This window comes from Streptomyces sp. NBC_00016, from assembly GCF_045040885.1.
In the GTDB taxonomy this organism is placed as follows: domain Bacteria; phylum Actinomycetota; class Actinomycetes; order Streptomycetales; family Streptomycetaceae; genus Streptomyces; species Streptomyces coriariae.
In genome coordinates, this window is the sequence record NZ_CP108304.1 from 740907 (window position 1) to 796752 (window position 55846).

The following is a 55846-nucleotide window of genomic DNA, read 5'->3' on the forward strand; positions in this document are numbered from 1 at the left end:
GCCACTCGCAGCTGACCTCGTAGCCGCCCCGGGCACGGAGCCCGGTGAAGGATCCCTCAGCCTTCCAGCCGTCCGGCAGCGCGGGCAGCAGGTCGATCACTCCGTCGTGGCTCTGCAGGAGCATCTCCGCCACGGCGCCCGAGATGCCGAAGTTGCCGTCCATCTGGAAGGGCGGGTGGTTGCAGAACAGGTTGGGCAGCGTGTTGTAGGTCAGCAGTCCGCGCAGCATGACCTGGGCGCGCCGACCGTCGCGGAGGCGGGCGAAGAGGGCCGCCCGCCAGGGCCAGGTCCATGAGCGGCGGCTGTCGCCCGAAACCGTCGCGGCCGTGAACGGGACGCCTTCCTTCTCGCCGCACCGCGCCTTGAGGGAGACGAGGGCCGCGGCGGCGAGGTCGGGCGTCCGCGGGGTGATCTGGCGGCCCGGGTAGACCGCGAAGAGGTGCGAGGTGTGGCGGTGGATGTCGTCGGGGCTGTCGATGTCCTCCTGCCACTCCTGGAGCTGGCCCCACCGGCCGATCCTGTTCGGCGCGAGGCGCGCCTGCATGTCCGCGACCTTGGCCCGGAACGCGGGATCCGCCTTGAGCGCCGCCTCGCAGTCGAGGTAGTTCTGGAACAGGTCCCAGATGATCTGCTGGTCGTACATGACGCCGTCCTCGCGCGGCCCGTGCTCCGGGGACCAGCCGTTGGGTGCGACGAGGAGTCCGTCCTCGCGCTCCTTGAGATGGTCCTCCCAGAACTCGCAGATCTCCTTGATCATCGGGTAGGCGACGGTACGGAGATAGGTCGGGTCCTGGGTGAACGCCCAGTGCTCGTAGAGGTGCTGGGCGTACCAGGCGCTCGCGACGGTGTTCCACTCCCACGAGTTGCCGCCGAAGATGCTCTGGCTGGTGCGGGCGGTCCAGCCGCGGGTGTCCTGGCCGAAGGCGTTGCGGGTCGCCACCCGGCTCGGCACCGCCACCTGCTCGATGAACCCGACGAGCGCCTCGTGACACTCCGGCAGGTTCGTCGTCTCGGCTCCCCAGTAGTTCATCTGGACATTGATGTTGGTGTGGTAGTCGGAGGCCCAGGCCGGCTGGTTCTGGTCGTTCCACAGGCCCTGGAGGTTGGCGGGCAGGCCGTTCGGCCGGGAGGAGCTGATCAGCAGGTACCGGCCGTAGTCGAACATGGTCTGTTCGAGTGTCGGGTCCTCCCCGCCCGCCGCGTAACGCGCCAGCCGGGCGTCGGTGGGGAGCGCGACGACGGCGGCCGGGGAGGTGCCCCAGGCGACCGAGACACGGTTCATGAGGGCACGCGTCTCGGCGATGTGCCGGGCGCGCAGCTTGTCGTAGGGCCGGGCGGCCGCCTGGTCGAGCGCCCTGGCGATGATCGGTTCCGGAGCGGCTCCGCGCCATCCGGCGGCGGCGTCGAGCCGGTAGTCGGTGCGGGCGTCGAGGAACAGGGTCAGGCTCGTGCAGCCGCTGAACCTCAGCACCGCTCCGTCGGCGCTGAGGTCGCCGTCGGTGTGTACCGCCTGGACGGTGCAGGCGTGCTTGAGTCCGTTGCCCATGACACCGCTGAAGGCGATCCGCCCGGCGTCGGCGTCGACGGTCGTCGGGGCCTGGTCCTGCGCGGACGTCAGCGAGATCGCGCCGGAGAGTCCGTCGGCGCTGTCCGACGTGTACCGGAAGACCATGACGTCCGCGGACCGGCCGGCGAAGGCCTCCCGCAGGACGCGCTGTCCCGGCGCGCCGAAGCGGGTGACATGGAGGCCTTCGACGAAGTCGAGCGTGCGCCGGTAGTCGACGACGGTGCGCTGGGCGCGGGTGTCGAAGCCCTTGCCCGCCAGCGCGATCTCCGCGATCTGGCAGCCGGTGGAGGACGCGCCGGGGGTCAGGGTGAGCCGGTAGACGCGGTAGGCCGTGCCGTTGGTGAAGGAGAAGGTCCGGCTCTCGCCGCGGCCGGCGAAGGGAGCCCCCGGGTTCCGCGTGTCGAGGGTCGTCCAGGTGGTCCCGTCCTGCGACGCCTCGAGCGTCCACTGCCGGGGGTCGTCGCGCGGGCGGTCGGGGGCCGCCGTCAGCGTGTACGAGGTGACGACGGCCGGGCGGGGCAGGTCGGCCTGCCAGCTGACGGCGGGTGCGGCGCCGTCGACCCGCCAGACGGTGGCGGGATCGCGGTCCACCGAACGCGAGATGTCCGTGCCCCGGGCCCCGAGCCGGGCGGATCCTTGCGCGTGCCCGCTCGGCGACGACAGGTAGAGCGAGGTGTCCCCGCCGAGGTCCACGCCGTCCAGGCCGATCTCGCTCACCTGGAAGTGGCTGACGCCCGCCTTGGGGACGAAGTCGAACCGGTAGAAGCGGTAGGCCGCGCTGTGGGCACCGGTGAATTCCTTGGTCTGGAAGCGGCTCTCGAAGGGCGCGTCCAGGGTGCGGCTGTCCAGCGTGGTCCAGGTGGCGCCGTCGGCGGAACCGGAGAACGTCCACTCCTGCGGGTCGCGCTGCGGCACGTCGTTGGCGCTCGTCAGCCGGTAGGAGGCGACCACGACGGGTTCGGGGAGTTCGACCTGCCACCGCACCTCCGCACCGGGGCCCTCGATGCACCACTTGGTGCTCGATTCGCCGTCGTACGTCTTGTCGACGCCCTCCGAGGGGGAGGAACTGTACGGTCCTCCCGGTGCCGTGACCGTGGGCTTCGGACGGGAGGCGAAGGTGACGACGAGGTCGCCGAAGTCGCGGTAGGAGCCGAAGCCGGTCATGCCGGTGTCGAAATCGCTGTCCGGCTTGCCGGCGAGCGCGTTGTCGTAGTTGTTGACTCCGCCCCACAGACTCTGCTCGTTGAACTGGATGCGCTCCTCGTGGGGATCGGCGAAGAGCATGGCGCCGAGCCGGCCGTTGCCGATCGGCAGGGCCTGCGACTGCCAGTCCGCGGCGGGGACGGAGTACGTCAGCGCCTTGCGCGACAGGGCCGGCCACTGGATGCCCGCCGACGCGTGGGCCCCGGCGGCGACGGCCTGTCCGGCAGGCGTGGCGCCCGTCAGCTGAGTGGCCAGTGGCGCGACGGCGAGAGCACCGCCGAACTTGAGGATGCTTCGTCTCAGCGGTTGGGATTCATTGATCACAGCAAGATCTCCCGGCCCATTCATCGGCTCTTTCACGGAGGGAGGAGCAGCCACTTCGACATCCGCCGAGGGCTTTGTCGTCGTAAGCCATCTTCACGGGAAGATAGATCGGATGTCTAGAGGTGTGACTAGCCGTCGACTGACGGCCCGTCCGCGTCGACCCAGCTCGCCGCGAGCCAGTGCTCGACGGCGGCCACATGGACCGTCGCGGCGGAGACGGCCAACAGTGCGTCACGTGCCCTCAGCGCGCGGAGGATCTCCTCGTGTTCCGCGTGCGCGCGCTCCACGGCGCGCTGTGTCCGGCTGCCCCGCACGATGCGGACCCGCTGGGTACGGGTGGACAGGACGCGCAACAGCATGGACAGCACGGGGTTGCCGACGGCTTCGACGATGCGCAGGTGGAACGCGATGTCGTGGGCGACGAACTCGTCCACCGTGGCGGCCGCCCGGGACCGTTCGAGGATGACGCCGAGTTCTTCGAGGTCCTCGGAGGTCAGCAGGGTGGCGGCCAGCCCGGTCGCCGGCGGTTCCAGCAGTCTGCGCACCTGGAGCAGTTGAAGGGCGGTCCGCCCGTGGGAGACGTCGGCGGCGAAGGACATCGTCTCGAGCAGAAGGTGCGGCTCCAGGCTGGAGACATAGGTGCCGTCGCCCTGCCGGGTGACCAGGATGCGCATGGCGGTCAGCGCACGGACCGCCTCACGCAGCGAGCTTCGGGACAGACCGAGCTGACCGGCGAGGGCATCCTCCTTGGGCAGTCGGGAGCCGGGGGCGAGTTCGCCCGCGACGATCATCGCCTTGATCTTCTCCATCGCCTCGTCCGTCAGTGCCACGAGGGGTGCCTCTCTGTCCCGAAGGAACACGGCGGGGCTCCACGCGGCCCCGGAACGAGCCCGCGTGATGCCCCGGATACCGCGTCTACTCCTGCTTCTCGCCGGAGGCGAAGCGGGAGATGATCAGCGCGACGATGATGATCGCGCCGTTGAGGAACTGGTTCCACAGCGGCGGTACGCCCGCCAGCGTCATCACGTTGACGACCAGCTGGAGGGTCAGCACGCCGGTGAGCGCGCCGAACACCGAGCCCTTGCCGCCGTTGAGGCTGACGCCGCCGATGACGGTCGCGGCGAAGACCTGGAAGATCCAGCCGCTGCCCTGGGTGGCGGAGATGGAACCGTAGTGACCGCTGTAGAGGATGCCGGCGAACGCGGCCAGCAGGCTGCCGATGATCAGGACGACCCACACGATCCGGTCGACCCGGATACCGGCGGTCCGGGCGGCCTCCGCGTTGCCGCCGATCGCGTAGAGCGCCCGCCCGTGCCGCAGCCAGGCCAGCGCGCAGCCGCCGGCGGCGAACAGCACCGCGCAGATCCAGATGGCGGCCGGGACACCCAGCCAGGAAGCCTTGCCCAGGTAGGTGAAGGAGGGCGGCAGATCCACGATGGACTGGCCTTCGGACAGGGCCACTTGGAGTCCGCGCAGCATGGTCAGCCCGCCGAGCGTGACGATGAACCCGTTGAGGCGCAGCTTGAGGATGAGGAAGCCGTTGAGGGCGCCGATCGCCACGCCCACCAGGAGACAGAGCGGGATCGCCGTCCACTGCGGAAGGAGCCCCAGGCCGTTGAACCGGCCGCCACTGGTGGGCAGGACCAGCCAGACGGCGATGACGGGCGCCACCCCGATCGTGGACTCCAGGGACAGGTCCATCCGGCCGACGATCAGGATCAGCGCCGTGGCGAGGACCAGCAGGCTCAGCTCGGTGGACTGCTGGGCCACGCCGATGAGGTTGTCGGAGGTGAGGAAGGCCGGGGAGACGATGAACCCGATCAGGCCGAGGACCAGGATGGCCGGGACCAGGGACAGTTCACGGAAGCGGCCGAGATCGAGTCCGCGCCGGGTGCCCTTGGCGGTCGTCTGCCCCACGCTCGCTGCGGGGTCGGTGACATCGGTGGTGGCGGACATGACTACCTTCCGTGCTCTTCGGTCTCGGCTGCTGCGGGGGTACCGGCGACGCCCTCCATGGCGGCGACCATCTGTTCGTCCTTCCAGCCGCGGTCGAACTCCGCGACCACGCGTCCGTGGAACATGACCAAGACCCGGTCGCACGCCCTGAGGTCGTCCAGTTCGTCGGAGACGATCAGCGCGGCCTTCCCGGTGTCGGCGACCCCACGGATCCTGGCGAGCAGGAACTCCTTGGACTTGACGTCCACTCCGTTGGTGGGCCGGATGGCGACCAGGACATGGGGGTCGGTGGCCAGGGCCCGGGCCACGACGACCTTCTGCTGGTTGCCGCCGGAGAGCGCGGAGACCGCGGTGCCCGCACCCGGCGTCTTGATGTCGAGATCGCGGATCATGCGCTGGGCGAAGGTCCTGGTGCGGGCCGGCAGGACGGTACCGAACGGGCCGAGCTGGTCGGTGACGGTGAGGGTCGCGTTCTCCGCGACGCTGCGGTCGTGCACGAGACCCTGGACGTGCCGGTCCTCCGGCACCAGGCCGACGCCCGCGGTGAGGGACGCCGGGACACTGCCGGTACGGATGGTCCGGCCGTCGACCGAGATGCTGCCTCCCTCGGCGCGGTGCAGTCCGGCGACGGCCTCCCCCACCTGGACGTTGCCGCTGGCCGTCGCGCCCGCGAGGCCGACGACCTCACCGGTGCGGACGGAGAGCGACAGGTCTCGGCAGGTGCCGGTCAGGGTCAGCCGGTCGACGGCCAGGAGCACCTTGGCGCCGGCCGGGGAGGCCGTCCTCGCCTCGTCGGCACCCGTCGTCGGGGCGGACTCACCGGTCATGGCCTCGACCAGCTCGTGCTTGCCGAGTCCGGCCACCGCCGCGGTGCGGATGTGGGCCGCGTCGCGGTAGACGGTGACCGTGGTGCACAGGTCGTAGACCTCTTGCAGGTGGTGGGAGATGAAGAGGAAGGCGACACCCTGCCGTTGGAGGTCACGGAGCTTGTCGAAGAGCCGGTCGATTCCGCGGGCGTCCAGCTTGGCGGTCGGCTCGTCCAGGATGATGAACCGGGCGCCGAAGGACAGGGCCCGGGCGATCTCGACGAACTGCCGCTGCTCCACCGTGAGATGGCGGGCCCGGACCGTGGGGTCGACGTCCACTCCGTACTCGCCGAGCAGCTGCTCGGCGCGCCCGCGCAGGTCCTTCCAGCGGATGGGGCGCAACGCCGCGTCGCTCTGCCGGTTGAGGAAGAGGTTCTCGGCGACGGTCAGGTCCCCGATGATCGTGGACCGCTGGTAGACGCAGGCCACCCGGGACCGCCAGGCGTCGATGTCGCCGAAGGCGGGCGCCGGTTCGCCGGAGAAGCGCAGGGTGCCGGTGTCGGGCTGCTGAAGTCCGGTGAGGATGGACACGAGCGTCGACTTGCCCGCGCCGTTGCGTCCGACCAGGGCGTGCGACTCGCCCTCGGCGATGCTGATGCGGGCGTCGCGCAGCGCGACGGTGGCGCCGTACCGTTTGCTGATTCCGGTCGCCTCGGCCACCGGGGCGCGGCTCACGGTGCCGGTCGCCGGGGCGGTCGCGGAGTCCGCCATGGTGAATACCGTCCTTCCGGTCCGGATGCGGGGGTACGGGCAGGGGGCGGAGGGACGGGGTGCGCCGGCCCCTCCGCGTGCCTGCCGTCGGGGCCGGGCCGGTCGCTAGCCGACGTTGTTGCCCCACAGCGTCTTGTCCTCGACGTTGTCCTTGGTCACCAGCGGCGCGGGCAGCTGGTCCTCGAGACCGTTCGGGATCTCGATGATCGTGGAGTCGTGGTCGGTCTTCCCCGCCTTGAAGGTCTTGCCGTCGGCCGCCGCCTGGGCGTAGTACAGCGCGTACTTGGCGTAGAGGTCGGCGGGCTGGGAGACGGTCGCGTCGATCTGGCCCTTGCGGATCGCGTCGAACTCCTGCGGGATGCCGTCGTTGGAGATGATCGAGATGTGCCCCTTCTGGCCGGCCGGCTTGAGCAGGCCCTTCTGCTCCAGCAGGGCCAGGGTCGGCTGCAGGAACACACCGCCCGCCTGCATGTAGATGCCGTTCAGGTCGGGGTGCTGGGCGAGCAGGCTCTGGAGCTTGGCGGAGGCCACGTCGCCCTTCCAGTCGGTGGGCAGCTCGAACACCTTGATCTTCGGGAACTTCTCCTTCATGCAGGCGGCGAAGGCCTCGGAGCGGTCGCGCCCGTTGATGGAGTCGAGGGCGCCCTGGAGTTCGGCGACCTTGCCCGTGCCGCCGAGCTGCTTGCCGAGGAACTCGCAGGCCTTGGTGCCGTACGCCTTGTTGTCGGCGCGTACGACCATGTAGACGTCACCCTTGTCGGGGCGGGTGTCGACACTGACCACGGGGATCTTCTTCGAGGCGAGCGTGTCGAGCGTGGAGGCGATGGCACCGGTGTCCTGGGGCGCCATGACGATCGCCTTGGCGCCCGTGTTCTGGAACACCTGCACATTGGCGACCAGCTTGGTGACGTCGTTCTGCGAGTTGCTCAGCGGCAGCGCGTTGACGCCGTCGGCCTTGACGTCCTTCTTCACGTAGTCGGCGTAGGAGTTCCAGAAGTCCGAGTCGGAGCGCGGCAGGTCGACGCCGACGGCGGGCTTGTCCGCGCCGCCCGCCGCACCCGAGCTGGTGCTCTCGCGGTTGCATGCGGTGACGAGGGCGAGCGTCACGAGGACGGTGCCGGCGGCTGCGGCGGCGGAACGGGTGCGAGCGAGCTTCATGGCCGTGTGTTTCTCCTTAGCCAGGGCAGGGCGGTGCGCGGCGGCGGCAGAGGCGTCCCGCCCAGTGGGCGGGACGGGAACTCGAACCGTGAAGGTGGCCGCCGCCGAAGGCATGCGCGGACCGTGCCGGCGGGATGGGATGAGGGTGAAGAGGAGGGCCGAGAAAGCGGTACTGAACAGCCGAGAGAGCCAGCGAAGCTGATTCCTCCGATGTATCCGGGACGACGTGGACGTTACGACGGCGTTGCCGACGTTGACAAGAGTCCGTCCCCCAACGATTTCCACGGCAGCGCCCCACATACGGCCACCAGTCCGACCGGCAACCTTGATCGCACCTGTTCGATCGGGTCTGAGCTGGGCTTGTCCTCCGGCGTCCGCTCGGGACGCGACAGGCTCCGGAGTTCACGATTCGGCATGGTCCCGCTCTCGGAGACGATGCCCGGGGGTGACCTGGGGCCGCCGGCGCCACCGCGACGGGTGCATGAAGCGCCTCGGCGGTGGCCGGCCGTCGCCGCCGAACGGAAGAGGCCGTCGATCCGTCGCGCGACGCACTCGGCGGCAATTCGTCCGATGGGACACGCAGGGGTCGCGAGGCTTCCCCGACGAATGCGGACAAGTTCCTGTGCGCTTCGGTGAGAACGACCGGATCACGACGGATACATCCGAGGACTGCATTGCCCAGACGCTGATGAGCCTTTACAGTCACGGAGTCGTCATTCCTCCGATGAATGCTGGTCGAGTCCAGACCGTGCGCGTGATCCGGCCGGTGACCTGCGCGAAGAGGCCTGCCCTGCTCGCCCGGCGGCTCTTCACGGCACGGGAGCGCACTCGCGGACGAAGCACCCATGACAAGGGAGTTGCTCAGTGAAACTGCTACGCGTCGGCCCCCCGGGAGAGGAGCGACCCGCGGTCCGCGTCGACGACGACCGGTTGCTGGACCTGAGCCCGGTGACCCCCGAGATCGACGGCGCCTTCCTCTCCTGTGGCGGTGTCGACCGGGCGCGCGCGGCCATCGAGGCCGGCGCTCTGCCGGAGCTCGACGCCGAAGGCCTGCGGGTCGGCGCGCCCGTCGCCCGGCCGGGAAAGATCGTCTGCGTCGGTCTGAACTACCGCGACCACGCCGCCGAGACCGGGGCCGCGATCCCGGCTCGTCCGGTGGTCTTCATGAAGGACCCGGGCACCGTCGTCGGCCCCTGTGACGAGGTGCTGGTCCCGCGCGGCTCCCGGAAGACCGACTGGGAGGTCGAACTCGCGGTCGTCATCGGACGGCGTGCCCGCTATCTGTCGGGCCCCGAGGAGGCGCCGGGGGTGATCGCGGGATACGCGGTCAGCCACGACGTCTCCGAGCGGGAGTTCCAGCTCGAGTACTCGCCGCAATGGGACCTCGGCAAGTCCTGCGAAACGTTCAACCCGCTGGGCCCGTGGCTCGTCACCGCCGACGAGGTCACCGACCCGCAGGACCTGGGACTCCGGCTGACCGTCAACGGCGTCAAGCGCCAGCACGGCCACACCCGCGACATGATCTTCCCGGTCCACCACCTCGTGTCGTACCTGAGCCAGTACATGGTTCTGGAGCCGGGTGACGTGATCAACACGGGTACGCCCGCGGGTGTGGCCCTCGGCCTGCCCGGCACTCCCTACCTCCGTCCCGGCGACACCGTCGAGCTCGAGATCGACGGGCTCGGCGGCCAGCGGCAGACCTTCGGCCAAGCGTGAAAGGCACCCCCTTGTCTGCAACTCCCGCCCGGATCATCTCGGTCGACACGCACGACATCCGCTTCCCCACCTCCCGGAACCTGGACGGCTCCGACGCGATGAACCCGGACCCCGACTACTCCGCCGCCTATGTGGTGCTGCGCACCGACGCCGGCGACGGGCTCGAAGGGCACGGCTTCACGTTCACGATCGGGCGCGGCAACGACGTCCAGGTCGCGGCGATCGGCGCCCTGCGCCCACATCTCCTGGGCCGTTCCGTCGAGGAACTGTGCGCCGATCCGGGATCGCTCAACCGTGACCTGATCGGCGACAGCCAGCTGCGCTGGCTCGGCCCCGAGAAGGGCGTCATGCATATGGCGATCGGGGCGGTGGTGAACGCGGTGTGGGACCTCACCGCCAAGCGGGCCGGGCAGCCGCTGTGGCGTCTGCTCGCCCACGCCGACCCCGAATGGCTGGTCTCCCAGGTCGACTTCCGCTACATCGCCGACGCCCTCACCCCCGAGGACGCCCTGACCCTGCTGCGGGACGGACGGGCCGGGCTCGCCGAGCGCGAGGCGGCCCTGCTGGAACGCGGCTATCCCGGGTACACCACCTCGCCGGGCTGGCTCGGCTACTCCGACGAGAAGCTCACCCGACTCGCCAAGGAAGCGGTCGCCGACGGCTTCACCCAGATCAAGCTCAAGGTCGGCGCCGACCTGGCGGACGACATCCGGCGGCTGCGCACCGCCCGCGCCGCCGTCGGTGACGGCATCCGTATCGCCATCGACGCCAACCAGCGCTGGAACGTCGGCGAGGGGATCGAGTGGGTCCGGGCCCTAGGGGAGTTCGACCCGTACTGGATCGAGGAACCCACCAGTCCGGACGACATCCTCGGCCACGCGGCCGTGCGTGCGGGCGTCGCGCCCGTGAAGGTCGCCACCGGTGAGCACGTCCAGAACCGCATCGTCTTCAAGCAACTGCTCCAGGCCGGCGCCCTCGACGTCCTCCAGATCGACGCCGCTCGCGTCGGCGGCGTCAACGAGAACCTGGCGATCCTGCTGCTGGCCGCGAAGTTCGGGGTGCCGGTGTGCCCGCACGCCGGCGGTGTGGGGCTGTGCGAGCTGGTGCAGCACCTGTCGATGTTCGACTACCTGGCCCTGTCCGGCACCACCGAGAACCGGGTCATCGAGTACGTCGACCACCTCCACGAACACTTCGTCACACCGGTGGTGATCCGCGACGGCCACTACACCGCGCCGCTGTCCCCCGGCTTCTCCGCCGCGATGCATCCCGGGTCCCTCGCCGAGTACCGCTACCCCGACGGCACCTTCTGGGCCGCCGACCTCGCCGAAGGGGACGCGACCTCATGACCGGGCTCTCGGGTCTCAGGGCTCTCGTGACCGGTGGCGCGTCCGGCATCGGACTGGCCACGGCAGGACTGCTGGCCGAGCGGGGCGCCCGCGTCGCCGTACTCGACCGGGAACCCGCCGGGGTGCCACGGCCGTTGCTCGCGCTCAAGGCCGACGTCACGGACGACGCCTCGGTACGGGCCGCGGTGGAGGAAGCGGCCGGGCGGTTCGGCGGCCTGGACATCCTCGTCAACAACGCGGGCATCGGTGCCGCCGGAACCGTCGAGGACAACCCCGACGAGCAGTGGCACCACGTCCTGGACGTCAATGTGATCGGCATGGTGCGCACGACCCGTGCGGCCCTGCCGTATCTGCGGCACTCGTCCCGTGCCGCCGTGGTCAACACCTGCTCCATCGCCGCCACGGCGGGCCTGCCGCAACGCGCCCTGTACTCCGCCGGCAAGGGCGCCGTGCTGTCGCTGACCCTGGCGATGGCCGCCGACCACGTCCGCGAGGGCATCCGCGTCAACTGTGTCAACCCCGGCACCGCCGACACCCCCTGGGTGGCCCGGCTGCTGGACGCCGCCGACGATCCCGAGGCCGAACGCGCCGCGCTGCACGCCAGGCAGCCGACGGGCCGGCTGGTCACCGCGGACGAGGTCGCCGCCGCCATCGTCTATCTCGCGAGTCCGGCCGCCGCCGGTGTGACCGGCACGGCGCTGGCCGTCGACGGCGGTATGCAGGGGCTCCGGCTCCGCCCGGCCGCCGGGTCATGAGAGGTCGTTCGGCGCCGACGCCGGCGCCGGCGGCATCGGCGACGAAGCGGCCCGAGTCGGGGACGCGCTGGCGGTCGGTGGAGCGGCACCGGTCGGTGGAGCGGCACGCGTCGGTGGAGCGGCACGCGTCGGTGGAGCGGCACGCGTCGGTGGAGCGGCACGCGTCGGCGCGGTGAGTACGGCGAGGCAGCCGACGACCAGGGCGATGCCGGTCCAGCCGAGCGGGGGCAGGCGTTCACCGACGACCAGGACGGCGAGCACGGCTGCGACGGCGGGTTCCAGCAGCGAGAGCGTGGTCGCGGTGCTCGCCGGGACGTGTGCCAGACCCCAACCGAACAGGACGTAGCCGGTGAACATCGGAACCAGGGCCATATAGGTGCCGACGGCCGCGTTGGACCAGGAGTCGAGCAGCGGGGCGCCGGTGGCCGTCAGCACGGGCAGAAGCAGCAGGCCGCCCAGCCCGAAGACGGCACCCATGGCCGCGCCGGAGGTGACCCCGCGGCTGATCAGGCGATGGGCCGCCCAGGAGTACAGGGCGTAGGTGAAACCGGCCACCAGGCCCAGCCCCACGCCGAGCACGGTCGCCCGCACCGAACGGGCGCCGGGTCCGGAGTGCGCCTGGGCCGCTTCGGCCATGCACAGCAGAACGGTTCCCGACAGGCCCAGAGCGGCGCCGGTCATCCAACGGCGTGTCAGGCGGCGTTTGTCCACGGCGCGTTCGATGAGGGCCGACGCGAGAGGGGCCGAGCCGATCGACACCACGGTGCCGACGGCGACCCCGGCCAGGTGCATGGAGGTGTAGAACGCCGGCGGATAGACGCCCACCGCCAGCGCGCCGAGCACGACCACTCCGCGCCGCGCGCGCAGCGCGGACATCTCCCGTGCGATACGAGGGGCGGCGACGAGGGCCTGGAGGAGTCCGCCCAGGCCCATGGCCACGGCCCCGATCGCGAGGGGTCCCACGGCGGGTGCGAAGGTCGCGGCGGTACCCGTGGTGCCCCACAGCACCGACGCCACGAGCACGCACAGCGAGCCCGCGCCCACCGAGCCGACCGCGGGTCCGGTGGACCGCGTCACAGCCGGTCCAGCAGGTTCGCCGCCATGGTCCGCGCATGCTGCAGCCGCGTGCCCGCGCCCTCCAGGCCGGCCCGTGCCGTCGCGCCCTCCAGCAGGAACGACAGATGCTCCGCCCACGCAGCGGCCTCCTCGGGCCGGTCGGGCAGGAGTTCCCCGAGATGCCCGCAGAGCAGGGACTCGACCTCCTCCTTGTGCCGGCGCACCACGTCCCGTCCCTCGTGCCCGGCGGGCAGTTCGGCAGCCGCGTTCAGCAGCCCGCACCCCCGAAAGCCGTGCTCGTAGGCGAAGGCGGCGTGATCGGCGTAGGCGTCGAAGACGGCCAGTACGCCACCGCGAGCGTCCCCGACCCCTTCGAGCCGCCGCCGGTACAGGCCCAGCCACTCCTCGTGCCGCGCATCGAGGTAGGCCATCACCAGGTCGGCCTTCGAGGAGAAGTTGTTGTACAGACTCATCTTCGCCACACCCGCCTCGGCGGTGATCGTGTCGATCCCCGTCGCCGACACGCCGTCCGCGTAGAAGCGGCGCGCGGCGGCGGCGAGCAACCGTGCGCGCGCCTTGCCGGGCACCTTGCCTGGCGCCTTTTCGGGCCCCTTGCCGGGTCGCGACGCGGCGGTGGGGGTGTCACTCATTCCGTTCCCTCCCAGATTCTAGGTAGGTCAGTCTACCTAGAACTGCCCGCACGACGCGCCGCGATTCTTGCCGAACCGATCCCGGCGGCGTGCGTGATCGAGGTTCACGGGGCAATCGGACAGGGAGCGATCGCGCGAGAAGGGAGCGTCAACGTCATGGGAACCACCGTCCGCGTCCCCCAGACCCGGGACATGATCGGGGAGGAACTCTCCGGAGACGAGGCGTTCACCGCGCTGCGCCACTACGGAGGGCTGCGGCTGCTGACCGACTCCTTCGCCCGGTTCCGTTACGCGGACGGCTTCACCAACGCGCGGGCGCTCGCCTTCCAGGTGGTGCTGGGCCTGGTGCCGTGCACCGTGGCGCTCGTGGGGCTGGCCACCTCGGTGCACACGGAGGGCGTGGGCCGGATCATCGAACTCACCCTCGGCCGGATCGTGCCGGGAGCCAGCGCCGGCATCGTCGAGGACGCCTTCGACGGGACGCGGCGCAGCGCCCACGGCGACATGTGGAGCACGCTCGCCCTCTGGCTCGGGCTGGCGTTCGCCCTACTGAACCTCGCCTCGGCCATGGGACAGATCGAGCGGGGCGCCAACCGGATCTACGGCATCGAGCGCGACCGCTCCTTCCCGCGCAAGTACGGCCGGGCGCTGATCCTGGCGCTGTCGGCCGGTCTGCCCCTGGGGCTGGGGTTCGTCGTACTCGTGGCCGGCGAGGCCGTCGGCGACGCGATCGCGGACACCGCGGGGTGGGAGGGCGGTGGGCCGCACTGGTGGGGCGTGCTCGACATCCCCGTGGGACTCGCGCTGGCCTGGGTGGCCTCCGCCGTGATCTTCCGGTGGTCGCCCCGTCGGATGCAGCCGGGCTACACCTGGCTGGCCTTCGGCTCCGCCGTCCATCTCCTGCTGTGGATCGCGGCCACGTGGCTGCTCGCCCTGTACGTCGAGAAGAGCGGTGCCTTCGGTGCCCTGTACGGGCCGCTCACCGCGTTCATCGCCCTGCTGCTCTGGGCCAACCTCACGGCCGTCGCGCTCTTCCTCGGTATCGCGTTCGCCGCGCAGCTCGAAGCGGCCCGGGCCGGCGTCGAATCGGCCGTGCGGCCGGACCCCGGCCCGGGGGCGTGACGCGCCGCTTCACGCCCTCCGCCCAGGTCGGCCGCCCGTCGCCCGACCGCCGTCGCCCACGACGTGCGTACGGCCGGCGTGTCACCGACCGCCGGCCGCCGCGGTCACCGTCGCGGGATCCACACCGGTCAGTTCCACGACGCGGTGCGGCGGCACGCCGGCGGCCAGTGCCCGTCCGATCAGCTCGTCCCTGCCGTCGGCACAGTCGCGATAGGCGAGCAGCTCCTCCTCGACCCGGGTGTGCGCCGCCGACGCCATCCGATGCCGCACCCGGCTCAGTTCCTCCTCGCTCAGCGGGACCGGCAGCCGTTCCGCTCCCTCGGGAACGGCCGTCCTCTCCTCCGGCGGCACGAGTCGCAGACGGGGGGACGTCGCCGTGCTTCCCTGCGCGTTCAGCCACGCGCGTACCGCCGTGGTGCCCATGCAGGCGAGGTCACCGACGGCGGCCGGAGCCACCCCGAGCGGCACGTCGGCGTCGTCCAGCAGAAACAGGTAGGCCTCGTCGGTCATGCTCGGCTCCTTCTCGACGGGAGACATCCGGCCACCACGGTGAGGGGCCGATCGACGTCCCTCTACCCCACCGCACCCGGATTACCGCCGGCGCTCTCGTCGACGCCACCGTCCCGTCGCCCCCCACCTGTCAGGGGCCGGAGCCCCGGTCCACGGCACGGCGCACCACCAGGCTCTCCACCCCGTACGACAACTCGGTGGCGGCGTCGTCCGGAGGCGGGTGGTAACGGCCCGCGCACACCGAGAGGTTGACGATGAGGTAGGCGTGCCAGGAGGACCCGACACCCCGTCCGTCGGCGAAGATCCGCTCGCCGTTCAGCGACCAGACCACGCTGCGCCTGCCGAAGGTCACGCTCAGATCGATGACACCACCGGGGCTGACGGCTTCGTCGCGCACATAACTGTGGCCCTCGCGTACGTGGTTGCTCAACTCCAGAAGGTCGGGGTTGTCCGGGTGGTACTCGAACACGTCCACCTCGTTGCCTCCGTCCCGCCAGGTCCAGATCGCCGGCCAGGAACCCTGCCCGGTGGGCAGGCGCACCCTGGTGTCGAGGCGGTCTCCGGTGCGGACCATGAAGCCCTCCGCACTCTCCTCGGTGGTCAACAGGCCCGCGTCCCACAGGCCGTCGGCTCTGCGCGTGGCGCGGAACGTGCCGGTGCGGGAGTACGAGGGGTCGGCCGTGAGGTGGTCCAGTTTGTTGTCGCCGGGATTGGTGGGACCGCCGTCGGGATAGGCCCAGGAACGGCCCGCCACCCACTGACGGTCGGAGGAGAAATCAGCGGTGAAGACGACTGCGCTCACCCGAGGCCTCCCTCTGTCGCCGGATACGGCATCACATGCCGGATTTCTCCCCAGCGCAGCCTCGGCCATGCGATGCCCGAATTCGCCCGACCCGCGATTCACCCGTTCGGCGTAGAGCACGCGCGGGGCGTGGACCGGGCGGCGTGCGTACCGGGCGCGCGCCCACTCCACCGTTGCCCCGCATGCGCTTGCTCGGCGAGGGGCGCACGCTGTTGCCATGGGCCTAGCGCACCCCGTCGTGATCTACCCACCCGCCGCGGACGGCGGGCGACGGGTGCGCGCCGGTGACCACTTCCTGGGGATGGCGTACGGCCTGCTGGACGTCGCAGAGTTCCTGCGCGAGACCGGGTTGAACGATGCCGACGAGGCCTACGTCGAGTCGTCCCCACTGATCGAGTGGCGAGGCGGCGGCCCAAAAACCTGGGAGCACGGCCCGGACCGCCGATAAGCCCGTCGCCGGGAACGGCTCGGGCTGCCGGGCGGCGATGTCAAGTCGGTGACCCTGGAGACCGCGTTGCAGGCGTTCGTGTCGTGTTGTCGCGGGTCAATTCTTGGGATCGTGGCCCCAGTTTGATGGCGGGGAAGCAGCAGGCCGCCGCCCGTGACGAGACCGTCGACACATTCCACGAGGTGGTCAGGACCGGCCGCCCTTCTTGCGCAGGGCACCCGGCCTGTGCACGGCGGAGCGGCCGGTCCTGTCGCTCTCCACCTCGTACTGCGGCTCCTCACGCGAGGCGTCGACCGTGCGGCCGGCCGCCTCCGTACGGTCGGTGATCTTCCTCTTCACCTTCCCGGTCACGTTCTGGCCGTGGCTCTTCCACGAGACCTTGTCGCCCTTGCTCGGGCCGTCCTTCTTCGGCATGGCGTTCTCCTCGGACCGAATGCCGCGCCTGGGCCCGGCCGATACGAGTGGTCGGTCGTCACTCCCAGACTCGCGCCACCGGCTCGTTCACGCATCCGCACACGGCGGACGGCCCCGATCATCCGGGTTTCCGGCCGGGCACCGGGTCAGCGTGCCGGGGTACGCCGCACCACCTTGCCCGCTCCGTCCGCCTCCAGGGCCGCCGTACCTTCGGGGCCGGTCACGGTGACCCTGATGGTGAGCGAGCCGGTGAGCCCGCCGACGGTGAGCTGCCCGGTCTGCGGGGTGTCGACACCGAGCGTGGAGGTGGCTTCCTCGACCAGGGCGGCGAACACGACCGACAGCAGGCGTTCCTTGCGGCCGTGGCGTGTGCGCATGACATCGGAGAAGCGAACGCGGGTACCCGCACCTGCGGGGGTAGCTGATGTTCGAGCCAAGCGATATCCGTGAGTGGCGCGGTCACGACGTGGTGGACCCGCAGGGGCACAAGATCGGCATCCTGGAGTCGGTCTACGTGGACACCGGGACGGACCTGCCCAGCTTCGCCACGGTGACGGTCGGGCTTCCCACCCGTCGCCGTCTGGTGTTCGTGCCGCTCCTCGGCGCGACGGTCGGTCCGGGCTACCTGAAGGTCGCCCACGACAAGAACGCGGTGAAGAAGGCCCCGTCGATCGATGTCGACGGCGAACTCCCTGCCCCGGAGGAACCGAAGATCTTCGCGCACTACGAACTGGACTACGCGCCGGGCGCCGGCGGCGAGCGTCGCCTCGCCCGTCGCTGACACGTCGAGGCCGCCGGGAGAGCAAATGAGCCTGTTTCTGTTTCTGATCCTCGTGGCCCTCGTCCTGGGCATCATCGGATTCGCGGTCCACGGGCTGTTCTACCTGCTGATCATCGGCGCCTTGGTCCTTCTCGCCGCTCTCTTCTACGCCGGGGTACGGTTCCGCCGCGGCGGAAGGAAACACCGTATCGCCCGTTGACCGGCGCTTCCCCGGACGGGGAAACGCCGCCGACGACGCCATCGGTCCGTCAGCGGGGCACGATCGCCGCCTCGGCCGCCGTCTTGATACGGGAACCGAAACCGGGGGCGTCCTTGCGGGCGGCGGCGAGCGCCAGGCCGACGAGGAGCTTGCCCAGCCCGTGGCCTTCGAGAACGTTGAAGATACGGACCCGGGTTCCGCCGCCGGGCAGCGGCTCCAGGTCGTAACCGCCCTCACGTACCGTCACGGTGTTCTTCGAGGCCTCGGCCCACCGGATCTTCACGGGCGCTTCGAGAGCCGTGATGCGGAACTCTCTGGCGGTCTTCATCCCGGCGTCCTTGACCGTGCTCCGGAAGACGGTGCCCACCGAGGTCGGGGCATCGGGAATCCGCTCGATCTTGAGCACACGGGGGCTGAACTGCGGATCGTTGCGCCCGTCGGCGAGGTAGGCGAACACCTCCTCGACAGCCCGATCGACCTCGACCGTCGCTTCGAACTGTCCTGACATGAGCACTCCTCATCGGTCGAGTCGCACGCGCGCGAAGGCCACGCCGTACCGCACGTCACTTCGCAGCGGTACCGCGACCCCATGGGACCATCGAACACCCCGCGCGGCAATCGGCCATTCTCCGCGAGGCGGGCGCGGCGGGGAGCGCCGACACCCTTGCGAGCCGGGCAGGCGTCCGGAGAAACGCCCCGAGCACGCGCGTGCGCGGGCCCGGGGCGTTCTGCCGCGGAGGCAGCTTCGTTACACCGCGGCGATGCCCTCCATGCCGGATTCGGCGAAGGCGGGCAGACCGGTGACCGTCGTGACCTTGGTGAGTGCGCCGTTGCGGCCGACCCTGAAGCCGTCCACGGTGCCCGAGGTGGCGTTCTGGACGTAGACGAACTTGTCCTCGGCCACGGCGATGTCGATGACGCCCTGGGACTTCCCCGACGGAGCGGTGGCGATGCCGGCCTCATTGGTCAGGGCGAGTCGGCCGTGCGGGCCCGTCCGGTAGCCGGTGACCGTCGAGTTGCCGGTGTTGCCCCCGTAGAAGAAGTCACCCGCCCGCTCCAGCCAGCACAACGTGTCCTGCCCGTTGGGCAGGGACCTCTGCACGATGTCCAACGCACCGTTGCGCCGCACGCGGTAGGTGGTGACGGTCGATTGGGCGGCCTCGGCGACCAGCATGCGGCCGGCCTTGTCGAAGGTGACGGCGAACGGCACCATGCCCGCGGACCCGGTCACCACGGGTTGCGCCGCCGGGCGGCCGTCACGGCCCACGGGGAAGACCTCTATGGTGTTCGCCGACTTGGTCGTGACCACCAGGTTCCGGCCGTCCGGCGTGAACGCGACCTGGCCCGGCGAGCTGCTGAACAACGGCACGCTCCCGTTCTCGAGCCCCAGGCCGCGGTGGGATCCGCTCAGCGGCTTCAGCCCCTTCGAAGTGATCCTGTATCCCTGGATACTTCCGGCGCCACCCGCGTTCAGCACGTACGCCAGGTCGCCCGAGACCGCGATGCCCGCGGGGAACCGGCCTCGCGCGGAGACGGTCTGGCGATCCGTCAGCTTCCGGCCGTGCACCGCGAAGGATGTCAGCGTGCCGCTGCCCGCGTTGACCGCCAGCAGCCGGCCGGAACGCGGGTCGTAGACGAGACTCCCCTGCGAGGCAAGGGAGTCGGTGGGCGCGTCGACCTGGTCCCCGCCCAATCCTCCGGTCGCGTACTCCCCCGCGGCGGTCAGCTTGCCGTCGTCGCCTCGGCGGAAGACATGGATCGTGTTGCCCGCGAGCTCGTTGCCCTGGACGAAGACGGCGTGGTCGGCCTTCGGCGCGGTGGCGGCCGGTGAAACCTGGTCTGCGGAGGCGACGTTGACGGTCGCGACCACGGCGGCGACGGCCACCGTGCCACCGCCGAAGACGGTCATCCTCTTCCGAAGCTTCGACCTGCGTTTGTTGTGCCTGCTCACGTGCGGCTCCTCGAGTCCGGGGGCTTGCGTGACCAGAGTTGCCGAAGTGACAGCAGTGCTGAAGGTGTCCGAGGCTCACGTCAGAGTCCCGTAAGAACCGCGCCCTGACGTTCGGGCCGCCGCGGCCCGTCGGCATCACGCCGCAACGCAGGACCGGGCCCGCCGCGTGTGCGGCGGGCCCGGTCTTCGTGGCCGAGGCGGGATTTGAACCCGCGACCTCTGGGTTATGAGCCCAGCGAGCTGCCTACCTGCTCCACCCGGCGACCTTCACTGTAGGACGCCGAGGCCGTGGCGGGCCAAGGATTTATCGGCCCCTGCCACGGCGGACGCCCCGGACAGGCGGAGGGCCCGAGACTTCAGCCCGCAGCCCGCAGCCCGCAGCCCGCAGTCCACAGTCCACAACCGTCAGCCCTCAGGCGTTGGCCCTCAGGCGTTGGCGTGGCGACGCGTGGCCGTCCTTCGCGGGGCGGCGTGGTGCACGGACCTGCCCTCGCCGGCCGCCTGCTGACGCCACAGCCACAGCGAAGTCACGGACAGGAGACCGGCGAAGACCACCAGGAAGAGCACCGACACCCACATCTGCCGACTCCCGGGATCGTCCCATCCCGTCCAGACAGCCGATGCGGCCCACAAGGCCGCACCGCCCGCGTAGACAGGGCGGATGCGCCGCAGCTGCCGGACGGCACGCACGGATTCGACGTGATCAGTTTTCTGTGCCATGTGGGCCCAGGTACCCCGATCCGCGCTCTTCATCAGTGTTCGGCCGACGATGTGCCGTTGTGCAGGACGACGAAGAGTCCCCGCGCGCGAGTGCCGTCCGGGAGTGCCCAGGAGCCGGCGACATGGCCGACCGCCCGTGCAGGCGGCAACGGCTCGTTGTCCGGGACAGGTCGCAGGACCCGGTGCAGGCGGAGTGTCGTGCCCTGCGGTGCGGGCAGCTCGGTGCCCTGTGGGTCGTCCGCGGCGCCGGCCATGGAGCCGGTGGGGGTGGCACCGTCACCGGTACAGGAGCGGGTGACCTCCCGGTCGGGGACATCGCTGGTGTTCTGGTCCTGGGCCTGGACCCGGCCCTCGATGAGCGCCGCCAACTGGGCGACCAGCACCGGGTCGTGGCAGCCGTCGTAGGCCCAGCGCCGCCCCAGCACCCCGTGCTCCATGATGCCGACGAGGGCGTGTTCCGCCCCTTCGAGCGGTGCCCCGCGATAGGTCAACGGCACGAGATAGGTGACCGGACGGCTGCCGGAGGTATCGGTGACCACGAGGAACTCGATCCCGACCTCGCCCTCGGGGTCGTCCAGCCGGAAGCCCCCGGCCTTGGCCAGTTCTGGTCCGCCCGTGCCGCCCGCGTACCAGGGCCGGGTGGGCAGCCAGGAGGTGAGCAGTTCCAGCTTGGTCGGCTCGAGGACAGTGCGGTGGATGACGGCCATGCCGAGGTTCCTTAGTCGTGGGGCGGATGTGCCGGGACAGGTCAGGCGGACCGGTCGTCGTCTGTGGGTGCGTTCCAGGCCGCCAGGGGCGTTCCGACCGCGGTCGTCACCTGAAGCACCTCGCACCCCATGAGCGCAACGGCGGCGAAGAGACGCTGCCGAACCCGTTCGCCGTCTTCGGGCGGAAAGGCGATCCGGATCCGGTGGGGGCGGTCCGCGTCGTAGGTGAGATGCCAGTCGGTGTCGACGGTCGCGAAGTGGTCCTGTCCCAACTCGCCGTCCTCGGAGTACCACGACCCCCGGTCGACGGTGGGAGCCAGTGCGTCGCGCAGGATCCGCAGGCACTCGGCGGCAACGCGAGGGCCTTCGGACAGTCGCAGGCAGCGGTGCGTCCGGGCGCGGAAGGTGTTGAACCACGGTGCCAGGTCCGGCTCCATGTCCGCGAGCAGGTGGGAGCCGACGTGGCCGCCGACCCATCCGGCGAGGAACTCGGCCGCGCCCATGTGATGCGTCTCGTGCCGGCCCTCGCTGCTCCACACCACGACCGGCCACTCGTCGGGAGCCCCACCGGTGAGCCAGCACAACCGGTCGGCGTCCATCGTCGTGCCCCAGATCAACAGCTCCGCCGGACCGGCGTCCGAGGCCCGGTGCGAGGGATGCGGGTGGCGCTCACGCTCCCGCACGGAAGGTGCGGGAGGAACGGGAGGTGCGGGAGGAACGGGAGAATTGAGGTCGGCCGCCTGCCGTTCGATGCCGTTGTGCCTGCTCGTGCCGAACGGCGTGCGGAGGTAGAGGAAGTCACAGAACTCCCCCCAGCCGTAGGCCTCCACGAGCCGTCGGTAGTCGGCGGGCAGCCGACTGCCGATCCTGTCCTGCACGGCGGCCCAGTCCCCGGAAGCGTCCACCGGTTCGGCCGGTGGTGCCACGAGCCGGACCAGTCGCTCACAGCCCGTGGCGGCAGCCTCCCCATCAGCCATGGGGGCAGCGTAGTCAATCTCCCCGCCGGCTCCTCACCGGCCTCGACCTCGGACTCGGTCTCCGCCCCGGTCTCAGCCCCGGCCCGGTCCGACGGGCGCGGTGATCTCCCGCTTGAGGATCTTGCCGCTGGGGCCGGTCGGCAGGGTGTCCACGAGCCACACCTCACGCGGGTACTTGTATGCCGCCACCCGGCTCTTGACGAACTCCCTCAGCTCGTCGGGGGTGGCATGGGCGCCCGGGCGCAGGACGACCGCGGCTGCGATCTCCTCGCCCAGGTGGGTGTGCGGCACGCCCACCACGGCGGCCAGGGCGACGGCCGGGTGCTCGTGCAGGACCTCCTCCATCTCCCGCGGATAGACGTTGTAACCGCCACGGATGATCATGTCCTTCTTGCGGTCCACGATGTACAGGTAGCCGTCCTCGTCCTGCCGCGCGAGGTCGCCGGAGCGCAGCCAGCCGTCCGGCATGGCGGTCGCGGTCTCCTCGGGGCGGTTCCAGTAACCCTTCATCACGTTCGGGCCGCGCACGGCCAGTTCGCCCACCTCGCCCGGAGCCACGTCCTGGCCCTTGTCGTCGAGCAGCCGCACCTGCACATCACGGATCGGCGTGCCGATGGAGCCGGCCTTGCGCGGCCGGTCGGGGTGGTTGAAGGTGACCACCGGGCTGGTCTCGGACATGCCGAAGCCCTCCAGCACCGCACAGCCGAAGCGCCGCTCGAAGCCGTGCAGGACCTCCACCGGCAGCGAGGCCCCGCCGGATATGCACATCCGCAGCGTCGACACGTCCACCTCGGACGGGTGCTGGAGCAGCGCCGCGTACATCGTGGGAACGCCCTCGAAGACCGTGGCCCGGTCGCGGGCGATGGCGTCCAGCACCGTCTGCGGTTCGAAGCGGGGGATCAGCGTCAGGGAGGCGCCGGCGCGGACGGCCACGCTCATCGTGCAGATCTGGCCGAAGATGTGGAACAGCGGCAGACAGCCCACCACCACGTCCTGAGGTGTCATGCGCTGGACGTGGACCGTGTTGACCTCGGTGTTGTGCCGCAGCCCGCCGTGCGTGAGCGTGGCGCCCTTGGGGCGACCGGTGGTGCCGGAGGTGTACAGGAGTACGGCCACGTCGTCGACGCCGGTCTCGGCCACCTCGGACAGCGGCTCGTGCCCGGCCAGCAGCGCGCCGAAGGCCGCTGGTTCGACGGCCAGGTGCCGCACACCGGCGGCGGCCGCGCCCTGCGCGCCCTCCCCCGGGGCCTGGTGCCATTCGAACAGCAGCACCGCCCCGGAGTCGTCGAGGTGGTACTCGGTCTCCCGCGTCTTCAGCAGCGGGTTCATCGGTACGACGATCCCCCCGGCGCGGAGCACCCCGTAGTACAGGACGACGAACTCGGGAACGTTGGGCAGCATCAGGGCGACCCGGTCCCCCGGGCGCACGCCCTCGGCCCGGAGCAGCGCGGCGGCGCGGGCGCTGCGCTCGTCCAGCTCCGCGTAGCTGGTGACCTGCTCGCCCAGGCGCAGCGCGGGGCGTCCCGGCTGCCGCTGTGCCGTCTCCACCAGGAACTGCGCCAGATTGGCCATGACCCGCCTCCACGAACGTCACCGTTGAAATCCGCTGTTCACCTGCGCGACATCGTGCTGCCACGCACGGCGGCGGACTATGGGCGGCAGGACAGCGCCTCCCCTTCCAGATTGGTTCGGGGAACAAAACGATGGCGTTAAGCTGCGGTAATGGATATCTCGGGCGTGGCTGCGGCGCTTCATTCCAGACTTCCGGAACTGGGTGAGCGGATCGCGCAGCGTATCCGCTCGGACGTCGACGCCTACGACGAGGAGTCGCTGATCCCCTTCGACTCGCTGCGCCGCTCGTGCACCGCCAACGCGGACCTGGTCCTGAGCCACCTCGGTCACGCGGATGCCCCGGACCCGAGCCCGGCCCGCGAGACCGGCCGGGTGCGCGCCGAGCAGGGCGTGCCGCTGGCGGACACCCTGCACGCGTACCGGGTCGGCTTCGAACTGCTGTGGACGGAGATCCTCCTGGAGTCACGGACACATCCCGAGGTCTCCGACGACCAGTTGGTGTCCCAGTCCGCGGAGATCTGGGCGTTGTTCGGGCTGTACGCGGAGGCGGTGGCGGCGGCCTACCGGGAGACCTCCGCGGAGTTGACCTCGCAGCGGCACGCCCGGCGCTCGGCACTGGTGGAGGCGCTGTTCACCGGTGTCATCGCCGACCGGACCACGCTGTGGGAGGCCGCCCGTGAGCTGGGCCTGCCCGAGCACGGCCCCTACGCGGTGGTCGCGGCGGCGGCCGGCGCTCCGGGCCAGGAGCCGCTGGCGGGCATCGAGGCCGTGCTGCGTCAGGACCGACTCGCTTCGGCCTGGCGGCTGTTGCCCGACCATCAGATCGGGGTGATCGCCCTGCCCACGCCGGCGGCGGAGAGCGCCTGTCTGCGCGTCCTGCGTCGTGCCCGGGCCCGCGTGGGCGTCAGCCCGTGCTTCCCCTCCCTGCGGGACACTCCACAGGCGCTGCGCTTCGCTCGCCTGGCCCTGGCCGGGCTGCGGGGCACCGGTCCCGGTGTCGCGCGGTTCGACGACAACCCGCTCGCCATGGTGGTGGCCGCCGCTCCGGCGGAGGCGGCGCATCTCGTGGGAGTGGTCCTCCAGCCCCTGGTCGACCTGCCGGTCGCGGAACGCGCTCGCCTGTTGGAGACCCTGGAACACTGGTTCGCCGCCGCCGGCTCGGCCACCGACGCGGCCCGGAACCTCTTCGTCCACCCCAACACCGTCCGTTACCGACTGCGCCGTATCGAGGAGTTGACGGGCCGTTCCCTTTCCGATCCGCGCGCGGTGGCCGACATCGGTGCCGCACTCCTGGCCGTTCGCAACGCCGGCGTCGGCGCGGGCGAACAGCCGCCGCCCGCATCGGACTGACACGGCTGCGCACGGACGCGCGTGGTACCGCGTGGTCCTCGACGGCGTGATCGACCCGCACCGCTACGGCCCCCGGCTGCGCGCCATCCGCTGATGGGCCCCTTCACCCACGACATCACCCCCCGCGCCTTCCGGGACCGGCCCCGGGAGCGCCCCACCACCGTCCGCGACGGCCTCCCCCCGCGCTGCTCGTCAACTCCACCGACGACCCCCGTAGGACCTGTGCCGGTGACACCGTGACGCACCGCGCGTGGCCCGGTTCCCGCCTGGTCACCGTCACGTCACCTGCGCGGCCGCCGGGCCCACCGGCACGGCGGGGAGCCCCGCGGAGGGAGGTGAGACCGCCTCTCCGGTCACGCTTGCAGCCCTCCGCCACGGCTGATTGCGCCGTCCACGATCGGGGAACGCGTCGGGTCCGGGAGACGCGGTTTCCAGGCCCCGTCGCGATCTCCCTTCTATCGTGGAACGGCACAGTGACGCTCGGCACCGAGACAGGCGGCAGGACATGCGGAAACCACTGATCGACTATGTGGCGGTCTTCCGAGCCCTGCCCGGCATGGTGGCCCTCCTCACCCCGGACCTGATCTACGCCGACGCCAACGACGACTTCCTGCGGCTGGCCGGACGCACCCGCGAGCAGCTGCTCGGCCGCTACATCTTCGACGTCTTCCCGGAGAACCCGAACGACCCGGCGGCGGCCGGCATGCGGGAGACCCGGGAGTCGATGCTGCGGGTGGTCGCCACCGGCGAGCGCGACACCATGGCACTGCTGCGCTACGACATCGAGGACCCCCGTCGGCCCGGTGTGTGGCGCGAGCACTACTGGAGCCCGGTGAACGCGCCCGTCCACGGCCCCGACGGGCAGGTGGCACTCGTCGTGCACCGGGTGGAGGAGGTCACCGAGCTCATCCACGCGCGCGGCGGCACGAACGGCGGGGCCCGAGCCCGTGTGCTGGAGGCCGAGCTGTACACCCGGGCCCGCGAGCTGCAGGAGGTCAACGAACGGCTCCGCCAGGCGCACGCCCATGAGCGGGAGGTCGCTCTGGCCCTCCAGGCGGCGATGCTGCCCGCGCCCGGCCCGACCGGGCCGCACGCCGCTGCCGTGCGCTACCGGCCCGCGGTCGGCGCACTGAACGTGTGCGGCGACTGGTACGACCTGGTCGACCTGCCCGGCGACAATCTCGCGGTCGCCGTCGGCGACGTCGTCGGGCACGGCCTCGCGGCGGCGTGCACCATGGGGCAGCTGCGCAGCGCCCTGAGCGCCGCCTGCCGGGTGGCCGACGGCCCCGCCCAGGCCCTGGAGGCCCTCGGCCTGTACGCCCGCTTCGTCGAGGGTGCCGAGGCGACCACCGTCGTGACGACCTTCATCGACTGGGACAGCCACACCATCACCTACAGCTGTGCCGGCCACCCGCCGCCCGTCCTCGTGCACGAGGACGGGACCGTCACCTTCCTCGACCAGGCCACCGATCCCCCGCTCGCCGCCCGCCCGGAACACCTCCCCCGCCCCCAGACCCACACCGGCTTCACCGAGGGCGCCACCCTCGTCCTGTACACCGACGGCCTGATCGAGCGCCGCGACGAGGACATCTACACGGGCCTGGCCCGGCTCGCCGCCTCCCTCACCCACCACAGACACTCGGCCCCCGAACCCCTGGCCGACGCCCTCCTCGCCGACCTCCTCCCCACCACCGGCACCAGCGACGACGCCGCCCTGATCGTCCTGCGTCTGTGACCCGCCCGGGACCGGCGGCGCCCACGGCCTCGTTCCCTGCCCTCAGTCGGCGGGACCGGTCGGGTCGGGGGTGCCGTGGGTCTCGGGGATGTCGGGCCGGGCGGTGTGGTCGGGGTGGCCGCGGGTGCGGCGGGCTTCCTTCAGCTCCGCCTCGTAGAGGTGGTCGCGTCCTTCGGCGAGCTGGTGCACCGCCTCGTGCTCCAGGTCCCTGAACACTCGGTAGTACGTCCCGTCGTAGGCCTCGACGATCTGGAACGTCCAGTGTCCGGGGATGACGTTGCGCCCCAGGATCTCCGTCTCCACGCGTTCGGCCCAGGTCTCGTGGCCCGCCCTGCGCAGCAGTTCGACCGTGCGGTCCAGTTCCAGGTCCGCGGTGCCGGTGAGCTGGTGGAACGAGTAGAGGTGCCCACGGGCCCGTTCGACCGTCTCCAGCGCCTTGGACAGGGAGCCGAGCGCTTCCACCGTGTCGTCGCCGACGCCCGGGGGGCGCCGGTGCCGGTGGTCCGGACCGTGGAGGTCAGCCATCTTCGCCACTTCCTTCGCCAGGGACTCCCGACCTGTCCGGACCAGCACAGCACGGCACGGGCGACGGCACCGTCCGTGCCGTCCGGATGCGCCGTCGACGAACCCGATCGGGCCGGTCTCAGCGCACGATGTCGACGAGGTGGGGCACCACCCGGGTGAGCCGTACCACGGCCCAGAGGATGAGCAGTGCGCCGATCGCCTCGGGCAGCAGCCACCAGCCGGTACGGATGCTCTCGTCGAACAGCGCCACGCCCAGCAGGAGGCTGACCGCCGCGTCACCGATGGTCAGCGCGGGCTGTGAAGCGGCCAGGGGGCCGGCTTGCAGGGCGTTCTCCAGCAGCAGCAGGGCCAGGACCCCGGTGAGCGCGAATCCGTAGGTCTGCCAGGCGGTGAGGAACGCCGGCAGTCCCGCGTCGGCGAGGCGTCCCGTGGCCGACTTCAGCAGGGCGGCGGTCAGGGCGTTGCCGACCGCCGCGGCCGAGGCCAGCGCCGCGGCGCGCAACAACGGCGAGGAGGCGGAGCGCGCGAGGAGGACCGCCGCGGCCATCGCGCCCAGAGTGAGTGCCAGGGCCGGGATCCAGCGCGCCATGGAGGCCTGCTCCCGGCTGCCGGAAGGGGCTGCCGACGCCAGGAGCACGGCGAGTCCGGCCACCACTGCCCCGACCGCCCACCAGCCCTCGGCCGACAGCCGGCGGTGCATGAGCGGCACCGCCAACAGCAGTGCGAAGGGGAGTTCGAGGATGAACAGGGGCTGGACCAGCGCCATGGGGCCGTTGATGAGGGCCAGCGCCTGGAACACGGCAGCCCCCACGACGCCCGCGATGCCGATCGACCAGGCGGGCCGCCGCGCGAGGGCGAGCAGCAGCCGTACTCCGCCGCCCCGGTCCACCGTGGAGGCGGCCTTGCGCTGGAACGCCGTGCCCACCGCGTTGCTGACGGCGCCGAGGACGGCGAAGACGACGGCGAGCACCATCATGACTCCGGTGCGGGCGGATTCCACTCGAGCAGCAGGATCGTCGCATCGTCCTGGAGCCGGCTGGTCTTGGTGTCGAGGACGGCGTGGATGAGACGCCGGAGGCTCTCGGGTGCGAGTTCTCCCGCGGCCGTGGCGCGGGTGACGTGGTCGGCGAAGCGTTCGAGGCCGAACAGGCGGCCGTCCCGGGTCCGGGCCTCGGTGACGCCGTCGGTGTACAGCAGGACCCGGTCGCCCGGCTGAAGGGCGTACTCGTGGATCTGGCGTGATCGCCCGGCCAACAGGAACGGCAGCCCCATCGGCGGGTCCGGCTCGCCTTCCAGCGTGTCGCCGACCGGCTGCTGGTCGCGGATGAGCAGGGGGGCGGGGTGACCGCAGTTGCTCCAGCGCAGCATGCCGGTGGCGAGGTCCAGTTGGGTCGGTACGGCCGTGCAGAACTGCTCCGGGAGCCACGCGGCGAGTGCCTGGTCCACGCTGTCGACCAGTTCGGGGAGGTCCTCGCCGGTGCGGCGGGCGTTGCGGCACGCGGCCGGCGAGACCGCGCTGGTCAGTCCGGACGCCAGGTCGTGACCCATGGCGTGGAGAACGGTGGCGTGCAGGGTGGTGTCGGTGAGGCAGCCCGCGAGCCGCTCGTCGTTGACCTCGGCCGTCACGTCGTCACCACCTGGTGGGCTGCTCGCCGCCGGATGCACCCGTCGCACCGGATGCACCGGCCGGACCGGACGAACCGGAAGGGACCGGTCGCTTTGGCCGCAGTCTCACATCCGGGAGCATGATCCGCAGTTCGGCGAAGGGCGCCGCCCGCCGGTGGGGCCGGCGGCGCCCGTCCCGCCGTCGGCTACTTCCTGCCGCGGCGCAGCAGCAGGTAGGCGAGGGTCAGCGCCGCGGCGGCGCCGAGGAGGGCGCCGCGGTGGTCGCGCACCTGTCGGGGCGCCTTGTCCTGCCACAGCTGCTCGGCCTGCCCGGCCTTGGCCCTGACCTGGACGGCGGCCGCGGCGGCCGTGTCCTTGACCGGCGCCGGGACCTTCTCCTCCAGGAGGTGGGCCGCCCCGGCCGCCTTCGTCCTGGCCTGTTCGGACAGCTGCGCCGCCGTGGTGCCGGCCTGTTCCTTCAACGCGGTCGCCTTCTCCTGGGCGCGGGCCTTGACGTCGGTCTTCGCGGCCAGCGCCTCGACGGTCTCGCCGAGTTCGTGGCGGGTCTGTTCGACCTGTCGGCGCAGTTCCTCGGGGCTGTCGGCGGTGGGCTCGTCGTGGGGTGGCTGGGTCATCGTCGTGCACTCTCCTTGATCTCCGACACATCGGCTTTGACGCTGTCGACGGTCCGCTCGGGCATCGGTGGGGCGGCCGCGCCGACCTGCTTCTTGCCGGTCAGCGCCAGCACGGCGGTGACCACCGCCAGTACGGCCGTGACGATCAGGGCCGCGGCCCACACCGGGAGCGGCACCGCGATCGCGGCGATCGCGGTGGCGACCAGTGCCTGAAGGGTGAGGAAGCCGAAGAGTCCGGCCCCGCCGAACAGCCCACCGCCCTTGCCGTAGCGTTTGCCCTTCTCGACCATCTCCGCCCGTGCGAGCTGCATTTCGCCGCGCACCAGTTCGGTCAGCTGCTGCGAGGCGCGTTGCACCAGGTCGCCGACCGACTCACCGCCGTCGGCGGTCCGCGCGCCGCGTTCACCGTCCGTGCCGTACCGTCCCGCTTCAGCCATCGCCTTCACCCCTTCCTCTCGGTGCCGCACCGGGTACCCGGTGACCGGCGGAGAAGACATCCCTGCCGCGGAACGGGACGAGTCACGCCCGTGTCTCCCCCGCGCCGGCCGTGTCGGGAAGGGGTACCAGGTCGCTGGTGCAGAACCCGCAGCGGCGCGCCTGGGCGGGCACGGGGTTGAGGCACTCGGGGCAGTCCCGCTTGTCCGCCTGGATGTCCTGGTGAGGGGCGAAACGTTCGTGCAGCTTGTTGATCGGCAGCACGACGAGGAAGTACAGGACGCAGGCGATCAGCAGAAAACCGATGCCGGCGTTCACGAAACTTCCGTACGGGAAGACCGTCCCGCCGAGGGTGAAGGTCCTGCGGCTGTAGTCGCCCGTCGCGCCGGTCGCGAAGCCCACGATCGGGGTCAGGAACGCTTTCACGAAGCCGTTGACGAGTGCGGTGAAGGCCGCGCCGATCACGATGCCCACGGCCAGGTCGACCACGTTCCCGCGCAGTATGAAACTGCGGAACCCTCCCAGCAGATCCCTCACGGTCCCCTCCGATTCCTCTCGGCCTCGCCCGGCCGGTCGCCGCTTCGTCCGGCCGCGGGGTTCGCGGCGGTCGGAGTGCGTCTTGCCGCGTCGGCGCCGGTCACACCACCGCCCGGCGGCCCGCGGTTCGGGGCGGCTCCACCCGGATGGCCGCCCGCCTCGCGCGACGGCGTCGGTCGTTGCCTAGCGTCGAAGCGACGGCCCCCGGCCGGGAGGAGACACCCATGCCCCATCGCACCGTCGTCGCGGGCATAGCCGCGACGATCATGACTTTCGCTCCGCTGTCCGGAGTCGCCCACGCCCAGGACCTCGACTGCCGCGACTTCACCTTCCAGGAGGACGCCCAGGCGGAGTTCGACCGGGACACCAGCGACCCCAACCGCCTCGACGAGGACCAGGGAACGAACGACGGCATCGCCTGCGAGGTCCTCCCTCGCCGGCCGCTGCCCACCCTCGTACCCGCCACGAGCATTCCCGCGCCGGTCCCGACCGGCCCCGCGCCGGTGACGATCAGCCCCGCGGCACTGCCCAGCCTCGGTGTGCGCGGCGGCGTCGGCGGCGCCGTGACCACGGGACCGTCCGGCCCGGACATCGGCATCGGCGCCGGCCTGACGGCGGCCGGCCTGCTGGCCGGCACCGCTTGCGTGAGGCGGCGCCGACACCGCGTCTGACCGGCCCCGGCCAGGGCCTCGCCGGTAGCGCCGTGCGGGCAGCCCGTGCGGACGGACCCGCACCGCGCTTCAGGAAGGCGTGTCGCCGGGATGCCGTCCGGGGCCCTCGGTCGAGCTGGTCAGCGGAGTCGGCGACAGGACGGTGTCCTCTTCGCCCGGCTCCAGGAGGGTGGCCGCGGCGCCGACGACCAGGGGATCCGGACTGCCGACCGTCTCGGCGTCCTTGGCCGCGTAGTCGACGCGGTGCAGCAGACTGCGCATCGCTTCGAGGCGGCCCCGACGTTTGTCGTTGCTCTTGACGACCGTCCAGGGGGCGTGCGCGGTGTCGGTGACGCGGAACATCTCGACCTTGGCGGTGGTGTACTCGTCCCAGCGGTCGAGGGAGGCGAGGTCGGTGGGCGAGAGCTTCCACTGGCGTACCGGGTCGACCTGGCGGATCGCGAACCGCGTCCGCTGCTCGGTCCGGGAGACGGAGAACCAGAACTTCACCAGGATGACGCCGTCCTCGACGAGCATCTCCTCGAAGAGCGGGCACTGCTTGAGGAACAGTTCGTACGCCTGCTGCGTACAGAAGCCCATGACCCGTTCGACGCCCGCCCGGTTGTACCAGGAGCGGTCGAAGAAGACGATCTCACCCGGCCCTGGCAGATGGTCGACGTACCGCTGGAAGTACCACTGGCCCTTCTCCTGTTCCGTGGGCTTGCCCAGCGCCACGATCTTCGCGCCGCGGGGATTGAGGCGTTCGGTGAATCGCTGGATGGTGCCGCCCTTGCCCGCCGCGTCCCGCCCCTCGCAGATCACGACCAGACGGGCGCCGGTGTCATTGACCCAGCGCTGGAGTTTGAGCATCTCGATCTGGAGGACGCGCTTGGTGCGCTCGTACTCCCTGCGGCTCACCTTGTGGTCGTAGGGGTAGTTCTCCCGCCACGTCGTGATCGGCTGACGCGCGCCGTCGAGCAGCACCGGCTGTTCCGGTCTGCGGTCGTCCACCGTCAGCCCGTCGAGCAACCGGGCCTCCACCTCTTCACGATCCATCGGTTCCGCGCCTCCTCGCAATGCGTCGCTCACGTCTGCCGCTGGGTTCCTTACCGACGACCACCCCAAACGCGTTGACCTGCCGGAAAGCCGTTCGGTCCGGCCCGGCGCGGAAACCCCGACGGTTCGACCGGACCCGACGACTCGGGGTTCACCCCATCGGTGCGCGCCGGATGCGCGGCCCTCCGGGCCATGAGAGGGTGACACGCCAAATGCACTTTTTATACATTTTCAGGGACATATCAGCGGACTGTCATCCCATGAGTGAGACCGACCCCCTCCAGCGGGCGGCCCAGAAGATCACCGACAGCCTCCGAGGCGCCGGCGGGGCACCGCGCGTGGGACAGGTTCACCGCGGCCTGAGCAGTCCGGCCCGGGCAGTCCGGCCCGGGCAGCAGCCGTCGGCCTGCGCACCGCCCCGGCCGCATGGTGGAAACGCTTCCCGCATACGAGGGTTGGACCGTGCAGACCTTTCTGCCGTACCGGGACTTCACCGCGTCGGCCGCCGCCCTGGACCCTCGCCGGCTGGGCAAGCAGCGGGTCGAGGCGCTCCAGGTGCTGCGGGGCCTGACGGTCCCCGGCTACGGATGGCGCCACCATCCGGCGGTGCGCATGTGGACCGGGTACGAGGAGGCGCTGGTGCGTTACGGCCTCGAGGTCTGCGGTCGGTGGACGGCGACCGGACGTGCGGACACCTGCGCCGCCTCGCTGGTGACCGGCTTCGGGAGACAGCCGGCCGGCATCCGCACCCAGGAGCGGCTCGCCGAGGCGGGGGAACTGCCGCCGTGGCTCGGCGATCCCGCGTTCCACCGCAGTCACCGGTCGGCGCTCGTGCGCAAGGATCCCGAGTTCTACGCGGCGCTGTTCCCCGGCGTGCCCGACGACCTTCCGTACGTCTGGCCGGCGTCCGACCGGACCGCGCCCCGCGACGGGTGACCCCCTCGCCACGGCCCGTCGTCAGGTGCAGTCGAGCGCCGTGAGGTCCACCGCGTCGGCCATCGCCTGCATCCCCTTGTCGTTGGGGTGCAGATGGTCGCCGCCGTCGAAGAAGGGCAGGATCCGCTCGGGGTCGTAGGGGCTGCGCAGGATGCGGTCGAAATCGGTGACGGCGTCGAACTCCCCGCTGCTCCGGAGGAACGCGTTGACCTCCTGACGTACGGACTCGGCGGCCGGGTCCCACTCCGACCAGCCTTCGAAGGGGGCCACGGTGGCGCCGACGACGCACTTCCCGGCCGCGTGCGCACGGCGGACGATCTCCCGGTAGCCGGCGATCATGTCCTGGGCGGTCACCCCGGTGTGCGCCTTGATGTCGTTGACGCCCTCGAAGAGGAACACGGTGCGCACTCCCGGCTGCGACAGCACGTCCCGCTGGAGCCGGTTCAGCGCGCTCTGGCCGGCTCCGTCCGCGAGGACCTTGTTGCCGGAGATCCCCTCGTTGGCCACGCCCTTGACCTGGGCGTCCGCCCGCTGGAGTCGGCGGGCGAGGTAGTCGGGCCAGCGGCGGTCGAGGTCGACGGTGGACTGCCAGCCGTCCGTGATGGAGTCGCCGAGCGCGACCACCGCACCCGTCGACGCGTTCGCGCGGACGGAGACGGAGTCGAGGTAGAACCAGGAGCCGGTCGTCCCGCTCCAGCGGTCGCCGCTCTCCTGCGCGGTGTGGTCGCCCTGGGTGACGTACGAGGTCTGCAGGGCCATCCCGTGACCGCTCGCCGGGCCCGCCGCGTCCGGCGAGTGCAGGCTGACCACCAGGTCGGTGGCGGCCGGCAGCCGGCCGGGCAGCGCGTCGCTCAGCGCGGTGCCGCCGGCGGGGATCGTGACGGAGTGCGCGCCGCCGAAGCCCAGCCGCCGGTTGCTGCCCCGGACCAGGGTCGCGCCCTCCTGCTGGACACCCGCGTAGACGCTGTCGAAGGTCACCGGTCGGTCGCCGAAGGCATTCGTGAGCCGGATCCGCAGGTCGGCGCCGCCGACGCTGGTGCGGACGACGAGCCGGTAGCCACGGTCGGCGACACCCTCCCCCAGCCGGTCCGCGGACGCCGCCCAGGTGACGACGTCGTGGCCGGTCTCCGCCGCGCGGGCGACCGCCGGAAAGGCCTGCGGCAGGGCGGCGGCGACGGCGGCGAGCAGGGCGGTGAGGACGGCAAGGAGCACGCGGACCGGCGTGCGGCGGGCCGTCATCGGGTGAAGCCCTTCAGCGTGACGGACTTCCCCGGCCGCAGGTCCACCGTCCGGGACGTCCTCCCGTACGTCACCGTCGTGGTCCGGCCGCCGACGCTGCGCACCCGCACCGAGGTGGGCGTGCCCTCGCGCCACCGCAGGTCGACGACGAATCCGCCGCGCGCGGGCAGGCCGGTGACATGCCCGGAGGCGGCCCAGGCGGCGGGGAGGGCCGGCAGGAGTTCGAGGTGCCCGGGGCGGGAGTACAGGAGCATCTCCGTCATCGCCGCCGGGGTGCCGAAGTTGGCGTCGATCTGGAAGATGCCCCGGCCCTGTTCGACCTCGTAGATGTCGAACAGGTTGAAGGCGGTGCCGTTGCCGCCGCCGGTCGACGGGCGCAGGTTGGTCGTGACCAGCTCGTACGCCTTCTCCGCGTGCTTCAGACGGGCCCAGCACAGGGCGCGCCAGGCGTTCGCCCAGCCGAAGCTGTCCATGCCGCGCGCGGTGAGGAGGGCGGTGGCTCCGTCGACGGTCTCCCGCGGGGTGGAGCCGTCGGGGCGGATGCGGTCGCCGGGGAACAGGCCGACGAGCGGCGAGAGGTGCCGGTGGGTGGTCTCGCCGAGGTTGTCGGGTGACATCCACTCCTCGAGCCACCCGGTCTTCGGGCTCACCTGCGGCAGGTACAGCCGTTCGCGCAGGCCGGCGACGGTGTCCGCGTAGGCGGCGTCCCTGCCCAGTTCCCCGGCCGCCGTCCGGTAGTGGCCGAACAGCTCCCACACCAGTTCCTGGGCGTAGGTGATGCCCCGGGCGTCGAGCGGGCCGTGTTCGGGGGACCAGTCGCTGTCGGCGACGAGGACCTTCCGCGCGCTGCCGGGCAGGGTCATGGGCAGCAGCCGCGCCTCCCAGAACTCGCAGGCGCCCTTCAGCAGCGGGTAGATCTTCTCCAGGTGGGTGCGGGAGCCGGTGAACTCGTAGTGCTCCCACAGGGTGCCCGCGAGCCAGGCGTTGCCCGCGGGATGCCACCACCAGCCCATCCCGCCGTGCGGGTTGGTGGAGATCGCGACGGTCCAGCCGGCGTTCTTTCCGGTGGAGTTGCGGTAGCGGTTGCGCGGGTCGTTGAACAGGGACCGGGTGAGGGCGGTCCAGGAGGGCAGCTGGGCGAGGCAGTAGTCGGTGAGGGCGTCGAAGCACGGGGACAGGCCCGTGCGGTCGGCCATCCAGTAGTTCATCTGGAGGTTGATGTCGGTGTGGTAGTCGCCCATCCAGTCCGGGTCGTTGCCGTCGAGCCACAGCCCTTGGAGGTTGAGGGGAAGGCTGCCTCGGGATCCGGAGATCATCAGGTAGCGGCCGAACTGGAGGTACGCGGCTTCGAGTTCGGGATCCGGGGTCCTGTCGCGGGCGCGTGCGGTGAGGCGTTCCCAGGTGTCGAGGGCGCGCTGTCCGGGGGTCGACGTGCCGAGCGAGAGGTCGAGTCGGCCGTAGAGGGCACGGTAGTCGGCGACATGGGTGCGCAGCAGTGTGCCGGCCGGGTGGGCGGCGGCCGCGCGGACCTTCGTACGGGCCAGCTTCTCGGGGTCGAGGGACGGGTCGCGGTACTTGGCGCGGGCGTCGGGGGCGTAGTTGGTGCCGCCGCTGACGACCACCGTGAGATCGCTGCAGCCGGAGAAGTCGATCCGGGCTCCGTTCACCCGGACCCGGCCGCCGGTGCCGTGCGCCGTGACGGCCGCGCCGTAGCGCAGACCGCCGGGGAAGGACGCCCCGAAGGACTCCGCTCCGCCGCCCGTCTCGCCGTGTGTGCCGTCCAGGGTCACGGACCCGGTGTACCGGCCGCCGCCGCTCTGGGTGAAGTGCAGGACGATCACGTCGTCCGGGCGGCTGGCGAAGATCTGCCGCCGGTACGTCACCCCGGCGCGGACGTAGGTCGTCGTGAGCAGGGCCTGGGAGAGGTCGAGGGTGCGGCGGTAGCCGTTGACGGCGGACAGGTCGTGGTCGGGGAGGTCCACGGTGAGCCGGGCGAGCAGGGTGAAGGAGCCGAAGTCGGCGCGTCCGTAGGGGAATTGGCCGTCGTCGTCCAGTTCGTCGTTGAGGCCGCCGGTCCACAGGGTGGCGTCGGTGATCAGCAGGAGTTCCCGGCCGGGGTCGTTGCCCGCGAGGGCGCCGAGGCGGCCGTTACCGACCGGCAGGCCCTGTTCGATCATGGAGTGGTCGTCGGCAGGGGCCTGCCACCAGAGCAGGTGCCGGGAGTCCTCGGTGGGCTGCGGCGCGTCGAGGGGGCGCCGGGGCGCGGCGGAGGCGGTGAAGGCGGGCAGGCCGGCCAGGGCCGCGGCGGTGAGACCGGCGGCGATGAGGGTGCGTCTGTCGGGGTCCGTCGGACGGGGGTTCATGGCGGCTCCGGAGGTCGGAGGGGGCCCGGCTGCGGTACCGGGCCCCCGGGTGTCGTCAGGAGGTCTTCGGTACGTCGATCCGGTCGATGTCCGGCGCGTAGCCCGAACCGCTGTCGAAGGTGATCGTGTTGGCGCCCGCCTTCAGCGTCACCGGCACATGGACGCGGGCGACGGTCCCCCAGTCGCCGGTGGCGGGGAACGTGTGGCGGGTGGCGCCGCCGCCGTTGGCGGAGACCGCGGCGGTCCGTGCGTCGCCGCTGAGGTAGGCGACCTCGATCTGATAGGTGCCGGGCCTGTCGACGACGACGTCGGCGAAGGTCAGTCTGCCGCCGAGGTAGAGGTTGCCGACCTTGCGGTCGCCGGAGCAGGCGGAGCAGTCGGCGACGGAGGCGTTGCCGCCGAGGGTGTTGGCCGGGGCCTCGGCCTCGTAGCCGGTGCGTTCGAGTGCGCTGCCGCGCGGGGTGACGGTGAACAGGCGGGAGCCGTGGGCGGGCAGTGCCTGGGTGATCCGGTTCTTGTAGGTGCCGAGGTTCTCGTGGTTCCACAGGTCACGCACGGTCGCCTTGCCGGTGAAGCCGAGCGTCGTCCAGTCGGCGCTGACCGAGGCCGGCGCGTCGGCCAGGTTGAACAGGGCGACGGTGTAGGAGCCGTCGGGGTTCTCGGCCGCCCACACCCGTTGGGGGTCGGACGCGGTGACCGGGTGCGCGGGCGGCGCGGCGCCCTGGTTGACGGCGATGACCTCGCGGTTGGTCAGCAGGGACAGGCCGTAGGAGTCCAGACGCGTGAGGTCGTCGCCGGTGTAGAGCGGCGACTTGGCGATGGCCCACAAGGTGGCGTACGTCTGCCGTTCGGCCTTGGTCAGGCCGTCCATCGCGCCGTTGCCGACGTCGAGCGAGTCGAGGTCGTTCCAGCCTCCGGGGCCGGCGTGGCGGGTCCAGGCCGGGAGGTCGTCGAAACGGTCGTCGACGGAGTTCTCCCAGGAGACCAGGGTGTTGCAGTAGCACTCGACGTCGGTGTCGATGCGCCAGCCGTCGGAGTACTTCTTCCAGTCGGCGGCGTGTCCGATGTCGAGGGACCAGGACACCTCGAGGTGGATCGGGCGTCCGGTGGCCGCGATCGCCTTCTGCCAGGCGGCCACGTCGGCAACGTTGTCGTAGTTCTCGCCGCTCTTGAAGGAGCCGGGGCCCACGCCGTCCAGCTTGAGGAAGTCGTAGCCCCAGTCGGCGAACATCCACGCCTGGGAGTCGATGTACTTCTGCGCGCAGGGGTCGGAGAAGTCGATCTTGTAGGCGCTGTCCCAGCCGTTGGTGGTGCGCAGGTCGTCGTGAACGATGTCGGCCGTGGTGCAGCCTTCGGCGTTCCAGATCGGGGCCTTGCCGTCGGCGTACGCCTCCTTCTCCAGGCCGACGGGGAGGTAGATCCCCGCCTTGAGGCCCTTGGCGTGCACGTGGTCGGCGACGGCCTTCATGCCCCGGGGGAAGCGCTGCGGGTCGGCCTTCTGGCGGGCGTACCGGTCGAACTGTGGCTTCCAGGCCTTGTCGCGCCACCAGCCGGCGTCGATGTTGACGTACTCGTAGCCGTACTTCTTGAGTTTCGCGGCCAGGGCGTCGGTCTGCTTGAGGACGTTGGTCTCGGTGAGGTAGCTGTAGTCGCCGTCGGGGTTGAGTCCGGGGTACTTGGAGGACTGCATGCTCCAACTCGACCAGCCCATGTACGGCTTGGCGGCCGGCCCCGGCGCGGGTGCGGTGCTCTCGGCGTGGGCGGCGGGGGCGACGGTGGCGGTGCCCACGGCGAGGGCGAGGACGACGGCGGCTCTCAGGGCGCGTGCGGGCAGGACGAAGTGCGAGGGTGACCGCATGGGTCTGACCTCCTGGGGTGGGGTTCGGCGGAACGGCTCCGGGGCGGCCCGGTGGTGACCCGCGCCGATGGCGGGCCGCCGACGAACTGCGCCGGAGCGTGCGGGGACGCTGCTCGTACGGTCAGTTCGGTTCGGTGATGAAGGACTGGATGGCGGTCGCCGCGGCGCCGCGCGCCCACTCCTCGAAGGGCAGCGGGCGGGTCTGCAGGTCGCACCGCGCGGCCGAGCCGAAGGCGGCCGCCGCGAAGGCGCTGCGGATCTGCTCGGCGAACAGGTCGTAGGCGGCCAGGCCCTCTCCGGAGATGACCACGCGCTCCGGGCCGAGCAGATTGGCCACGGTGGCGATGCCGCGGCCGATCGCCTCCCCCGCCCGTGAGTACGCCTCGCGGGCGTGGTCGTCGCCCCGGCGGGCGAGGTCGACGGCCTCGGTGGTGTCGGTGACCTCGACGCCGGTCCGTTCGCGGATCCGGGCGAGGATCGCCGGGTCCGCGGCGATCGCCTCGACGCAGCCGCGGTTGCCGCAGTGGCAGAGCGGCCCGTTCGGGTCGACGGTGACATGACCGATCTCGCCGGCCACCCCGTGCGCTCCGGCGACCACGCGGCCGTGTACCACCAGGCCGCAGCCGACGCCCGCGCCGACGGTCACCACGGCGAAGTTCGACAGGCCCACGCCGGCGCCGAACCACTGCTCGGCGACGGTGAGGGCCCGTACGTCGTTGTCGACGGTGACCGGCAGGCCGGTGACGGCGCAGGCCAGTTCGGCGAGCGGTACGTCGCGCCACTCCAGGAACGGCGAGTAGCGCACCACGCCCTCCCCGCGGTCCACGTCGCCGGAGACGGCGATGCCCAGCCCCATGACGCGTACGCCGTAGCCGTCCGCCTCGGTCAGCAACTCCCGTACCACCTCGGCGGTCGACGCCAGGACCGCCTTGGCGGCACGGTCGGTCAGCGGCACGCGGCGGGCGCGCAGGATCCGGCAGCGCAGGTCAGTGAGCACCCCGAAGATCGCGTCTCCCGTGAGCTTGAGCCCGAGGAACAGGGCGCGGCCCCCGTCGACCCGCACCAGGTTCGCGGGCCGGCCGAGCGCCGAGCGGACCTCCGTGTCCGCGTCCTCCACCAGGTATCCCGACGCGAACAGCGGCCGGACCGCCTTCGTGACGGCCGCCGCCGACAGACCGGCCCGCCGGGCCAGTTCCAGGCGGGTGAGCGGCCCCTGGGACAGGACGGTGGTGAAGACCTGCGAAGCGGCCGGCGTTCCGGCGGGGAACGTCTCGGCGGGGTGCGCGGCGAAGGACGAGGGCATGGCCCGGAACCTAGGGCCCTTATTTTCCGCTGTCAATGAAAGAAGCAGGAATCAGCTGAAGCTCCCCTGTGAGCCCTGAGTCCCTTTCAAAAGACCGACGGTGACGAGGTATTGACGCGAGATCGAAGCTGATGCTCCCCTGGAGGCGCCGTCGGCGTCAGCGCCGCGTCCGCAGGCGGGCCAGCAGGCCGCGCGCCTGGGCCCGACGGCGCGGATCGGCCGCCGCACGCCGTGCCTGCTCCATCGTGCGCCGCCCCTGCGGGCTCCTGGCGAACTCCTTGATGCGCTGAATGACGCTCATCCTTGTCCTCCCCTTGTGCGTCGGCCTGCCTGTCGGCGGGCCGCCTCTTCCGGTCGTCGGCTACCCCCGAACACACCGATCAGGCCCCTCGGACGGGGCGTTCGGATCGATCGGACGGACGCGCCGCTCCCCCCTCGTCGGCCCGTCCGCTCACGCCGCGCGCCCCCTGGCCGCCGTCGTCCGCACAGGCGCGGCCGCGGGGCGGGCGCCCGCGGTCCGGGTGCGGGCGGCACGGACCCGGTAGGTGGTCTTCGTCGGGTCCGTGACGGGCTCGCCCACCGTGATCCGGCCGGCCGCGTACAGCTCGTCGCACTCGGTGGCGGACAGCGCGACATAGCAGCCTCCCCGGCCGCTGTCGGCGTCCAGCGGCCGCCAGTAGCCGTACACCCGGCGTCCGCTGGCGTGCTCGGTGACGAACACGGGCGTCCGGGGATCGGAGACGATGCGCAGCACGTCGGCCCCGGCGCGGCCCGGCGACACGCCGGGGCGGGACGGGTGGGCCGGCCGCCCGTTTCGGACCGCACCGCCGTCGTCCGTGCGGGCCGGTCGCGGTGCCGGAGCCGGTACCGCACGGGTCGCCGGACGTGCCTTCTCCTCGCGGCCGATCGGAAGCGGGCCACGCTGGCGCGGCACGCCGACCGCCCTGCCGACCGAGCCCGCCGGGCCGGACACCTCCGCACTCCGACGCTGCCAGGGGTGAGCGTCGGAACGTACGTCGAGGAGCTGCGGCTGGAGGGCGGTGGGCGGCATGATCGGTGACCTTTCCTCGGCGGGGACATGAGACCGACTACCCGGCTGAGCCGAAGTTGATCTCATGTGGGGCATCCTTCATGACGGCACTGACAACGGGCGGGTTCATCGGCGCCGCGGCAAGGGCCTCCAGCGGTTGACCTTCGGCGATACGGGCACTCGGCGAGCCACGTGTCAGCGACTGCGGGAGGTGCACGGTGGCGGTACGGCATCGGCTGGTCAAGGCGAGTCCGCAGACGGTGTGGGACATCCTCGCCGACGGCGACCGCTACGCGGAGTGGGTGGTGGGCACGTCGTCGACCCACGAGATGACGGGCGAATGGCCGCACGTGGACGCGAAGATCGCCTACGAGATCCGGGTGGGGCCCGTCACCCTGAGCAACGAGACGATCGTACGGCGCTGCCGGGAGCCGGACGTGCTGGAGCTGGAGGCGCGGGCGGGCGCGCTGGGCACCGCGCGGATCGCGTTCGAGCTGCGGCCGTGGGGCCGCCACTGTCTGCTGATCCTGGACGAGCATCCGCTGCAGGGCGTCGGCGGGCTGCTGCACAACGCCGGCGTGGAGGTGGTGACCCAGATCCGCCACCGGGCCATGCTCCGTCGGCTGGCGAAGGTGTGCGAGGCCGACGCCCGCGGCGGAGCCTCCGACGGCGCCCGGTGGAGGCCCGCAGCGGCGCGATCGCACGCCGATGGAGGCGCCGATGCCTGACGCGGTGGTGATCGGGGCCGGACCCAACGGGCTGGTGGCGGCGAACCTGCTGGCGGACGCGGGCTGGAGCGTGGAGGTCCTCGAGGAGCAGCCGGAGCCCGGCGGCGCGGTACGGCACGACCGGTCCGTGGACCCCGAGTTCGTCAACGACCTGTTCAGCTCCTTCTACCCGCTGGCCGTCGCCTCACCGGTCCTGTCCGGGCTGCGCCTGCACGAACACGGTCTGCGCTGGAAGCATGCGCCCAGTGTCGTGGCCCATCCCCTCATCGACGGCGACTGCGCGGTCCTCGACCGCAGGGTCGATGTGACCGCCCGTTCCCTCGACGCCTTCCACGCCGGGGACGGAGCCGCCTGGCGTCGCCTCCACGAGGTGTGGGAACAGCTCCGCCCGGACATCCTCGACGCGCTGTTCACCCCGTTCCCGCCGGTGCGGGCCACGGCCCGGCTGGCGGTCCGGCTGCGCGCCGCGGGCGGCCTGCGGATGGCCAGGACGCTGGCCCTGCCGGTGCGGCGGCTGGGCGAGGAGGAGTTCGGGGGCGAGGGCGGCCGGCTGCTGCTGGCCGGCAACGCCCTGCACGCCGATCTGGCTCCGGAGGCGGCGGGCAGCGGCGGGTTCGGCTGGCTGATGGCCATGCTCGGCCAGTCCTACGGCTTTCCCGTGCCGGCCGGCGGCTCCGGCGCCCTCACCGAGGCCCTGGTCCGGCGGCTGCGCGCCCGTGGCGGCGTGCTGCGCTGCGGGCAGCGGGTCGGCCGGATCGAGGTCCGGGACGGACGGGCCGTGGGGGTGCGTACCACCGACGGGGAGCGGGTCGCCGGGGACCGCGCGGTGCTGGCCGACGTCTCCGTCCCCGCGCTGTACGGCGTGCTGTTGGAGCCGGAACACCTGCCCTCCCAGCTGCTGGCCGACCTGGAGCGTTTCCAGTGGGACTTCGCGACCTTCAAGGTCGACTGGGCGCTGAACGGGCCGGTGCCGTGGCAGGCGGAGGCGGCGCGTCGTGCCGGTACCGTGCACCTGGCCGACGGCCTGCACGAGCTCACCCGGTTCGCGGCCCAGATCGCCATGCACCAGGTTCCGGACCGCCCCTTCGCGCTGTTCGGCCAGATGACGACCTCGGACCCGGGGCGCTCCCCCGCCGGGACCGAGTCGGCCTGGGCCTACACCCATGTGCCCCAGCAGGTCGAGGGCGACGCCGGCGACGAGGGGCTCACCGGCATCTGGGACGCGAGCGAGCAGGAACTGATGGCCGACCGGGTCGAACAACAGGTCGAGCGATTCGCTCCCGGTTTCCGGTCCCTGATCCGCGCCCGCCGCATCCTCGCCCCGCCCACGCTCCAGTCCCTCGACGCCAATCTGCACGGCGGCGCGATCAACGGCGGTACGACCGCGCTGCACCAGCAGCTCCTCTTCCGGCCCCTGCCCGGCAGCGGGCGCCCGGAGACGCCGGTGCGCGGGCTGTTCCTGGCCTCCGCCGGCGCCCATCCCGGTGGTGGGGTCCACGGCGCGCCGGGCGCCAACGCCGCCCGCGCCGCCCTGCGCCGGCACCGCCCGCCCGGCGGGACGTTCGTACAGCGGGCGCTCGCCCGCCGGGACCGCACCGGCGCGAAGAAGCCGGCTGCCGGCTGACCGGCACCGCTCCCGCCGAACGACCGAGAGCCCGAGGAACGGAGCACGCCGTGCACGACAGTCCCCTCGAAGGCCGCACCGCCGTGGTCACGGGAGCCGCCCGCGGGGTGGGAGCGGCGCTGGCTCGGGAACTCGCACGGCGCGGAGCGCGCCTGGCGCTGATCGGCCACGAGGGGGCGGCGCTGCGGTCCGTGGCCGCGTCGCTGCCCACTCCCGCGCTGGCCGTCGAGGCCGACGTCACCGACGGCGAGGCGCTGGAGCGGGCGGCCGAGGTCGTCCGCTCACGGCTGGGGCCGCCCTCGGTGGTCGTCGCGAACGCGGGGATCGCGGAGGGCGGCCCGTTCGCCTCGGCCGACATGGCCTCCTGGCGGCGGGTGATCGACGTCAACGTCACCGGCAGCGCCCTGACGGCGCACGCCTTCCTGCCGGACCTGATGGAGTCGGCGGGCTACTACCTCCAGATCGCTTCGCTGGCCTCGATCGGGGCCGCTCCCCTGATGAGCGCCTACTGCGCCTCGAAGGCCGGCGTGGAGGCCTTCGCCCACGCGCTGCGGGCCGAGACGGCCCACCATGGCGTGGCGGTCGGCATCGCCTATCTGAACTGGACCGACACCGACATGATCCGGGACGCCGACCGGCATGCGGTGCTGCGTGAGCTGCGCGCCGGCATGCCGCCGCCCGCCCGACGCGTCTTCCCGCCGGAGTTCGTGGCGAGGCGCCTCGCCACGGCCGTGGAACGCCGGCGCACCGCCGTCTACGTCCCGGCCTCGCTGCGCCTCGTCCAGGTGACACGGGCCGCGCTGCCGGCCCTGGTCCTGCGCCGCTCCCGCCGCGTGCTGCCCCGCCTGGAGGCGTCGGAACGGCTGCGTCCCACCGGACCGCTCGGCGCCGGCGGCCGGGCCGACGAAGCGGCGGCGGCACGACGGCGACACGCGCCGAACGAGCCGTGAGCGCCGGGGCCTACGACTGCTCCCTTGCCTCGCGGGCCCATTTCTCGACGACGGGCACACACGTCTCGGCGAAGTGCCCGTAGTCCTCGGGGGTGTTGTAGACATGGGCGGACAGCCGGAGGTAACCGAGTCCGTCGAAGCTGGTGAACGCGGCCTCCACGCCCAGTTCGGCGGTCGCACGGTCGCGCAGGGCGTCCGCCGCGACCCGGCTCGTGCCCAGGCCCTCGGGCAGGCGGACCAGCCGCATTCCGGGGACGGGCATGCCGACGTCGACGGGGTCGGCCGGGGGCCCGGTCCGGGCGAAGGCCTCCGCGACGACACGGGCGCCGTGGTCCGCCAGTTCGTCCAGGTACCGGCGGACCGTGTCCCAGCCCCAGGTGTCGTCGATGAAGTCCAGTGCGGTGGGCGCGGCCAGGAAGCCGGTGGCGTCGAGCGTGCCCTGGTGGTCGAAGCGGTCCGGGAAGGGTTCGGCCGCGCCCCAGGAGTCGATCAGCGGGTGCAGGTCCGCCCGCAGCGGGCCGTGGGCGACGAGCGCCGCCGTGCCGCGCGGGGCACAGCCCCATTTGTGGAGGTTGCCGACCCAGGCGTCGCAGACCAGGCCGTCCAGCGGCGCGGCGAGCAGACCGGGGGCGTGCGCGCCGTCGACGAGCAGAGTGATCCCGCGCCGCGCGGCTTCGGTCCCGACGCGTTCGACCGGCATCAGCCGGGCCGTCGCCGAGGTGATCTGGTCCAGGACGATCAGGGCGACGCCGTTGTCCACCTGCGCCATCACCGCTCGGTACGCCTGCTCGGCATCGGCCGCCAGCGGCACCCGGGCCGTGCGTACGCCGGTCCCCCAGCGACGGGCCAGCCGCTCCGCGCCCATGGTGACGGCGCCGTAGCCGTGGTCGGTGACCACGATGTCCCCGCCGGGCCGGGCGGCCAGGGCGGCGTAGACGACGCTGGCCCCGGCGCTGGCGTTCGGCACGAGCGCCAGGTCCTTCGCGTCGGTCCGCAGCCGGCCGGCCACGGCCGCGCGGGCCGCGGCGATCCGGCCGGGCAGCGACGGGAACCACGCGACCGGGGCGCGTTCCATCTCCGCCCGCAGGGCGTTCTGCCGTTCCTGCGCCACCCGCGGGACGGCGCCGAACGAACCGTGGTTGAGATGCCGCAGGTCGGGGTCGAGCGTCCAGGCCGCCAGCGCGGGCCGCCCGTCGGGCAGCGTCAACGGTCGGGGCACGGTGACGATTTCGCCCTCGTTCACGGATCTCCTCGGCTCGTCCCTGGTGGCTCGGACCGTCAGACCCTCAGCCGAAGAACGACCGCTGCGCGGGCAGGCCGGGGGTGAAGGAGGACGGGGCGCTCATGACCCGGTCCAGGTCTCGCTTGATGCGTTCGGCCTCGCCTTTCACCTGAGCGGGCACGTCGCCGCGTTCGATGATGAGGCGGTGGTAGATCGGGGTGTCGTCGAAGACGGGGATCACCGAGGGGGCTCTGCTTTCGTGGACGGTCGGGCAGGCCGACACGGCAGGACTTGCTTCGGACACGGCCGACGATCCGACGGAGCGAACCGGCGCTTTTGTGACGTCTCCTGACGGTTCGACAGCGGAACCGGCCGTGGTGACGTCATCGTATTGTCCCCGATGGCCCGGGTGCGGGTGACCATGGGGGCCCGGAAACGGTCGCGACGGACCGCGCGGAGGTGCCCCGGACGGGCCCCGACCGCTCTCGGTACGACCCCGCGCCGGCGGCGTGCGTTCCGCCCGCTGTCACCACGGCAGTGGGTCGTCCGCCGCGCAGGCCTCGCCGGCGAGACCCTCGATGACCGGCTCCGGTCGCAGGAGTTGGGCGACGATCGCGGCGGTGGCCCGGTGCCAGTCGGCGCACCGCCGGAGCATGGCGTGGTCACCGCGGCGGACGAGGACGATGCCCGCCTGCGCCGCCGCCCGGCGCGCCCGTCGGACGTACTCGGCGGACTCCCCCGGATCGGTCACCCGGTCACGGTCTCCGTGCAGTACGACGATCCGCTTCCCGCCGAGATGGTCGACGGGTTCGCCGGGCGGGCACCACGGCGCCAGTGCGAGGACACCGCGCACCGCGGGGTCGGCCGCCGCCCGCAGGGCCGCGCGGCCACCCATCGAGTGGCCCACCAGGGTCACGGGCACCTCGCCGACCGTCCGGCGCAGTTCGTCGAGCGCCCGTACGGTGTCGTGCACGGGATCGGCGGTCGCGTTCCAGCCCCGGTAGCGGTAGCGCACCTCGCCGACCAGCACGTCCTGACGGTCCGTCGCGGCCACCGCCGCCCGCAGGACGGGACGCATGCGCAGGGCGGCCAGGTGCCAGCCCCGCGATGCCTCCCGGCTGTGTTCCCGGCCGCCGTGCAGAACCACGACCGCGGCTCCCGGCGACCCGGCCGGCCGCTGCCGCACCAGCAACGCGGACGAGCTCCCCGCGAGCCGTCCTCCGTCTCCGCCCGCTTCCCAGACCGCTTTCCCGCCTCCCTCCCCGCCTTCCCCGCCTTCTTCCCCGACCGCTCCTGCTCCCGCTTCTTCGCGCACTGCCCGCCGCCTCTCTCGCCGCACATCCGGACCTTCTCGACGGTCCCCGGTTCAGCCCGCCACGAACTCCGGCTCCCACGGCCTCGGGCCCGCCGCGTCCTGCCAACGCCCGAGGTCCTCGCCGTCCACGCACACGATGCCGCATCGGCTCGCGTACTCGACGGCGGGCGCGGTGAAGTCGCCGGTGGTGACGACCGCCGCGACCTCGGCCCCGTGCACGGCGAAACACGTCCCGCCGAAGCGCTGCATGTCCTGGGAACCGACCCGGTTGGTGTCGCTGTAGCGCTTGCACTGGACGACGAGCACACGTCCGTCCGGTGTCCTCGCCACGACATCGGCGCCCAGATCACCGGCCCCTCCGACGACCTCCACCTCGGTGCAGCCGTCGCGCCGGCAGAGCTCGGCTATCGCCTGCTCGAACTCGTAGGGATCCAGCTCCTCGTAGCCGATCTCCTCGGTGGCGTCCGGCGCGTCGTCGAGAGGCTGCTCGGAGATCCCGCCGAGGGGCTCGCCGAGCGGGATCGTCGGTTCCACGCCGAGTCCCCCACCGACGAACTCCGTCCGAGGCACGGCCGGTCCCGAGGCAACGACCGGCGGCGCGGTCTCGAGAGCCTCGACCACCGTCTCCGTGGCCTCCTCCAGGGACCTCGCGGCGCGGCGCGCGAGCCTCGCCGCCGAGAGCCTGCGCCGTCCGCGACGACCCGCGACGACCCCCGCAGCACCGACGAGTACGAGCGCGACCGCCCAGCCCGGACGGCGCTCCGCCGCGGCCGTGGCGGTACGGGCGACCGTGCCCAGCAGGGTCAGCAGGATGGCGAGCAGCACGAAGTACACAGCCGTGGAGCGGAGTTCGAACCGACGCGGACTACGCGCGGGCTGCGGTACGTGCGGCGGTACGGCCATGGCGGTGCGTCCTCCCGGGTACGTCAACGAAGATCATCGAGCGTGTGCCCAGTCGGCGCGGTTCTATCGGGAGACAGGAGCATGCGCCCGTGGAGCCGGCCACACCGCCCGTCGCTCAGGGGCGGAAAGAGGGGAGGTAAATCCGGTCGCGGCCACTCACCGTGAGCGGCTAGCGTGCACCGGCGTGGACATCGAAGATCCCAAAGAGCTGGTCCGGCGCGGGTATGACGCGCTCTCCCTCCGCTACGACCGGACGTACGGCGCCGAGACGAAGTACGGACCATGGATCCGCGCGCTGTCCGGTCGTGTCCCGGCAGGCGGCACGGTGCTGGATCTCGGGTGCGGAAGCGGGGTTCCCGTCGCTCGCGACCTGGCGGCCGCAGGTCACCGTGTCACGGGCGTCGACATCAGTGAGGTGCAGATCCGCAGGGCTCGGGAGCGTGTGCCGCAGGCCGAGTTCGTCCATGCCGACGCCACGGCGGTGGACTTCGGGCCGGCCTCCTTCGACGCGGTCGTCTCGTTGTACGCACTGATCCACATTCCGCTCGACGAACAGCTTCCGTTGCTCCGGAAGGTCGCCGGATGGCTGCGACCGGGCGGTTGGTTCCTGGGGACCACCGGGCATCGGGCCTGAACCGGTGTCGATGAGGACTGGCTGGGCGGCGGGGACCCCCATGTGGTGGAGCCACGCGGACGTCGCGACGAATCGGCGCTGGATCACCCAGGCCGGTCTCGTGGTGGAGCAGGAGGAGTTCGTGCCCGAGGGCGAGAACGGTCATGCGCTTTTCTGGGCGCGCCGCCGCTGAATCAGGCCTGGGTGAAGGCGGGCAGCGGGAGTTCGGCGGAGTCGCTCAGTTCGGCCCAGACCGTCTTGCCGCGGCGGGCGTGGCGGGTTCCCCAGCGTTCGGCGAGCTGGGCGACCAGGAGCAGGCCTCGGCCGCCTTCGTCGAAGACACGGGCCCGGCGCAGGTGAGGGGTGGTGCTGCTGCCGTCGGAGACCTCGCACAGCAGGGTGCGGTCGTGGATCAGGCGCAGCCGGATGGGGGGTTGGCCGTAGCGGATGGCGTTGGTGACCAGCTCGCTGACGACCAGTTCGGCGGTGAAGCCGAGTTCCTCCAGGCCCCAGTCGCTCAGCTGCCGGGAGACGTCCGAGCGGGCTCGGGCGACGGCGGCGGGTTCGGCGGCCAGGTCCCAGGTGGCGACCTGGCCGGCGCCCAGGGCGTGGGTGCGGGCCAGGAGCAGGGCGACGTCGTCGTCCGGCCGGGTCGGCAGCAGGGTCTCGATGACGTGGTCGCAGATCTCCTCCAGTGAGGGAGCCGGCCGGACGAGGGCCTGGCGCAGCCCGTCGAGACCGGCGTCGACGTCGTGGTCGCGGGACTCGACCAGGCCGTCGGTGTAGAGGGCGAGGAGGCTGCCTTCGGGGAGTTCGAACTCCGCCGCCTCGAACGGCACGCCGCCCAGGCCGAGTGGCGGGCCGGGCGGCAGGTCCAGGATCTCGGCCGTTCCGTCCGGGGTCACCAGCGCGGGCGGCAGATGTCCCGCGCGGGCCAGGGTGAAGCGTCGGGAGACCGGGTCGTAGACGGCGTACAGGCAGGTGGCGCCCAGGTCTCCGGCGGCTTCGCCGTCCACGTCGTCGGAGGTTTCGCCGGACAGACGCTGCACGATGTCGTCGAGGTGCGTGAGGAGTTCGTCGGGCGGCAGGTCGATGTCGGCGAGGGTGCGTACGGCGGTCCGCAGACGGCCCATGGTGGCGGCGGCGTGGATGCCGTGACCGACCACGTCGCCCACCACGAGGGCGACCCGGGCGCCGGACAGCGGGATGACGTCGTACCAGTCGCCGCCGACGCCGACCCGGTCGCCCGCGGGAAGGTAGCGGTAGGCGACCTCGACCGCGGACTGCCGCGGCGCACCGCGTGGGAGCAGGCTGCGCTGGAGGGTGAGGGCGGTGGCGCGGGCGTAGCTGTAGCGGCGGGCGTTGTCGACGGCCACGGCCGCCCGGGCGGCGATCTCCTGGGCGAGGAGCAGGTCCTCGTCGTCGTAGAGGTCGGGGTTGCGGTGCCGGGAGAACCGGGCGACGCCCAGCGTGGTGCCGCGGGCGCGCAGCGGCACCACCAGGGTGGAGTGGATGCGCGGGGCGTCGGCCGCGTCGCCGTGGTGCTTGGCGGGCCGGCCGGTGATCAGGGCGCGAGCCTCGGGCGACCCGTCCGGGCAGGTGTGCAGCTCCTGCGTCGCGGCGCCCGGTTCCGGACCGTCGTCGCCCACCGGTGCCCGCGCGGTCCGGCGCAGCACGAGGGGGCCTTCGTTCGAGAATTCGTGGCCGTGCAGCGCGGCGTCGAGCAGGTCGACGGTGACGAGGTCGGCGAAGCGCTCGACGGCGTGATCGGCCAGCTCCTGCGTGGTGCGGGCGATGTCCAGGGTGGTGCCGATGCGCATGCCCGCCTCGTTCACCATCGACAGCCGCCATTGCAGCCGGCGGTCCCGCTCCTCCTGGAAGGCGACGACGCCCTGCTCCGAGGTGCGGTCCACGTACGCGGCCGCCGTCGCGATCACGTGCCGTGCGGCCGCGCTGACCAGCTCGGCGTCGTCGGTGAACCGGGGCATCTCCGCGAGCAGCCGGTCGAGGACGATGGTCTGCCCCAGCCGGAAGGCCCTCAGCATCGTGCCGAGCGGGGTGCCGTGCCGGGCCAGCCGGCGCGCACGGTCCAGGTCGGCCGGCGGCGGTTCGATCAGGGTCGGCTCGATGGCGTGTTCGAGGCCGAACAGCCCGGCGGCGATGTGGTCGGCGACGTTCTCCGCCGCCATCCGGGCGATGCCGGGGTCGTCCCACAGCTCGGGCAGCTCCCGCCGCAGGCCACGCTCCACCTCGGCGATCAGCTCGTCCGCTCGCGAACCGAGCTCGCGCACGACACGGGACACGAGACCGGCAGCCGTCAGGTCCACAAGGACGACGTTACGCCGTACGGGCGCGTAGGCCTCGTCGGGAGGCTGTCCACCCCGGCGCCACCCTTACCGTAACGCTCACTCCAGGCGACGACCTGCGCCCTCGCCGAAGCGGGCCGGGAGGGCGTGTCCGGCCGTAGGGGTCACTCGTCGGGGATGCCCGCACCGCTGAGAGCAGGGACGGTCTTCTCCGTGCGCGCCAGGGAGCGGGCGCCGGCGCGGAACCGGTCGAGTGCGTCGACGATGGTCCGACCGACCGGGGTGTGGCCCCAGACGCTGATGCCCTGGTGGGTGGTGGGCTGCCAGGTGCTCTCGTCGACGACGATCGGGTTCCAGCCGACCTCCCACTCGAAGCCCGAAGGAGTGCGGGCGTAGTAGGAGAGTTCCTTGTCGTTCGTGTGCCGGCCCACCGACAGGGCCATGTCGAAGCCGAGTTCGTGGACCCGCTGATAGCTGCGGGCGAGGTCGTCGAGGGTGGCGGCCTGGATGTTGAGGTGCTGCACCCGGGTGCGGACCGGGTCGATCGGCAGGCCCCGGACGGCGGCGACGGCCAGGGAGTGGTGGCGCTCGTTGACGCGCAGGAAGCGGATCTTGAGCTTGACGCCGCTGATCGTCTCGTCGATGCAGTCGGTGAGGCGGGCGTCGAAGACGGTGCCGAAGTAGCCGCGCACCAGGGTCGGTCTGGTCGAGGTGATCGCGACGTGGCCCATCCCGGCGTCGCCGGTGACCCAGCCGGAGGCGAGCATCCGCAGCGGCAGCGCCGACTTCAGCGGTGTCGTGCAGATCTCCTGGGTGATGCCTTTGGGACCGGGGAAGCGCAGCAGGCGCTCGACGCCGCGCTGGGCTGCCTCCTCGGCGGTGCCGTGCACGACGGGGACGCCGTGGGCGCGGACGCGGGCCTCGATCTCCTCGAAGACGGTGTGGTCGTCGAGGTGCCAGCCGGTGGCGACGACGTCCTCGGCGGGCCCGCGCCGCAGCAGGAACCGGCATTCCCGGTCGTCGAGGCGGAAGCGCATCAGGCCGGTGTCCAGGTCGTCGTGGTGCATCCCGACGGCGTCGGCACCGAAGCGGCGCCAGTCGGCGAAGCGTTCGGTCTCGATGACGAGGTAACCGAGGTGGACCGCGCCGAAGACGGACGCGTTCTCGTGCGGGCTCATCGGCGGCCCGCCAGGAAGTCGGCACACAGCCGGTTGAACAGCTCGGCGCGCTCGAACTGGACCCAGTGGCCGGTGTTGGCGACCTCGTACAGGTCGCAGTTGGGCATGCGTGCGGCCAGCATCCGGCCGCCGGACGGCCGGTTGACCTGGTCGGCCGCGCCCCACAGCACCAGCGTCGGCACGGGCAGTCGGGCCAGCCGCGCGTCCCGGGTGAAGTCCATCCTCCACAGCGTGCGCAGCGCGTGGGGGCCGGACGGCCGGCGCAGCGGCGGGGCCGCGACGACCTCCGGGTCGATGCTGTCCCGGTAGCGCGCGTCGATGACGCTGTCCGGGACGTCGGCCGCGTTGAAGACGAGATGGTTGCGGATGAACTTCTCCAGCTTCAGCCGCGAAGGCCCGTCCCCGGAGTAGTAGCCGAGCAGGCTGTTGAGGCCGGGGGTGGGCAGGGCACGGGTGGTGCCGATGCCGCCCGGGCCCATCAGGACCATGCGGTCGACACGTTCGGGGGTGTCCAGGGCCAGGCGCAGGGCGCAGGCGCCGCCGTAGGAGTTGCCGACCAGGTGGGCGCGGTCGAGGCCGAGCCGGTCGAGCAGGCCGCGGATGCCGTCGGCGAGGTGGCCGAAGGGGTCGGCGCCGTTCACGCCCTTGGTGCTGCGCCCGTAGCCCGGCAGGTCGGGCACGACGACCCGGTACTCCTTCGCCAACCGGGCTATGTTGCGGGCGTAGTTGGAGACGCCGGAGGCGCCGGGGCCGCCGCCGTGCAGCAGCAGGACGGGCGGGCCGTCGCCGGTCTCCGCGACGAAGATCTTCCTTCCGCCGACGTCGAGCAGGGACTCCCGCAGGGCGGGCGGTGCGGTGTGGGTGGTCATGGTGGCGGTCCTCACGGGGTGATCGGGGTGGCGGCGCGCGCCGCCGGAGCGAATCCGGCCGGCGGCGGCGGGAGCGGGGCGCCGGCGGGGGCGGCGGCGTAGACGTAGGCGTCGGGGCGCAGGGCGAGGCCGGCCACGCGGTGGGCGGCCAGCCAGGCCGTCAGCACACCCTCGCTGTCGACGACCGCATCCTCGGCCGGGCGTGAGCCCGCGGGCAGGACGGCCAGGGAAGGGACGCCGACGCGGTCCCAGGCCGGCTGCGGGGCCAGGACTCCGCCGTGCAGGAGCAGCCAGCGGCCGGCCAGCACCTCGTCCAGGCGGACCGGGCCGCCGTCGGGGCCGGTCACCCAGGGCTGCGGGATCTGGCGCCCGGACGCCTTGGTGCGCGGGCGGGCCTGGAGCCCCTCGGCGTAGTGGGCGACGGGTATCCAGTTCGAGTCCACGAGGCGGCCGCCGAGGCCGGGCACCCGGCACCCGGCCCGCAGCACCACGTCACGGGCGCGGGCCACGACGGGACGTCGCTCGGTGATGATCCGCCCGACGAGCACCGCCCGCCTGGTGACCTCCTTGACGTGGGGCTTGCGCTCGGCCTCGTAGGTGTCGAGCACCGAATCCGGCAGCTCGCCGCGCAGCACGGCGGCGAGCTTCCAGCACAGGTTGGCCGCGTCCCGCACCCCGGCGGCCATGCCCTGGCCGATCCACGGCGGCATCGCATGCGCCGCGTCACCGGCGAGGAACACCCTGCCCACCCGGAAGCGCGCCGCGAAGCGGACGTGATGGCTGTAGACGGTGGCCCGCAGGATCCTGATGCCCTCCCGGTCGATCCCGTACCGGGACACCATGGCGTGGATGGCCTCGTCGGTCGTCAGCTGCCGCTCGTCGTCCCCCGGCAGGATCGGGAACTCCCAGCGGTGATGCCCGAGCGGGGTCGGGCAGTCCACGGCCGGCCGGGCCGGGTCGCAGCGGAAACGCAGCCGGTCGTGGTCCGGCCACGGTTTCAGCATCTCGGTGTCGATGACCACCCAGCGGTCCTCGTACGTCCGCCCCTCGTAGCCGATGTTCAGCTGCGCCCGGGTCGGGCTGGAACCGCCGTCGGCCGCGATCACGTACCTGGCGCGCAGCCGGCGTATCGAGTCGTCGGGACCGGTCACCGTCAGCTCGGCCCCGTCGGCATCCTGGCGCAGCCGCAGGCACTCGTGCCGCAGCAGCACCTCGACGCCGGGGTAGCGGTCGACGCCGTCACGCAGCACCTGCTCCAGCGCCGGCTGGTAGACGAACAGCTGCGGCGGATGGCCGTGGCCGCGCGGGGTGGGGTTCGCGCTGAGGAAGGTGCGGCCGCGCGTGTCGACGAAGTCGAGGGCCCGCCCGGCCAGCATGTCCTGCTTCAACCGGTCGGCCAGGCCGACACGCTGCCAGATCCGGAGGACCTCCTCGTCCGTGGAGATCGCCCGGGCCCGGGAGTAGACCTCGGCGTCGCGCTCCACCACGACGACCCGCAGACCCAGTGCGCCCAGCAGGTTCGCCGCGGTCACCCCCGTCGGCCCGTACCCGATCACCGCCACGTCGTACGCGCTGTCGTCGGCTCCGTCATCGGCGCTGATTCCGTTCACCAGGCCACCTCACTGTCGTCCGTCCCGCGGCTCTCACGGCTCTTCATGTAGCGTTTACTCCAATTGGAATAGTCGCTACGGTAAGCTCGACGCCGGAGACGGTCAAGAGCCGGTACGGCAGGTGAGCCGCGCACCCGAGAAAGCCAGGAGGTCGCCCCATGACCACCACGCCCCGCAGGATCGACGTCCACCAGCACCTCGTCCCGCCCCTCTACCGCGAGGTCCTCGCCAGGGCCGGCATCGCCGAGGCGGGCGGCCGCGCCCTGCCCGACTGGAGCCCCGAGGCGGCCCTGGAGCTGATGGATCTGCTGGGCACCGAAACGGCGATCCTCTCCGTCTCCACTCCCGGGACGGGCTTCCTCACCGACCCCGGCGAGGCCGTGGACCTGGCCCGGCGGCTCAACGACTTCTCCGCCGCCCTGCCCGCCGCACACCCCGGCCGGTTCGGCTGGTTCGCCACGCTGCCGATGCCCGACGTCCCCGCGTCGGCGGCGGAGGCCGCGCGGGCCCTGACCGAGCTCGGCGCGGACGGGGTGACCCTGCTCGCCAACAACCGGGGCAGCTACCTGGGCGCCGACGGCCAGGACGCGCTGTGGCGGACCCTGGACGAGCACGGCGCCGTCGTCTTCGTCCACCCCGCCGATCTCCCGGGCCCCGCCGTGGACGGCATCCCGCCGTTCGCCGCCGACTTCCTCCTGGACACCACCCGCGCCGCCTACCTCCTCGTCCGAGGCGGCGTCCCGCGCCGCTACCCGAACATCCGGTTCGTCCTCGCCCACGCCGGCGGTTTCGTGCCCTACGCCTCGCACCGCATGGCCGTCGCCATCGCCGCCGACACCGGACGCAGTCCCCTCGACGTCCTCGACGACCTGCGGGGCTTCTTCTACGACACCGCGCTGTCCTCCAGCCCCGCCGCCCTGCCCACGCTGCTCGCCTTCGCCCGCCCCGGACACATCCTGTTCGGCAGCGACTGGCCCTTCGCGCCGACGCCCGCCGGCCAGTACTTCGCAGGCGGCCTCGACAGCGGCGTCGACCCCGGCACCCGCGCGGCCGTCAACCGCACCAACGCGGAGTCGCTGTTCCCCCGATTGGCCACCGCCGCCCCCGCACCGGTGGCCACCCGTCCGCTCCCGGTGCGCCTGCGCCGGTCCGCGCAACGCGCCGGCGCCCGCCTCCTCTTCAAGATCGTCCAACCCGGAACCGACTGAGAGGCTTCCCGCTTACGAATCGCCTGACATGGGGGCAGAATCATCGGAGCAGCCAGTCGGCGATCACCGTCGGGAGAGAGCCTTGCGCGTAGTCCTGTCCTTTTGGGATGGCGGGGAAGGCCATCTGGCACGGGTGGCCCATCTGGCCACGCTGCTACACGAGCGTGGCGACCGTTGCCTGATCATCTCCAGCAGGTCGAAAGCCGCCCGAGTTCGTGCGCTCGCTCCCGAGGCGGACATAGCCGAGGTGGACAACCGGCCGGAACTGCGGCGAACCCCTAAACCGATGCCGACTTACTCACATGCCTTCCGGCACGCGCAGCGCCGCCTCGCTCTGGGCTTCGGTGACCCGGACTTCGTCACGGCCAACACAGGCCACATGCTCGAGGTCCTGCGCTCGTTCCGACCCCACGTGGTGATCAACGACTACCACGACACCCTCCGGACCGCGGCCGACGCGGCTCGCGTACCGGTGGTCTCTCTGGCGATGGCGCACGGCCTGCGTTCAGGACCCGCACTCGGTTCGTGGAAATTGCACGAATTGGCCGA

56 protein-coding genes and 1 tRNA gene (2 of these 57 only partly in view) are annotated in these 55846 nt (G+C 71.9%); 18 read left to right on the top strand and 39 right to left on the bottom strand.

The genetic code is table 11. The features are described from left to right. The 5 genes from OG933_RS03405 to OG933_RS03425 form a co-directional block, all read right to left on the bottom strand. Window positions 1–3094 carry the 5' portion of a glycosyl hydrolase family 95 catalytic domain-containing protein gene (locus tag OG933_RS03405; RefSeq protein ID WP_405625257.1) on the bottom strand. It extends 113 nt beyond the left edge of the window, so the window shows 3094 of its 3207 coding nt (coding positions 1–3094); it begins with the start codon at window positions 3092–3094; its stop codon lies beyond the left edge, outside the window. 128 nt (window positions 3095–3222) lie between these two features. Further along, window positions 3223–3924: a FadR/GntR family transcriptional regulator gene (locus tag OG933_RS03410; RefSeq protein ID WP_362521717.1), complete on the bottom strand. Its 702-nt coding sequence runs from the start codon at window positions 3922–3924 to the stop codon at window positions 3223–3225. 85 nt (window positions 3925–4009) lie between these two features. Beyond that, complete coding sequence (locus OG933_RS03415; RefSeq protein WP_020126569.1) at window positions 4010–5050, bottom strand: ABC transporter permease; 1041 nt, start codon at window positions 5048–5050, stop codon at window positions 4010–4012. A 2-nt stretch (window positions 5051–5052) separates the two neighbouring features. Continuing rightward, entirely contained in the window at window positions 5053–6627 is a 1575-nt protein-coding gene (locus tag OG933_RS03420) for a sugar ABC transporter ATP-binding protein (protein WP_405625260.1), read from the bottom strand. Between the two features lie 105 nt (window positions 6628–6732). Next, on the bottom strand, window positions 6733–7785 hold the full coding sequence (locus OG933_RS03425) for a sugar ABC transporter substrate-binding protein (RefSeq protein WP_405625262.1): 1053 nt from the start codon (window positions 7783–7785) through the stop codon (window positions 6733–6735). An 864-nt stretch (window positions 7786–8649) separates the two neighbouring features. On the opposite strand from OG933_RS03425, the gene OG933_RS03430 reads away from it, so the two are divergent. From OG933_RS03430 to OG933_RS03440, 3 genes are read left to right on the top strand one after another with little or no spacing between them, the layout of a single operon-like run. Further along, window positions 8650–9501 carry a fumarylacetoacetate hydrolase family protein gene (locus tag OG933_RS03430; protein WP_362521720.1) on the top strand — a complete coding sequence of 284 codons (852 nt, stop codon included), beginning with the start codon at window positions 8650–8652 and terminating at the stop codon, window positions 9499–9501. Between the two features lie 11 nt (window positions 9502–9512). Continuing rightward, window positions 9513–10850: an L-fuconate dehydratase gene (locus tag OG933_RS03435; protein WP_405625264.1), complete on the top strand. Its 1338-nt coding sequence runs from the start codon at window positions 9513–9515 to the stop codon at window positions 10848–10850. Continuing rightward, a complete protein-coding gene (locus tag OG933_RS03440) occupies window positions 10847–11605 on the top strand; it encodes an SDR family NAD(P)-dependent oxidoreductase (protein ID WP_405625266.1) in 759 nt (252 codons plus the stop codon). Before OG933_RS03435 ends, OG933_RS03440 begins: the two co-directional genes overlap by 4 nt. On the opposite strand, the gene OG933_RS03445 is transcribed toward OG933_RS03440, so the two are convergent. Both OG933_RS03445 and OG933_RS03450 read right to left on the bottom strand, forming a co-directional pair. Then, complete coding sequence (locus OG933_RS03445) at window positions 11600–12682, bottom strand: DMT family transporter (protein WP_405625268.1); 1083 nt, start codon at window positions 12680–12682, stop codon at window positions 11600–11602. The genes OG933_RS03440 and OG933_RS03445 overlap by 6 nt on opposite strands. Next, window positions 12679–13311, bottom strand: coding sequence for a TetR/AcrR family transcriptional regulator (locus OG933_RS03450; RefSeq protein WP_362521725.1), 633 nt, complete (start codon window positions 13309–13311; stop codon window positions 12679–12681). Before OG933_RS03450 ends, OG933_RS03445 begins: the two co-directional genes overlap by 4 nt. 156 nt (window positions 13312–13467) lie before the next feature. On the opposite strand from OG933_RS03450, the gene OG933_RS03455 reads away from it, so the two are divergent. Then, on the top strand, window positions 13468–14433 hold the full coding sequence (locus OG933_RS03455) for a YihY/virulence factor BrkB family protein (RefSeq protein ID WP_405625270.1): 966 nt from the start codon (window positions 13468–13470) through the stop codon (window positions 14431–14433). An 81-nt stretch (window positions 14434–14514) separates the two neighbouring features. On the opposite strand, the gene OG933_RS03460 is transcribed toward OG933_RS03455, so the two are convergent. Both OG933_RS03460 and OG933_RS03465 read right to left on the bottom strand, forming a co-directional pair. Then, window positions 14515–14943, bottom strand: coding sequence for a DUF6003 family protein (locus OG933_RS03460; RefSeq protein ID WP_405625272.1), 429 nt, complete (start codon window positions 14941–14943; stop codon window positions 14515–14517). Between the two features lie 130 nt (window positions 14944–15073). Beyond that, entirely contained in the window at window positions 15074–15745 is a 672-nt protein-coding gene (locus OG933_RS03465) for a beta-glucanase (RefSeq protein WP_267021955.1), read from the bottom strand. 217 nt (window positions 15746–15962) lie between these two features. On the opposite strand from OG933_RS03465, the gene OG933_RS03470 reads away from it, so the two are divergent. Continuing rightward, window positions 15963–16193, top strand: a complete 231-nt coding sequence (locus tag OG933_RS03470) for a hypothetical protein (RefSeq protein WP_054237554.1) — start codon at window positions 15963–15965, stop codon at window positions 16191–16193. Between the two features lie 186 nt (window positions 16194–16379). Here the strand turns inward: OG933_RS03470 and OG933_RS03475 are convergent, their stop codons facing one another. Both OG933_RS03475 and OG933_RS03480 read right to left on the bottom strand, forming a co-directional pair. Continuing rightward, window positions 16380–16607 (bottom strand): DUF2945 domain-containing protein, encoded by a 228-nt coding sequence (locus OG933_RS03475; RefSeq protein ID WP_405625275.1) that lies wholly within the window; start codon window positions 16605–16607, stop codon window positions 16380–16382. A 146-nt stretch (window positions 16608–16753) separates the two neighbouring features. After that, the gene (locus OG933_RS03480) at window positions 16754–16984 is read right to left on the bottom strand and encodes a hypothetical protein (protein WP_405625277.1); all 231 of its coding nucleotides are present in this window, start codon (window positions 16982–16984) and stop codon (window positions 16754–16756) included. Between the two features lie 47 nt (window positions 16985–17031). On the opposite strand from OG933_RS03480, the gene OG933_RS03485 reads away from it, so the two are divergent. Beyond that, on the top strand, window positions 17032–17388 hold the full coding sequence (locus OG933_RS03485; protein WP_362521731.1) for a PRC-barrel domain-containing protein: 357 nt from the start codon (window positions 17032–17034) through the stop codon (window positions 17386–17388). Between the two features lie 25 nt (window positions 17389–17413). Continuing rightward, window positions 17414–17587 (top strand): hypothetical protein, encoded by a 174-nt coding sequence (locus OG933_RS03490; protein WP_362521733.1) that lies wholly within the window; start codon window positions 17414–17416, stop codon window positions 17585–17587. 49 nt (window positions 17588–17636) lie between these two features. On the opposite strand, the gene OG933_RS03495 is transcribed toward OG933_RS03490, so the two are convergent. The 7 genes from OG933_RS03495 to OG933_RS03525 all read right to left on the bottom strand — a co-directional run bounded on the left by OG933_RS03495 (window position 17637) and on the right by OG933_RS03525 (window position 23514). Further along, window positions 17637–18095 carry an SRPBCC family protein gene (locus OG933_RS03495; RefSeq protein WP_362521735.1) on the bottom strand — a complete coding sequence of 153 codons (459 nt, stop codon included), beginning with the start codon at window positions 18093–18095 and terminating at the stop codon, window positions 17637–17639. Window positions 18096–18335: 240 nt separating this feature from the next. Continuing rightward, window positions 18336–19538 (bottom strand): lactonase family protein, encoded by a 1203-nt coding sequence (locus OG933_RS03500; RefSeq protein ID WP_405625278.1) that lies wholly within the window; start codon window positions 19536–19538, stop codon window positions 18336–18338. Between the two features lie 189 nt (window positions 19539–19727). Continuing rightward, window positions 19728–19801: transfer RNA gene (locus OG933_RS03505), tRNA-Met, on the bottom strand. A gap of 163 nt (window positions 19802–19964) precedes the next feature. Beyond that, on the bottom strand, window positions 19965–20258 hold the full coding sequence (locus OG933_RS03510; protein ID WP_057606782.1) for a hypothetical protein: 294 nt from the start codon (window positions 20256–20258) through the stop codon (window positions 19965–19967). 32 nt (window positions 20259–20290) lie between these two features. Continuing rightward, complete coding sequence (locus tag OG933_RS03515) at window positions 20291–20965, bottom strand: maltokinase N-terminal cap-like domain-containing protein (protein ID WP_405625281.1); 675 nt, start codon at window positions 20963–20965, stop codon at window positions 20291–20293. Between the two features lie 41 nt (window positions 20966–21006). After that, complete coding sequence (locus OG933_RS03520; RefSeq protein WP_405625283.1) at window positions 21007–21942, bottom strand: SMI1/KNR4 family protein; 936 nt, start codon at window positions 21940–21942, stop codon at window positions 21007–21009. Window positions 21943–22014: 72 nt separating this feature from the next. Then, window positions 22015–23514: a long-chain fatty acid--CoA ligase gene (locus OG933_RS03525; RefSeq protein ID WP_362521743.1), complete on the bottom strand. Its 1500-nt coding sequence runs from the start codon at window positions 23512–23514 to the stop codon at window positions 22015–22017. A gap of 150 nt (window positions 23515–23664) precedes the next feature. Here OG933_RS03525 and OG933_RS03530 point away from each other — a divergent pair, with 150 nt between their 5' ends. Next, window positions 23665–24864, top strand: a complete 1200-nt coding sequence (locus tag OG933_RS03530) for a PucR family transcriptional regulator (RefSeq protein ID WP_405625285.1) — start codon at window positions 23665–23667, stop codon at window positions 24862–24864. Window positions 24865–25369: 505 nt separating this feature from the next. Continuing rightward, window positions 25370–26599, top strand: a complete 1230-nt coding sequence (locus tag OG933_RS03535) for a PP2C family protein-serine/threonine phosphatase (protein ID WP_405625287.1) — start codon at window positions 25370–25372, stop codon at window positions 26597–26599. 42 nt (window positions 26600–26641) lie between these two features. Here the strand turns inward: OG933_RS03535 and OG933_RS03540 are convergent, their stop codons facing one another. From OG933_RS03540 to mscL, 6 genes are all read right to left on the bottom strand, one after another. Further along, window positions 26642–27124 (bottom strand): hypothetical protein, encoded by a 483-nt coding sequence (locus OG933_RS03540; protein ID WP_405625288.1) that lies wholly within the window; start codon window positions 27122–27124, stop codon window positions 26642–26644. A 118-nt stretch (window positions 27125–27242) separates the two neighbouring features. Continuing rightward, window positions 27243–28100 (bottom strand): DMT family transporter, encoded by an 858-nt coding sequence (locus tag OG933_RS03545; protein ID WP_362522181.1) that lies wholly within the window; start codon window positions 28098–28100, stop codon window positions 27243–27245. After that, window positions 28097–28750, bottom strand: coding sequence for a PP2C family protein-serine/threonine phosphatase (locus OG933_RS03550; RefSeq protein WP_405625290.1), 654 nt, complete (start codon window positions 28748–28750; stop codon window positions 28097–28099). Before OG933_RS03550 ends, OG933_RS03545 begins: the two co-directional genes overlap by 4 nt. Window positions 28751–28935: 185 nt before the next feature. Then, window positions 28936–29364: a DUF3618 domain-containing protein gene (locus OG933_RS03555; RefSeq protein WP_362521749.1), complete on the bottom strand. Its 429-nt coding sequence runs from the start codon at window positions 29362–29364 to the stop codon at window positions 28936–28938. After that, entirely contained in the window at window positions 29361–29801 is a 441-nt protein-coding gene (locus tag OG933_RS03560) for a phage holin family protein (RefSeq protein WP_362521751.1), read from the bottom strand. Before OG933_RS03560 ends, OG933_RS03555 begins: the two co-directional genes overlap by 4 nt. 82 nt (window positions 29802–29883) lie before the next feature. Beyond that, the gene (gene mscL / locus OG933_RS03565) at window positions 29884–30327 is read right to left on the bottom strand and encodes a large conductance mechanosensitive channel protein MscL (RefSeq protein WP_054237835.1); all 444 of its coding nucleotides are present in this window, start codon (window positions 30325–30327) and stop codon (window positions 29884–29886) included. Window positions 30328–30560: 233 nt separating this feature from the next. Between mscL and OG933_RS03570 the strand changes: the two genes are divergently transcribed. Next, complete coding sequence (locus tag OG933_RS03570) at window positions 30561–31007, top strand: excalibur calcium-binding protein (RefSeq protein WP_405625293.1); 447 nt, start codon at window positions 30561–30563, stop codon at window positions 31005–31007. A 69-nt stretch (window positions 31008–31076) separates the two neighbouring features. Here the strand turns inward: OG933_RS03570 and ppk2 are convergent, their stop codons facing one another. Next, complete coding sequence (gene ppk2, locus OG933_RS03575) at window positions 31077–32042, bottom strand: polyphosphate kinase 2 (protein ID WP_405625295.1); 966 nt, start codon at window positions 32040–32042, stop codon at window positions 31077–31079. A 462-nt stretch (window positions 32043–32504) separates the two neighbouring features. On the opposite strand from ppk2, the gene OG933_RS03580 reads away from it, so the two are divergent. Continuing rightward, the gene (locus OG933_RS03580) at window positions 32505–32978 is read left to right on the top strand and encodes an MSMEG_6728 family protein (RefSeq protein ID WP_362521756.1); all 474 of its coding nucleotides are present in this window, start codon (window positions 32505–32507) and stop codon (window positions 32976–32978) included. A gap of 21 nt (window positions 32979–32999) precedes the next feature. Here the strand turns inward: OG933_RS03580 and OG933_RS03585 are convergent, their stop codons facing one another. The 6 genes from OG933_RS03585 to OG933_RS03610 all read right to left on the bottom strand — a co-directional run bounded on the left by OG933_RS03585 (window position 33000) and on the right by OG933_RS03610 (window position 40792). Continuing rightward, a complete protein-coding gene (locus OG933_RS03585; RefSeq protein WP_405625296.1) occupies window positions 33000–34217 on the bottom strand; it encodes an SGNH/GDSL hydrolase family protein in 1218 nt (405 codons plus the stop codon). Further along, window positions 34214–36580 (bottom strand): glycosyl hydrolase family 95 catalytic domain-containing protein, encoded by a 2367-nt coding sequence (locus OG933_RS03590; protein WP_405625298.1) that lies wholly within the window; start codon window positions 36578–36580, stop codon window positions 34214–34216. Before OG933_RS03590 ends, OG933_RS03585 begins: the two co-directional genes overlap by 4 nt. Window positions 36581–36635: 55 nt before the next feature. Continuing rightward, entirely contained in the window at window positions 36636–38438 is a 1803-nt protein-coding gene (locus tag OG933_RS03595; protein ID WP_405625301.1) for an alpha-galactosidase D, read from the bottom strand. A 121-nt stretch (window positions 38439–38559) separates the two neighbouring features. Continuing rightward, window positions 38560–39741, bottom strand: coding sequence for an ROK family protein (locus tag OG933_RS03600; RefSeq protein ID WP_405625303.1), 1182 nt, complete (start codon window positions 39739–39741; stop codon window positions 38560–38562). Between the two features lie 157 nt (window positions 39742–39898). Continuing rightward, window positions 39899–40042: a hypothetical protein gene (locus OG933_RS03605; protein ID WP_171401420.1), complete on the bottom strand. Its 144-nt coding sequence runs from the start codon at window positions 40040–40042 to the stop codon at window positions 39899–39901. Window positions 40043–40192: 150 nt separating this feature from the next. Next, window positions 40193–40792, bottom strand: coding sequence for a hypothetical protein (locus OG933_RS03610; protein ID WP_405625304.1), 600 nt, complete (start codon window positions 40790–40792; stop codon window positions 40193–40195). 197 nt (window positions 40793–40989) lie between these two features. Here OG933_RS03610 and OG933_RS03615 point away from each other — a divergent pair, with 197 nt between their 5' ends. Genes OG933_RS03615 through OG933_RS03625 form a run of 3 tightly spaced genes read left to right on the top strand, consistent with a single transcriptional unit; the run spans window position 40990 to window position 44073 of the window. After that, window positions 40990–41499 carry an SRPBCC family protein gene (locus tag OG933_RS03615; protein ID WP_362521767.1) on the top strand — a complete coding sequence of 170 codons (510 nt, stop codon included), beginning with the start codon at window positions 40990–40992 and terminating at the stop codon, window positions 41497–41499. Next, window positions 41492–43123 (top strand): phytoene desaturase family protein, encoded by a 1632-nt coding sequence (locus OG933_RS03620; RefSeq protein WP_405625305.1) that lies wholly within the window; start codon window positions 41492–41494, stop codon window positions 43121–43123. Before OG933_RS03615 ends, OG933_RS03620 begins: the two co-directional genes overlap by 8 nt. A gap of 50 nt (window positions 43124–43173) precedes the next feature. Continuing rightward, window positions 43174–44073 (top strand): SDR family oxidoreductase, encoded by a 900-nt coding sequence (locus tag OG933_RS03625; RefSeq protein ID WP_405625306.1) that lies wholly within the window; start codon window positions 43174–43176, stop codon window positions 44071–44073. 10 nt (window positions 44074–44083) lie between these two features. Here the strand turns inward: OG933_RS03625 and OG933_RS03630 are convergent, their stop codons facing one another. The 4 genes from OG933_RS03630 to OG933_RS03645 all read right to left on the bottom strand — a co-directional run bounded on the left by OG933_RS03630 (window position 44084) and on the right by OG933_RS03645 (window position 47513). Then, the gene (locus tag OG933_RS03630) at window positions 44084–45316 is read right to left on the bottom strand and encodes an aminotransferase class V-fold PLP-dependent enzyme (protein WP_405625307.1); all 1233 of its coding nucleotides are present in this window, start codon (window positions 45314–45316) and stop codon (window positions 44084–44086) included. 43 nt (window positions 45317–45359) lie between these two features. Then, complete coding sequence (locus tag OG933_RS03635; protein ID WP_157880780.1) at window positions 45360–45599, bottom strand: hypothetical protein; 240 nt, start codon at window positions 45597–45599, stop codon at window positions 45360–45362. 222 nt (window positions 45600–45821) lie between these two features. Continuing rightward, window positions 45822–46487 (bottom strand): alpha/beta hydrolase, encoded by a 666-nt coding sequence (locus OG933_RS03640; RefSeq protein ID WP_405625309.1) that lies wholly within the window; start codon window positions 46485–46487, stop codon window positions 45822–45824. A gap of 174 nt (window positions 46488–46661) precedes the next feature. Continuing rightward, window positions 46662–47513: a restriction endonuclease gene (locus tag OG933_RS03645; RefSeq protein ID WP_362521776.1), complete on the bottom strand. Its 852-nt coding sequence runs from the start codon at window positions 47511–47513 to the stop codon at window positions 46662–46664. Window positions 47514–47697: 184 nt separating this feature from the next. On the opposite strand from OG933_RS03645, the gene OG933_RS03650 reads away from it, so the two are divergent. Further along, window positions 47698–48147, top strand: a complete 450-nt coding sequence (locus OG933_RS03650; protein WP_405625312.1) for a class I SAM-dependent methyltransferase — start codon at window positions 47698–47700, stop codon at window positions 48145–48147. Between the two features lie 10 nt (window positions 48148–48157). Further along, the gene (locus tag OG933_RS03655; RefSeq protein ID WP_405625314.1) at window positions 48158–48319 is read left to right on the top strand and encodes a hypothetical protein; all 162 of its coding nucleotides are present in this window, start codon (window positions 48158–48160) and stop codon (window positions 48317–48319) included. A gap of 1 nt (window position 48320) precedes the next feature. On the opposite strand, the gene OG933_RS03660 is transcribed toward OG933_RS03655, so the two are convergent. The 4 genes from OG933_RS03660 to OG933_RS03675 all read right to left on the bottom strand — a co-directional run bounded on the left by OG933_RS03660 (window position 48321) and on the right by OG933_RS03675 (window position 54089). Beyond that, the gene (locus tag OG933_RS03660) at window positions 48321–50453 is read right to left on the bottom strand and encodes an ATP-binding SpoIIE family protein phosphatase (RefSeq protein WP_362521780.1); all 2133 of its coding nucleotides are present in this window, start codon (window positions 50451–50453) and stop codon (window positions 48321–48323) included. A 143-nt stretch (window positions 50454–50596) separates the two neighbouring features. Then, window positions 50597–51610 carry a VOC family protein gene (locus OG933_RS03665; protein WP_405625316.1) on the bottom strand — a complete coding sequence of 338 codons (1014 nt, stop codon included), beginning with the start codon at window positions 51608–51610 and terminating at the stop codon, window positions 50597–50599. Further along, window positions 51607–52479 carry an alpha/beta hydrolase gene (locus tag OG933_RS03670; RefSeq protein ID WP_362521784.1) on the bottom strand — a complete coding sequence of 291 codons (873 nt, stop codon included), beginning with the start codon at window positions 52477–52479 and terminating at the stop codon, window positions 51607–51609. The genes OG933_RS03665 and OG933_RS03670 overlap by 4 nt, the downstream gene beginning before the upstream one ends. Before the next feature lie 11 nt (window positions 52480–52490). Next, complete coding sequence (locus tag OG933_RS03675; RefSeq protein WP_405625318.1) at window positions 52491–54089, bottom strand: bifunctional 3-(3-hydroxy-phenyl)propionate/3-hydroxycinnamic acid hydroxylase; 1599 nt, start codon at window positions 54087–54089, stop codon at window positions 52491–52493. A 158-nt stretch (window positions 54090–54247) separates the two neighbouring features. On the opposite strand from OG933_RS03675, the gene OG933_RS03680 reads away from it, so the two are divergent. Together OG933_RS03680 and OG933_RS03685 are read left to right on the top strand one after the other, a co-directional pair. After that, window positions 54248–55297 (top strand): amidohydrolase family protein, encoded by a 1050-nt coding sequence (locus OG933_RS03680; RefSeq protein WP_405625321.1) that lies wholly within the window; start codon window positions 54248–54250, stop codon window positions 55295–55297. An 82-nt stretch (window positions 55298–55379) separates the two neighbouring features. Continuing rightward, window positions 55380–55846 carry the start of a hypothetical protein gene (locus OG933_RS03685; RefSeq protein ID WP_405625322.1) on the top strand. 787 nt of this gene lie beyond the right edge of the window, so 467 of the gene's 1254 nt are visible here — the first part of the coding sequence; it begins with the start codon at window positions 55380–55382; the stop codon falls past the right edge of the window.

Coding starts and splice junctions, on each gene's coding strand:
- OG933_RS03420 (WP_405625260.1), bottom strand. CDS start 6,627: ATGGCGGACTCCGCGACCGCCCCGGCGACCGGCACCGTGAGCCGCGCC.
- OG933_RS03610 (WP_405625304.1), bottom strand. CDS start 40,792: ATGCCGCCCACCGCCCTCCAGCCGCAGCTCCTCGACGTACGTTCCGAC.
- OG933_RS03485 (WP_362521731.1), top strand. CDS start 17,032: ATGTTCGAGCCAAGCGATATCCGTGAGTGGCGCGGTCACGACGTGGTG.
- OG933_RS03425 (WP_405625262.1), bottom strand. CDS start 7,785: ATGAAGCTCGCTCGCACCCGTTCCGCCGCCGCAGCCGCCGGCACCGTC.
- OG933_RS03655 (WP_405625314.1), top strand. CDS start 48,158: ATGAGGACTGGCTGGGCGGCGGGGACCCCCATGTGGTGGAGCCACGCG.
- OG933_RS03590 (WP_405625298.1), bottom strand. CDS start 36,580: ATGAACCCCCGTCCGACGGACCCCGACAGACGCACCCTCATCGCCGCC.
- OG933_RS03450 (WP_362521725.1), bottom strand. CDS start 13,311: ATGAGTGACACCCCCACCGCCGCGTCGCGACCCGGCAAGGGGCCCGAA.
- OG933_RS03620 (WP_405625305.1), top strand. CDS start 41,492: ATGCCTGACGCGGTGGTGATCGGGGCCGGACCCAACGGGCTGGTGGCG.
- OG933_RS03540 (WP_405625288.1), bottom strand. CDS start 27,124: ATGGCTGACCTCCACGGTCCGGACCACCGGCACCGGCGCCCCCCGGGC.
- OG933_RS03460 (WP_405625272.1), bottom strand. CDS start 14,943: ATGACCGACGAGGCCTACCTGTTTCTGCTGGACGACGCCGACGTGCCG.
- OG933_RS03495 (WP_362521735.1), bottom strand. CDS start 18,095: ATGTCAGGACAGTTCGAAGCGACGGTCGAGGTCGATCGGGCTGTCGAG.
- OG933_RS03480 (WP_405625277.1), bottom strand. CDS start 16,984: ATGCGCACACGCCACGGCCGCAAGGAACGCCTGCTGTCGGTCGTGTTC.
- OG933_RS03525 (WP_362521743.1), bottom strand. CDS start 23,514: ATGGCCAATCTGGCGCAGTTCCTGGTGGAGACGGCACAGCGGCAGCCG.
- OG933_RS03555 (WP_362521749.1), bottom strand. CDS start 29,364: ATGACCCAGCCACCCCACGACGAGCCCACCGCCGACAGCCCCGAGGAA.
- OG933_RS03535 (WP_405625287.1), top strand. CDS start 25,370: ATGCGGAAACCACTGATCGACTATGTGGCGGTCTTCCGAGCCCTGCCC.
- OG933_RS03545 (WP_362522181.1), bottom strand. CDS start 28,100: ATGATGGTGCTCGCCGTCGTCTTCGCCGTCCTCGGCGCCGTCAGCAAC.
- OG933_RS03490 (WP_362521733.1), top strand. CDS start 17,414: ATGAGCCTGTTTCTGTTTCTGATCCTCGTGGCCCTCGTCCTGGGCATC.
- OG933_RS03530 (WP_405625285.1), top strand. CDS start 23,665: ATGGATATCTCGGGCGTGGCTGCGGCGCTTCATTCCAGACTTCCGGAA.
- ppk2 (WP_405625295.1), bottom strand. CDS start 32,042: ATGGATCGTGAAGAGGTGGAGGCCCGGTTGCTCGACGGGCTGACGGTG.
- OG933_RS03515 (WP_405625281.1), bottom strand. CDS start 20,965: ATGGCCGTCATCCACCGCACTGTCCTCGAGCCGACCAAGCTGGAACTG.
- OG933_RS03585 (WP_405625296.1), bottom strand. CDS start 34,217: ATGACGGCCCGCCGCACGCCGGTCCGCGTGCTCCTTGCCGTCCTCACC.
- OG933_RS03560 (WP_362521751.1), bottom strand. CDS start 29,801: ATGGCTGAAGCGGGACGGTACGGCACGGACGGTGAACGCGGCGCGCGG.
- OG933_RS03600 (WP_405625303.1), bottom strand. CDS start 39,741: ATGCCCTCGTCCTTCGCCGCGCACCCCGCCGAGACGTTCCCCGCCGGA.
- OG933_RS03520 (WP_405625283.1), bottom strand. CDS start 21,942: ATGGCTGATGGGGAGGCTGCCGCCACGGGCTGTGAGCGACTGGTCCGG.
- OG933_RS03455 (WP_405625270.1), top strand. CDS start 13,468: ATGGGAACCACCGTCCGCGTCCCCCAGACCCGGGACATGATCGGGGAG.
- OG933_RS03440 (WP_405625266.1), top strand. CDS start 10,847: ATGACCGGGCTCTCGGGTCTCAGGGCTCTCGTGACCGGTGGCGCGTCC.
- OG933_RS03475 (WP_405625275.1), bottom strand. CDS start 16,607: ATGCCGAAGAAGGACGGCCCGAGCAAGGGCGACAAGGTCTCGTGGAAG.
- OG933_RS03570 (WP_405625293.1), top strand. CDS start 30,561: ATGCCCCATCGCACCGTCGTCGCGGGCATAGCCGCGACGATCATGACT.
- OG933_RS03670 (WP_362521784.1), bottom strand. CDS start 52,479: ATGACCACCCACACCGCACCGCCCGCCCTGCGGGAGTCCCTGCTCGAC.
- OG933_RS03645 (WP_362521776.1), bottom strand. CDS start 47,513: ATGGCCGTACCGCCGCACGTACCGCAGCCCGCGCGTAGTCCGCGTCGG.
- OG933_RS03415 (WP_020126569.1), bottom strand. CDS start 5,050: ATGTCCGCCACCACCGATGTCACCGACCCCGCAGCGAGCGTGGGGCAG.
- OG933_RS03605 (WP_171401420.1), bottom strand. CDS start 40,042: ATGAGCGTCATTCAGCGCATCAAGGAGTTCGCCAGGAGCCCGCAGGGG.
- OG933_RS03665 (WP_405625316.1), bottom strand. CDS start 51,610: ATGAGCCCGCACGAGAACGCGTCCGTCTTCGGCGCGGTCCACCTCGGT.
- OG933_RS03595 (WP_405625301.1), bottom strand. CDS start 38,438: ATGCGGTCACCCTCGCACTTCGTCCTGCCCGCACGCGCCCTGAGAGCC.
- OG933_RS03680 (WP_405625321.1), top strand. CDS start 54,248: ATGACCACCACGCCCCGCAGGATCGACGTCCACCAGCACCTCGTCCCG.
- OG933_RS03470 (WP_054237554.1), top strand. CDS start 15,963: ATGGGCCTAGCGCACCCCGTCGTGATCTACCCACCCGCCGCGGACGGC.
- OG933_RS03510 (WP_057606782.1), bottom strand. CDS start 20,258: ATGGCACAGAAAACTGATCACGTCGAATCCGTGCGTGCCGTCCGGCAG.